Source organism: Vibrio sp. 1641, assembly GCF_033339995.1.
Lineage (GTDB): Bacteria > Pseudomonadota > Gammaproteobacteria > Enterobacterales > Vibrionaceae > Vibrio > Vibrio alginolyticus.
Map to the genome: position 1 here is coordinate 1 of NZ_JAWOVP010000019.1, position 54,059 is coordinate 54,059.

Sequence of the window (54,059 nt, forward strand, 5' to 3'; positions counted from 1 at the left end):
GGTTGAAAGCACCGGTCTTGAAAACCGGCATACGTTAATAGCGTATCTAGGGTTCAAATCCCTATCTCTCCGCCACTATTAAGAAGCCTCGCTAGAAATAGCGAGGCTTTTTTCATTTCCGCACATCTTTATTACTCTATCTGTGCTTGTCAAAAATCAATTCCATATGCGATCTACTTTTCGACAAAGTAATATTGGTATCGGTATTGGTTGTGATGTTTTGATTTTTGCTAAGAAGTGCAGTTGCCTCTAAAGCTGTTCATCCTCATCACTGCATGCTGTCCAGATAAGGTTGTTGGAGATGCTTTGTTAAGTTGTTGAACCATCTATTGCCTTATCGTTCTCTTAAAGCACTACCATTGCTTCTCTAGCCCCTTTTACCGGATAGACCGAACAAATAAGCATACTAAAATAGCCACTGTTTCACTGATGTATCTTTTTGTTTTGCTCAGTCTAGCGACGCGTGTGCTCTATTGCCTAAATCTAGCTACGTCTTAAAACCATACATCAACAGGCTAAAGTTACGTATTCCTGCATCTTTTAAAATTGTTTTGGATTCTGCTGGAATGACAGGATCAGAGTAGTCAAAAAAAGAAGAGGAAAGTGAAACGATAGTGAGTTGCTAGGAAGTTGAGAACTACTTGGGAGCCAATGAATTGGATAAACATATTGATGACTAAGGACTAAAGGGTTAGTAGCAGGCAATAAAAAAGCCGACAGTAAGCTGCCGGCTTGGTTAGGTCACCTTTAGTTAGTCATTCTGTACGAGCGTGAGAGCTTTACGAGAGACTTCGTGAGCAGCTTTGGTTAGATTTTGCTTCTCTAGTGTGTCTGCTAGGAATGCATAGTCAGAGACGTCAGAGCGAAGCTTTAAGGCGATCTCAAAGTGGTCTTGGGCTTCTGGCCACTTCTCTTGACGGAAATAGAAGTGCGCTAATGCGCTATGGGCAGCGGCGTTATCCGGTTCTTTCTTCACTACTCCCTCTAAGAAGACCACGACAGGGTGGGTATCTGGCAGGTTTAGATCTGGCAGAAGTTGATAAAGCTCTGGGGCAGGTTGTTTTTTTAATGCTTCTTTTAGCACGGTAAAGGCTTCTGCATCAGCTTTTCGTGTGATGAGTTCTCGAGCAAAACAGGCAACGAGGTGTGTGTCTTGTTTCACTTTACGTGAGAGACTATTCCAATGGGAGATTAGCCCTTCGCTACCTTGTTGTTGCGCTACTTCATGGAGTAAGCCGCACTGCGCCTTTTGAATCAGCTCTGCATGTTCTTCTTCCGTGATGAGTTTTGCTTTGGTTAGTTGTGGCAAGAGGTCAATAAGAGGTTGCCACAACTTTAGCTGCATGTACGTTGTTTTCAGCAAGTTCAATACAATAGAGTTACTCGCATACTGACTTTTTAACGATTGCAAGGTATCGAAAGCGGACTCGAACTCGTTGTCGCGGATAAATTGTTTCGCTCGAGTCAGTTCTACTGCGAGATGGGCGTTCTCTTGTTGGCTCGCTAGCTCTAGATAGTGATCTCGTTTTGCTTTATCACCTTGGCCTTGTGCTGCTTCAGACGCAACCAAGTAGCAGAGCAGCGGCATATCGTGATGATTTGCCCAGCGAGTTACTTTCTTCTCAGCACCTTTCCAGTCACCTTCTAGAAGTTTAATAATGCCTTCATTGGTGTATCGGCGGGAATGGCGCATTTTGCGAACACTGAAGTAGTTCCATGTTGTAGAACTAGCATAAACTAACTTCTTAATCAGGTACTCAAGCAGAAAAAGACCTGCGAGTGCTGCGATAACGAAAACCACTAATGTCGTTACGCTCATCTCGATCGTTTTCTCGGCAATGGAGATGAGTACATAGCCTTGCTGACCAGAAAACTGGGTGCCAACAAATAGTCCTGCGCCTAGTACAACAAATAGGAAAATAAGACGAAACATTACTTATCCTCCATGCCTGTCATCGTTGTGACTTCACGACGTAGGCGTTCACGAATGACATCTGATAGTTGAGACTGACTTTGCAGTTTCGTTGGGTATTCCACTTGAATATTTTGCTGACTTAGTAGGTTAACCGTTTTGTTGAACTCTTTAACGGAATTATCGTCTTGGTTGAAGAAAGCTAATGCCCATTTGTCTGCTGTTTTTAGAGACGTGGTGTAAATTTCACCTTGCTCTTGGTACACCGCTTTTATTGCCGTTTCCAATTTGGCTTTGATGTTTTCTTTCAGGTAAAAGTGTTGCTCAGGAGAAAGCAGTGGAATGACGTTACCATCGCGCGTGCGGAAGGTAATGAAGTTTTCTGAAAAGTCCTTCAAAGAGGTCATTAAGTTATCTTGCCAGTTTGCGATATCTTCAGACACTTCAGTGTTTTCTACGGCTTCAGCTTCAGGTAGCAGTGCATTGGCGAGAGGGAGCTTGTCTACTTGCTGTTGTAGGGCAGTTAAGCGTAGTACCAATCCATCACGGTCAATTAGCGGGATAGTGCGAAGTTTGGTGATATCGTTCGCCATTGCTTTACGTAGTTTGACGAGGCTAGGGTCATTCAGTGCTGCAATGCGTTGGTCTGCACTTTCCATCAGTTGAGTCGCGCTTTCTACATCGTGCTCTAAGAACAATTTACGACCAGCTAATTTGACAAGGTAATCGGCTTCCGCTAATAGCCAGTCGTTTGGTCGACGACCTTTCACATCGGCAACGGCGAGCTGTAAGCTTTCAATGCTCTTCTGTTGCTGTCCAAGTACCACTTCCGCTTTGTGTGTCACGGTTGTTGCTTTCTCGATGGTTTCTTCTTGTACCCGGCTGAGTTCTTGCTTCATGGAAGCTTGAGTGCTTTCTAGCTGACTTTTTAGTTGGGCGATCTGCGCTTGGTAATCGGCTTGCTGTTGATGCAGCTTGTACGCGAGGCCACCGCCAAAAATAATCGATAAGATGATAGCGACCGTGCCTAGTTTGACACCGCGTTTACCTTGTTTTTCTTCAAACTCGACTTTGGTTGGCTCTGCTGTTTTTGGAGGCTCGGCCGCTTGTGGTTGCTCTTTTTTAAGGTCCGCATCCTGCTGCGATGTGGTTTTTTCGACTAGCGGTGCCGATGAGGTTTCTTCGGAAAGGTTTTTATCGTTATTTTTTTGGTCGTTATTTTTACTTGTCATGCCTATATCCTGTGTAGCTAGGGCTGGAGAGCCGCCAGTAATTCTTGGTTGGATGCGCTTCCCGTGCATCTCACGCGAGTGAACCCCCTTTGAATTGCGATGTCAGCGATACGCTGACTGGGGATATACAACTCTTGTTGATTAAGCCAAGTCAATTGCTCCGACGTCAATTGGCTGCACAAATAATCCAGTTGTTCACCACTGGTGACAATAATCTGGTTAATTTGTAGGTTTTTCCATAGTGAGATACAGCTTACTGGATCGAATGGGATGAATTCTCTCTTGTAAGTCTCACTATAGTGAACTTTTGCGCCACGCCTCACCAATGCATCTTTGATCAGCTCTCTTCCGCCGTTACCACGAAGGATAAGAACTTGTTGTTGTGCCACATTGTTGAGCTCTGGCAGTCGCAATAAGTGTTCACTATCACTGACTTGGGGATAGTGTACTTTCTGTTGGGTACATTTGCTTAAATAGTGTGCTGTTTTTTGACCAACGGCAAGGTAAATAGCTTGTTTCGGCCATGACATCCCGTTGCTGGCTAAGATTTGCTGTGCGCATTGCACTGCATGTCGACTAACAGCGATAACAATTTGAGCTTGATGTAGATGTTTAGAGAGGTGCGTGTCCGTGAGATCGGCGACAATGTCGATCAGAGGATGGTGATATGCGGAAATGCCGTGCCTTTCGAGCAGAGAGCAAAGCGCGTTGCCTTGCTCTCCCGGCCGAGTGACCAACACTGCCATGGTTATTCGTGATCTGCGTACAGCTTAGTTAGGATTTCACGAGCGCCGTTATCTAGCAGCTCATTGGCTAGCTGCACTCCTAATGCTTCGCCATCTTTACGATGGCCACGAATTTCACCACGCACAATTTCGCTGCCATCTGGTTCGCCAACTAATGCGCGTAGCCAAATGTTGTCGCCGTCTAGCAGGGCATAGCTGCCGATAGGTACCTGACAGCCGCCTTCTAGCGTAAGGTTCATTGCGCGCTCACACAAAACGCGGTCTACGGTGTCTTGGTGGTTAAGTGGCTCAAGCAGCTTAAGCAGTCTTTCATCGTCAAGGCGGCACTCAATACCGACAGCACCTTGCCCTACCGCTGGTAGTGATTGCTCTGGTTCGATAAAGCTACGAATGCGTTCTTCAAGCTTCAATCGTTTGAGGCCAGCCGCAGCAAGAATGATTGCATCATACTCACCCGCATCTAACTTACCAAGGCGAGTGCCCACATTACCGCGAAGCTCTTTGATGATGATGTCCGGACGATATTCTTTCAGTTGGCATTGACGGCGCAAACTGCAAGTACCAACCACGGCACCTTGAGGGAGCTCATCAATGTGGCTATAGGTATTAGAGACGAAGGCATCACGAGGATCTTCACGCTCACAAATGGTCACGAGGCCAAGGCCTTCTGGGAAATCGACGGGTACGTCTTTCATTGAGTGAACGGCGAGGTCTGCACGTCCTTCTAGCATCGCGATTTCAAGCTCTTTTACGAACAAGCCTTTGCCGCCAACTTTTGCTAGTGGTGTATCTAAAATCACGTCACCTTTGGTCACCATGGTTACTAACTCGACTTCCAAGCCAGGGTGAGCGGCTTGAAGGGCGTCTTTAACAAAGTAAGCTTGCCATAAAGCAAGAGGGCTTTTTCGAGTTGCAATGCGAATCGGTGTGGATTGTGTCATGATCTTCTCAATGCTGTTTGGATTTGGGTTTATCCTACCATTCTCATCAAGAAATGCTTACTGTTAGTTCGTTATCTCTGAAGGCTATGAATGGAATTACATGATGTTATGAAAATAGTGTGACTGGATTCTCAATTAGACTAAGGACTATTATTAGTAATAGGTAATAAGAGCGACACTACCGCGCGATTAATTTTGTGACTAAAGTATGGTTTTGTATCCAGAGTGATACGCGGGCGTGAAGCTTTACCCGCACCAATAAAAGTGTTAAATTGATCACGTTTTTAAGCCATTTTGGTTTAAAACGTCAGCAGATTTTCGTGATTGTTCAACCAAGGAATTCCCCTTGCAGGCTTACACCCAAAAAATCATCCAGCGACTAGATAATTTGAATCAGCAGCGAGTTGATCGCGCGCTGGCGCTTATGGATTCGCAAAGCCAGCAAGTCTTCCACTTGATTCCTGCCTTGTTGAACTACAACCATCCTGTAATTCCTGGCTATTATGATGCCGATGTCCCGTTTGGTGTGCATGGGCTTGAACTAAATAGCATTCAGCAACAATTCATAGATGATATTCAACTTGCCATTGGTCAGCCGCTCAAGACGGTAGAAAAGCCCGCTATATTGGGTTTGTACACCATGGGCAGTACCTCCTCGATTGGTCAAAGTACTTCCAGTGATTTGGATATTTGGGTGTGTATCTCACCAGAGATGGATTGTGACGAACGCGAGTTATTGACCAATAAATGCTTACTCATCACGGATTGGGCACAAAGCAAAGGCGTGGAAGCGAACTTTTTCTTAATGGATAAAGAGCGCTTTAGAAGCAATCATTCTGAAGAGATGACGGGTGATAACTGTGGTTCATCTCAGCACTTACTTTTGCTAGATGAATTCTATCGTAGTGCGGTGCGTATTGCCGGACAGCGTTTGTTATGGCAAATCGTGCCGCCAGAAATGGAAGAGTGTTACGACGAGTACGTTTCTCAACTGTGCAGTGATGGTTACATCGACTGTAGTGAATGGATCGACTTTGGTAAATTGAACTGCATTCCTGCTGAAGAATACTTCGGCTCGAACTTGTGGCAGTTATACAAAAGCATCGACTCTCCCTACAAATCGGTATTAAAAGCCATCTTGCTAGAAGCTTACTCGTGGGAATACCCGCATACTCAATTGTTAAGCATCGACACTAAACGTCGTTTCTTTGCCCATGAGCCTGATCTCTATGGCATGGATGCGTACTACTTAATGTTGGAAAAAGTAACCCGTTACTTAGAGCGAATTCAAGACGATACACGTTTGGATTTGGTGCGTCGCTGTTTCTATCTCAAAACCCATGAAAAATTATCTCGTGAGCCGAATGTTGGCTCAGTAGCTTGGCGTCGTGAAGCGCTGAGCGATATGATTGCAAAATGGAATTGGGATGCCAGTGTCGTTGCAGAGCTCGATGACCGTCGTAATTGGAAGGTTGAACAAGTGAAGGTGGTACATCATGCATTGCTGGATGCGTTGATGCAAAGCTACCGTAACTTGATTCAATTTGCGCGTCGTAACGACATCACTTCTGCTATCAGTCCGCAAGACATCAGTATTTTGGCCCGTAAACTCTACGCGGCTTTTGAAGTATTGCCGGGCAAAGTAACGTTACTAAACCCACAGATTTCACCTGATCTGCACGAGCCTGACTTGAGCTTTATCGAAGTGAAAAAAGGGGGAGTGAACAAGTCTGGTTGGTACCTCTATAAACAACCACTTATTGCGCACCGCATTTTGGGGCAACCATATCTAGAGCATCATGAATACTTGAGTAAGTTGGTTGCTTGGGCATTCTTCAATGGCTTGATCACTGAATCGACTCGTTTACATGCCGTGGTACGTGAAGCGCAGCTAGATATTGATAAGTTTTACCAAATGGTGAGTGACTTACGAAATACTTTTGCGTTGCGTAAGCGTCGTCCATCTATGCAGGCGCTAGCGAGTCCTTGTGAAATAAGCCAGCTTGCGATGTTCATCAACTTTGAAAATGATCCGACGTCTGAACTTTCTGGTCGTTCGTTGAAAGTGGATGTTAAGAACACCGATATTTTTAGCTTTGGTCCAGAACATAAAAATTTAGTCGGCAGTGTTGACCTTGTTTACCGTAATTCTTGGCATGAAGTGCGTACGCTGCATTTCAAAGGGGAAACGGCGATGCTGGATGCACTGAAAACCATTTTGGGCAAAATGCACCAAGATGCGTTGCCACCAGAATCAGTGGATGTGTTCTGCTATGCGAAGAACATGCGTGGTGTGATGCGCAATATGGTTTACCAGCTTTTAGCTGAATGTATCGACTTACGCTTGAAACCAGTAGAGCAAGAGAAACGTCGCCGCTTTAAAGCGATGCGTCTTGGTAACCAGACTTATGGGTTGTTCTTTGAACGTCGCGGTGTGTCGGTGCAGAAGCTAGAAAATTCCATTGATTTCTACCGCAGCATTTCTACTAACAAACTCAAAGGCTCGCCGCTGTTAATGCTCGATCGTGAGCAAGAATATCAAATGCCTGAAGCGGTGGATGGGTTTGCTAGTGAAGGTCTAGTACAGTTCTTCTTTGAAGATAACGAAGATGGCTTCAATATTTATGTGTTGGATGAGTCAAATCAAGTAGAAGTGTATCACCAATTTAGTGGCTCCAAAGATGAAATGATTTCGTCTGTAAACAGCTTCTACACGTCGGTAAAAGACGATAGTCGCGTCGCGTCTAAGTTTATTAACTTTAACCTGCCTCAGTACTATCAAATTATTCACCCTGAAGAGGGGAATGCGTATATCATTCCTTACCGTAATGACGGTTGTTCACCGAGTCGCCCGACCAAAACTGTGAACGCGTAATTAAACCCGTATCAATAAACAAAAAGAGCACTTCGGTGCTCTTTTTGTTTTGGTGACGATTGACCAGAATTATGCCCAATCAATGGCTTCGCCCGCGTGCTTTTCACATTCTTGCTTCACCATTTCAAATAGCTCCATACCCGTTTTTGAGCAGGTCCATTTACCTTCAATAAGCTTGAAGTGGAAACCACCAGATTTGGACGCTAGCCAGATCTCATGCATCGGCTCTTGGCGATTAATGATGATTTGGCTGCGGTCTTCAAATTCCAATGTCATTACGTTGCCAGTGACTTCGTAATCAATGTCTGCGCCTGAATCATCGATGGATTCTTCGATGATTTGCATCTGCGCATCCACCAGTTGATGAAATTCAGTATCGTTCATCCGTCTATCCTATTGCTTTTCCTGAGTGTGGTGCGATTATAGGGGGCATTGATTCAATAATCACGATATGCGAAATGAAAAAATTAGTTACTGTGTTGTTTGTGATGGTTGCCGCGACCTTAGCGGGGTGTGGTCAGTCTGGCTCACTATACATTCCAGATGACACTCAACAGAATGAGCAATCACAATAAATAACCGCACCTTAGGGTGAAATTAGGGTTCAGCAGTCGAATAAAATAAGGGAAGCGAATTTTGGATTACTTCAACTATCAGGATGATGGCCAGCTTTGGGCCGAAGACGTCCCACTTCAAGCTCTTGCAGAGCAATATGGCACTCCTCTTTACGTATATTCTCGAGCCACGCTAGAGCGCCATTGGAAGGCGTTTGATAGTGCTGTGGGTCAGCATCCTCACCTGGTTTGCTACGCGGTGAAAGCCAACTCAAACTTAGGCGTATTGAACACGCTAGCGCGTTTGGGATCGGGTTTTGACATCGTGTCGGGTGGTGAACTTGAGCGTGTGATTGCCGCAGGCGGTGATCCGAAAAAAGTCGTTTTCTCTGGTGTTGGTAAAACACCGGCAGAGATGAAGCGCGCTCTTGAGCTAGGTATCAAATGTTTCAACGTTGAATCTGAGCCAGAGCTAGAACGTTTGAACAAGGTTGCGGGTGAGCTTGGTGTGATTGCGCCAATTTCTCTGCGTATCAATCCAGATGTCGACGCGAAAACACACCCTTACATTTCGACTGGTCTTCGCGACAATAAATTCGGCATTGCGTTTGATCGTGCGCCAGATGTTTATAAATTCGCGCAAAGCCTGCCGAACTTGAATGTGCAAGGCATCGACTGCCACATTGGTTCTCAGCTGACCAATATAGACCCATTTATCGACGCGACAGACCGTTTATTAGCCCTGATTGATGATTTAAAAGCGCAAGGCATTAACATTCGTCACCTTGATGTCGGCGGCGGTTTGGGTGTGGTCTATCGTGATGAATTACCACCTCAGCCTTCTGATTACGCCAAAGCGTTACTTGGTCGTCTTGAAAATCACCAAGACTTGGAGCTGATCTTTGAGCCAGGCCGTGCAATTGCTGCGAACGCAGGTATCTTGCTAACGCGTGTTGAGTTTTTAAAACATACTGAGCATAAAAACTTTGCGATTATCGACGCTGCAATGAACGACTTGATGCGTCCTGCGCTATACCAAGCATGGCAAGATATTGTGCCAGTCTCACCGCGAAAGGGTGAAGCACAGACTTACGACTTGGTTGGTCCTATTTGTGAAACCGGCGACTTCTTGGGTAAAGATCGCGCACTCGTTTTGCAAGAAGGTGATCTACTCGCGGTTCGTTCAGCAGGTGCCTATGGTTTTGTGATGTCTTCGAACTACAATACTCGTACCCGAGCGGCAGAAGTGATGGTGGACGGTAAACAAAGCCACTTAGTTCGCCAGCGTGAGGAGCTGACCAGTTTGTGGCAGCTGGAACAGATTCTACCGGAGTAACACACAACAAATGCATTTCCACTTTTCCAAAATGCACGGTTTGGGCAACGACTTCATGGTCGTCGACTGTATTACCCAGAACGTGTTTTTCTCGCAAGACCTGATCCGCCGCTTGGCGGATCGTCATACTGGCGTTGGTTTTGACCAATTGCTTGTGGTAGAGGCCCCTTACGACCCTGAAACCGACTTCCATTATCGGATTTTTAATGCCGATGGTAGTGAAGTTGAACAGTGTGGTAACGGTGCACGCTGTTTTGCCCGCTTTGTTCGCTTGAAGGGGCTGACCAATAAATACAGCATCAGCGTGAGCACCAAGAAAGGAAAGATGATTCTCAACATCGAAGATGATGGGGAAGTGACGGTCAACATGGGCGTGCCAGAGTTTGAACCGAACAAAATCCCTTTCAAAGCGAAGCAAAAAGAGAAAACTTACATCATGCGAGCAGGCGACAATACCTTGTTTTGTGGTGCTGTGAGCATGGGTAACCCGCACGTAGTGACCGTGGTCGACGATGTGGATACGGCAGAAGTGGAAACTCTCGGTCCGCTGCTTGAGTCGCATGAGCGTTTCCCAGAGCGCGTCAACGCTGGCTTTATGCAGGTGATGAGTCGTGACCATATTCGTCTTCGAGTTTACGAGCGAGGCGCAGGAGAGACACAAGCTTGTGGTAGTGGTGCATGCGCGGCAGTCGCGGTTGGGATTCTGCAGGGCTTGTTGGATGAAAACGTTAAGGTTTCTCTACCTGGTGGTGAATTGCGAATTGCATGGCAAGGTCCTGGCAAGCCGTTGTTTATGACCGGACCTACAACGCATGTATTTGATGGTCAATTGTCTTGCTAGTTGAAGAAAAAGGAAACGGTTTGTCTCAAGTAGAAGCAGATGCCTTAACGGCTGAAGTAGTGGCCGAGTACCTCAAAGATCATCCAGACTTTTTTGTGCAACGTCCGGAGCTTGTGGATCGTTTATCTTTCCCACACTCAGACTTAGGCGCGGTATCTTTGGTACACATCCAAATGAATCGCCAACGTCAGCGCATTGAAGAGTTAGAGGAAGAGATCACTACACTAATGTCGCTTGCGGCGAACAATGATCGCACCTTTTACGAATTTATGGATTTGCAGGGGCAGATTCTAAAGTGTGGTGACTTTAAACAAGTCATTCATTCTATCGAAGAGAAAGCCAAAGCACTGGGCTTACGTGCGTTTGTTCGATTGTTTAGTCAATGCGACGCATCGATTCAATTGAGTAAGGAAAGTTATCAACGCTTTGCGACCACTCACTTAAATGGCAAAGATGCGTACTTAGGACGTCTTCGCAAAGTAGATCGTGAAGCTTTGTTTGGCAACATGGAAGTGCCGGAAATGGGTTCCTATGTGGTACTGCCGCTCGTGAAACAGCAAACACTGGGCGTGCTTGCTTTTTCTAGTGAAGATGGCGGCCATTTTCAGCCAGATATGGATACCTTGTTTTTGCGTCACCTATCATTAGTAGTGGCACATCTCGCTCAAACACTGGTATGGCAAAGTTACGATGACGACAACTCCCAACACTCCTCTGCCAAATAATCTGCAAAAGCCTCTTGAGCGCTTCTATGAATTCTTACGAAGCGAAAAGGGGCTTAGCCTACATACTCAGCGCAATTACAAACAGCAGCTAGAAACAATGGCGCAGCACCTAGCTGAAATGGGGCTCAAAGATTGGTCTCAAGTGGATGCTGGTTGGGTGCGCCAATTAGCAGGTAAGGGCATGCGAGAAGGCATGAAAGCCAGCAGTTTGGCAACGCGCCTCTCATCGCTGCGTAGCTTTTTCGATTTCCTTATTCTGCGTGGCGAGATGTCGGCTAACCCAGCCAAAGGGGTTTCAGCACCTCGCAAAAAACGCCCGTTGCCCAAAAACCTCGATGTTGACGAAGTGAGCCAATTACTTGAAGTCAACGAGGACGACCCGTTGGCTGTGCGCGATCGCGCCATGATGGAGCTGATGTACGGCGCCGGCTTACGTTTGGCTGAGTTGGTGGGTGTGGATGTACGTGATGTACAACTGCGTAGTGGTGAGCTTCGTGTTATTGGTAAAGGCGATAAAGAACGTAAAGTGCCGTTCTCTGGGATGGCAACCGAGTGGGTCGGGAAGTGGTTACGCGTTCGTGGTGATTTAGCCGCTCCAGGTGAGCCCGCCTTGTTTGTATCTAAGCTTGGAACGCGTATTTCGCATCGTAGCGTGCAAAAGCGCATGGCTGAATGGGGGCAGAAACAGTCTGTCGCAAGCCATATTAGTCCGCATAAATTGCGTCACTCATTTGCGACACATATGCTCGAATCAAGCAATAACTTACGTGCGGTGCAGGAGCTTTTAGGGCACGAGAACATTTCGACGACCCAAATCTACACGCACTTGGATTTCCAACATTTGGCGCAAGCCTACGACCAAGCCCACCCACGCGCACGTAAAAAGAACGGGGAGTGAGCCGAAGTATGAAATTTTATCGCCGTATCGAGCCTATTAAGGCAATGACCTTTGACCTAGATGATACCCTCTATGACAACTATCCTGTGATAGTTCGCATGGAGCGTGAGTTGCTATCTTGGCTCAAGCACCATCATCCAGGGGTTGCTCATATGAACAAAGCGGATTGGTTTGCTCTCAAGCAGCGTGTTGTGCAGCAACAACCCGAGCTGAAGAGCGATGTCACTTTATGGCGTTTAGTGCAACTTCAGCAAGCCTTCTCCCAAGTAGGCTACGACGAAGACGCAGCACATGCCGCCGCGAAAGCCGCAGTAGACGTTGCGTTGGACTGGCGTAACCGTTTTGAAGTGCCGCAGCAAAGCCTCGATGTATTGGAGGAACTCGCGCAGCACATCCCGTTGGTGGCAATCACCAACGGTAATGTGGATTTAGACCGCATCGGTCTTACGCCTTATTTCCAACAGGTACTTAAAGCAGGACCAGATGGATTGGCGAAACCCGCAACCGATATGTTTACTAAAGCGAAGCGATTCTTGGATATTCCTGCGGAGAATATTCTGCATGTCGGTGATCATCTAACCACGGATGTGCATGGTGCAAAGTTGGCAGGTTTTGCAGCCTGTTGGTTTAATGATATGAATAAAAATGTCATTAACCATTCAAAAACACGTACTTTACCTGATATTGAAATCAATAGTTTGCAGCCGTTACTCACACTTTTTTAATTGCTTTCGCATTAATCCATTCTAATCTCATTTTGTGTCTAGAAAAGCAGCGCAAAGCAACGTAAATTATTCTCTATTAAATAAAAATAGTAACGCCACACGTCGTGGTGAAGATAGTGTTACGGCAGTGGTAGGTCCATGCGAGCTTTTTCAAAACTGGTTCACGATGTCAGTCAACTGAATGACTTTTTAGTCACTTTTCCGACTTCCTCAGATAAACAATATTTAGTACAAATATTGTCGACGCAATCGCGCGAAATTACGACCACACTTGCAGACGCCGTTTTGTCGTCGCTGCCGAATGCTCATGTTATGGGGCATAGTACGCGTAATGTGATTCTGGAAGGGGAGATATTTACCTCTGGTTGCCTAGTGAGTGTGATTGAATTTGAGCAAACCACGCTGACTTCTGCGGTACAAACATACTCTTACTCCCCTGACATTGATGGCGGGGAGCTCAAGCGCTCTCTTCTAATGCAGCATAATTCACAGGTGATCCTCAGCTTTGCTGTGCAAATTGAACGACGTGACTATCCCTTGTTTCAAACCTTCGCCAGTGAAGAAGTAGTGATTTCTGGAGGGTTGGCGCAGAGTATTGACGATGGCTGCTGGGTGCTATATCAAAACCGAGTTTACGATAACGCTGTGGTTGCCGTAGCTTTGCACAGTGATACTTTGAAGCTATGGACTGATGCGTATTCGGAATGGAACCCGATTGGCATGCCACACAAAGTCACTCATGCAAAAGGAACGCGCTTGTATTGTTTAGGTGAGAAGAAAGCGCTGGACGTATACAAGCGTTACTTGGCGGATGGCCATGACGTGACGCTGAGTCAACTGCTCAGCTTTCCATTGTATCGAGAAAGCTTAGGGCGAAAGGAAGTTTGTACGGTAACGGAGCTACACGCTGATGGCAGTATGAGCTTCGACAGGCCCTGGTGTCTTGGTGACGAAGTGCAATTTTGCTATAACCATCCCTCGTTAACGCTCGAGCAAGTGCGGCATGGTGTGGTTGAGTTAGCCATGCACCAACCTGAAGTCGTGATGATTTTTAACTGCGCGTCACGGTTAGACTTTATTGACAGCAGCGACGAAGTCCAAGCCTTCAAAGATATTGCGACGACGTTTGGTAGTTACTGTATGGGGGAACTGCATGGTGGTATTGGTCAGCCCGAAATTCTTCATCACAGCCTGACGTATTTAGCGATGCGGGAGGGAGACGAAGTGAAAACATTGAACTTGCCTAAGTCGCCCGTTAGCTCCTCTATTTCACCGCTGTTTAGCTTGATTCGAAATGCGATCGGCGATCTCAACCATATGAACGCGCATATGGGGTATCAACTCGATCGCCAAACGCGCAAGTTACAAGAAAGCTATCGACGCGACAGTCGCACGGGATTACAAAACCGGGTCGCATTGCAAGAGCGGCTGAGTAACATCGATTTGGATGAGCATTTGTTGACTCTAAAGCTACTTAACTTTAGTCATATTAACGAAAAATACGGCTACCGAGTGGGAGATCAATTACTCAAAGATCTCTCAATGCACTTTACGAATCGACTACGAAAGCGTTTTGGCATGCCAACGGCTTTGCAGCTTTATAGTATTGGGGTTGGTGAATGGGCGTTCATATTTAAAGCTGATCAAAGCAGCGAGACCATCAAACAGCACTTTACGCGTTTTGCTGACGCGGTAGAACAAACTAATTTTGAGCCAATTGGCCTACGTGAAATAGATTATCTTTCTATCTCGCTATGCGGCGGCTTAGTGAGTCGTCGAGATTTTCCATCCGCTTCAGTAGATGAGCTCTTACTCAAAGGCATCGAAGCGAGGCGATCCGGTGTACGCAGTAATACCCATATCTGTAATGCGAAAGATATTGAAGTCAGTGAGGATGTGCGTAAAGAGCAACTTGGATGGCTAAGTTGCGTCAGTAGAGCCATTCTCAAACAGAATATCATCACTTATAGCCAACCTATTGTGCATGCGGGTAGCCACAAATTGGCAAGCCAAGAATGTTTGGTTCGTATTCTGGAAGCCGATGGAACGGTGATTGCGCCAGGGCGTTTTCTGCCAATTATCTCTGATACACATCTTTACACTCGACTAAGTCGGCACATGATTCATTCTACGTTGCATTATATGCGAGATAAGCAAGGTGACTTTTCTATAAACTTATCGCCGCAAGATTTGCTCAGTGATAAAACTTTAATGCTTTTAGAGCATGAAATTAGCCAGCTAAATGACCCAAGGCGAATTGGTTTAGAAGTGCTGGAATCTGAGCAGATCAAAGACTACGGCCGAATGATAGAAGTGTGCAGTCATTTTAGAAGCTTAGGGGCGCGTATCATTGTTGATGACTTTGGGTCCGGTTATTCGAATATCGATGAAATCCTAAAGTTGGAGCCAGAAGTCATAAAGCTCGATGGCAGCTTGATTCGTGATATTGATAAAGACTTAAAACAGCGCAAGATCGCTTCCCAGTTGGTGCGTTTGTGCCAGGTGTTTAACGCGGAGACGGTGGCGGAGTTCGTCCACAATCAGGAGGTGTGCACCATTGCACAAGACATGGGGGTGGATTATTTGCAGGGTTACTATCTTGGCGAGCCGACTCGACTGTTTTAATGATGTTTCACGTGAAACTTCTTGTCGTAAAAAACGCAGCGTAGGCTGCGTTTTTTGTTTGGTTCTTCTACTGAGCTTAATGTTTAACGCTTAAGAGCGTGTCCACTCTTTTCAGCTTGGAACAGAGCGAGGTAATGGGCAAAAAAGCGCTGCATTTGTTGTTGGTTGTTTTGTTCTCCAAGTTGCCCGAGCAAATGTGCAGCGACTTCAAACGTACACAAATTACCTTGTTGTTGGTTGCGTCGCAGCTGATATTGTGAGTCCGCCGACGCAGACAATCCCATAGTAGGGATACCTTCTAACCAACGGCTCTTATTGATCATCTTGCGCGCCTCTTGCCAGGTGGCATCTAAAATAATAAACAGCGGAGTTTTGGTTTGTTGCTGGCTTTGGAGTACCACATGTTCGAGTGTGATACTTTCTTCACAGGGGAAGAGCAACACCGGATACCGCGACGGATCAGCTAATAGAGTGAGCAATTCTGCTGGTGGCTGTTTGCGATCCCAGATTACTCGCTCAATGCTGAGTTGGCACTGCTCTAGTAGCTGGCCGGTATTAGTATCACGCTTCAGTTCATTCGGATGCATTAACAGCAGGATGTTGTGCTCACTGTTAAGTTTCGGCATTAGCGAGCACATACAATTGAATTGAAAACCGCAGGTTGGACACGGTTGTGACATTACAGACGAACTCCTTCTCGCACCGGGCTTATCCCATCAGAGAACAGACGCACGCCACTGACTTGGTTCGGCGTTGCCGTTGGCGCCATGCTTGGGTTGAGTGGGTAGCTAACCCCAGTGTATTGCATCACGTGTTGAGCCGCTTTAGCTCCGCCACCGCTGACATTAAAAATCAGATCTCGCCAACCATGAGAGGTTTGTTGGCCGAGCATAATCGGGCTTTGCACTAGTGTAATGCGACTATTAAATCGCCATTCCTTTTCGTGATGTTCAAATATCAGCAATGTACAGCCTCCGGAACCACACCAATCCAACTGTACCAATAGCTCTTCGTTACCATCGCTGTTGAGGTCGTAAGTTAGCCAACGGTATTGGTTATTGTTGGGGGTGGTTTGATGGATAAAGAAGTAGTTGCGCACCGCGGCATCTACTTTTGAATCAAACTCTGCACTAGAAGGGACGTCAGCACTACCGATGGGGTTGTTGGTGCGTTTTTCGGCTGGTTGCATGATGCCTTCATCACGAACGGTGGCAGGATAAAGGACTAAACCACCATCGGCGATTGGGTATACCAAGTTACCGACTTTTTCTTTGGTCGCTTTGAGTTGATTGCCTTTTCGAGTAAACAGTCGCTCTGACATTAGCCTTTGCTGTTGATGATGCGTCATGACAACTTGAACCTGAGACGGACTTAACTGTTGCCAGTAACCACGCTCGATTAATGGTGCTTGTCCATTGGCGTAACGGTATTTTGTTGTGGCGCTGTGGTCTGGGTTTAAGGTCATCTGTACTTCAAAACCTTGTGATTGAGTTGAGGTCGCGACATAGGTATTAGCCCAACCAAGCGTTGCATCGACGTTTGCAGCCATACCACAACCTTGATACGTCTCGCCATCATGTTTTAGTGTTGCTTTCCAGCCATACAAAGAATCGCTCATTGTGTCTGAGCAGAGGTTTTCTGTTAAGCGAAGCTCACCATCTTGTAGTTGATAAGTGCGCTGGCGAGGTTGAAGCTGACTGCTTTTAATCGCTAATTTTGTGGTTTGTTTGCCGATTTGCTGGAATGTTAGTCCATTAGCCTCAAAGCTTGCCGACCAAGAAGGCTCATTACCAAACACGCGAGTTGGTTTGTTTGGTTGCTGACAACGGTTTGGATTTTCCGTTGTGAGGAAGTTCACTTGTTCCACGACAAAGTTAGCATCGAAATCAGCAGAAAACCCATCGATGCCCGGTGGGTTGAGATGGCCGATAACCTCGCCATACATGGTCTGGTAAGGCTCGTTATTTAACTGAATTGCTCGTTGCATTTGCTGTGGTGACAGTTGCAACCAATATTGCTTGTCGCTGCCACAAGGCATGATGTATTGGCTCTCGTGACCGACGATCACTTTTCCGCGCAGCATAAAAGTTTGAGGTTGAATGGTTTCAGGCTTATCTAAGGTTGCAGGTGGAGAGGTTGGGTCAGCGGCACCAGATTGTGGCGGCTGTGAACTACATGCTTGCAGAACCAGCAGGGTGGCAAGCGCCACTGGGTTTTTCAAAGCCTTCATGTTATATCTTCCTCATTATTGTTACTCAATCGGCATCGGATGGCATTATGGCATATTGGTTATTTAAAACTGAACCAGATACCTTTTCTATTGACACGCTTCGAACCCAAAAGGTTTCATGTTGGGAGGGAGTTCGTAATTATCAGGCGCGCAATATGATGCGTGACCAAGTGAAGGTGGGCGATTTAGTCCTGATTTACCACTCTTCTTGTAAACATGTTGGCGTGGCAGGTATTGCTAAAGTTGTGAGAGAAGCCTATCCCGATCATTTCCAATTCGATCCCGAAAGCGATTATTACGATCCAAAGTCAGACCCAGACAACCCGCGTTGGATTATGGTGGATGTAGAGTTTGTACGTAAAACGGCGCGAGTGATTCCGTTGTCGGTGATGAAAGCGATGCCAGAACTTGAGAACATGCCGTTGGTGAAACGTGGAAATCGCTTGTCGATTATGCCCGTGGCAGAAGAAGAATGGGACGCGATTCTTGGCAAAGAGAAGCTGCCAAGTCAGCGATAAAAGAGAAGGGCTGCGAATGTGCAGCCCTTCATTATTTGGAGTATTGAAGCTTACAGCAAGTGTTCTTGTAGGTAGTGTGCAACCGCATCTTCTGCATTGCTGCCAATTACTTCATTATTTGGTAGAGCTTTCATCACTTTTTCGTGTGATGTACCCATAACTAGCCCTTTACCTGCCATCGACAGCATTTCTACGTCATTCATGCCATCACCAAATGCTACGCAGTTTTCTAACGTGAGGTCGAGTTTTTTCGCTACCGCTTCAAGAGCATGACCTTTAGACACGCCAGCGCTCATTACTTCCAAACACCAAGGCGTTGAAAATGCGATGTTCAGCTTATCACCAAACTGCTCACGTAGTTTGTTTTCAAATACGACCAAACGTTCGTGGTCTTCTCCTGGATGCGTGAAGAAAACTTTCGCAATACCGTCAGTTGGGGCGTGGTCTTCATCAAATAAGACGTAAGTGAATTCATCGTGGAAGTCACGTAACGTTTCATCATCCTTGTTCATCAACCAGCTATCATTTTGATACATGTGAATAAGTATTTCTTGATCATGTTTGATCGTGTCGATCACGCCTTGTACCAGTTCCGCAGGGACATTCTCGCTGTACATTAGCTGATCTTCCTGGTCATGCACTCGGGCACCATTCGACGTGATCATATAAGCTGGAATGCCAACTTGGCGACGGATGCTCGCAACGTCTACGTGGTGACGGCCGGTTGCAAAGACAAAGGTATAACCCTTTTCATGCAGCGCTTTTAGCGTCTCTTTTGAGTAAGCACTGAGCTGATGGTTTGGTGCGAGTAACGTGCCATCCAGATCAGAGGCAACGATTTTGGTGATCTCTTTGCAAGGTAGCGATGTGCTCATGAAGTCCTCGTAAACGGTTTGGATAGTGTGGAACAGGTGAATTGCAAACGGAGTACAGCAGACTGACTAGATCGTACTGCTCCGAATGCGGGGGAACTTGGGCTCGTAGCACTATGCGGTTAAACACTGTGTCAAAGTAGCCAAGTTCAAGCAGTGTACGCCAAAATGAGGATGAAAAAGAGGGTAAATCGATGTGTAGACATTTCCTCTTTAATCTTAGTCGTGAAATGGTCGCCTAGAGTTCTTATTGTGCTTGTTCGTTTGATGGCGATTTAGGGTCATTCATAAAGCGGAAAATCGCATCGAGCGCTTGATTACGATACTTGTCGGTCTCGAACAAGATTTCATGCTGTGCGCCTTCGATAGAAAGCAGCTCCGCGTGCGGGTTGGTTTTCCGCAATTTATCAATAAAACGCTTTTGCGCGAGATTGCTAACAATCCGATCGTTTCCGGCTTGGATTAGGATGACTGGTATTTTGACTTGGCGAGTTAATAAAAAGCACTGCTTAGCGGCCATGAGCCCTTGCCAAACCCAGCGAGTGCTTGGCCCACCGACTTGCAGTTCCGGTTTTTCCGTATATAGGTTTCGGAACCATTGGTAGCGGCCGTAACTTTGGCTAAGTGGGTTATCTTCAAAGGGCTTAGGGAAGTAGGCCTGATGTCCTGGTGCATAGCGTGGCAAAGTTGATACCGCTGACATAATTTGTGTGACCGGAATCGCTATTGGTGATAGGTACCATGGCAGGTTAATGCCAAACATGGGCGCACTTAGAATCAAACCAGTAAAAGGGTGTTCTGGGTGAGTTTGCAGGTAACGTGTCGCGATCGCGCCGCCCATAGAGTGCGCGATGATGAAGCATTGTTGATATTCGCTAAGGTCGTGTTTTTTTACGACGATGTCCATATCATCAATATAATCAGTAAAGTCATAGACGTGACCCATATCTGAGTCAGATAATAAACGATCTGATAAACCTTGTCCGCGGTGGTCAAAGGAATAGACATCGAAACCTTGGCGGTAGAGATCGTAAAACAGCTCTTGGTATTTCCAGGAAGACTCAATGCGTCCATTTACGATGAGCACGGCTTTTTTATGCTCTGGGTTGGTTAGCTTGCACCAGTAAATGTTCTTTTTCTCAGTCCCTTTAACAAAGCCCTCTTGGCGAGTTTGCCAAAGTGCTGCGATCGGACCACCAATTGCTTGCTCAAATAATGTCTCTTGAGTATAAGTCAAAGGTGAATGGTTAGTCGCCATTAGTTGATTACCTGAAGATACGTTGTTTACGCGATGTATCATCGAAGAATTAGTGAGGAAATGCAATGGATACCCATGTCTGGTTAGCTTATGTAGTAACAGCAATCGTTTTTAGTTTGGCTCCGGGCTCTGGCACGGTGAACTCAATCAGTAATGGTTTGAGTTACGGTACCCGTAAATCACTGGGTGCCATTATTGGCTTACAAATTGGTTTAGTTATCCACATCGCGCTGGTGGGGGCGGGTATTGGTGCGCTTGTCGCGCAGTCAGAAACCGCATTTTCTGTCATTAAATGGGTTGGTGCCGCTTATCTGGTTTGGCTGGGGATTCAGAAATGGCGCGACACATCAAGCTTAGTCGCAGCTGAAAACCACAACGAGATGTCAGGCACGGCGCTGTTGTACAAGGCAGTGTTAATTAACCTCACCAACCCTAAATCGATTGTTTTTCTGGTGGCGTTGTTCCCGCAGTTTATTGACCCGGCAAAAGACCAAATCACGCAACTGTTGGTGCTTGGCGTCACTACGGTCGTGATTGATGCGTGTGTAATGTTGGGTTACACGAGCTTGGCAGCACAAATGGGACGCTTTATTCGCTCCGATAAAATCATGGGAAAAATAAACAAAGTATTCGGTTCAATGTTCATGGGTTGTGGTGCATTATTAGCAGCTGCAAAGTCATAAGCCATTTATAGGTCCTTCTTTAGCATGAATACAACGTATGTCGCTCGCCAGCCGATCTTTAACCGAAAAAGACAGACGCTGGGTTATGAATTGTTGTTTCGAGACGGGGAGAGTAACGCATACCCTTCACATATTGATTCAAATCGAGCGACATACCGACTGATCGTCGAAAACTTCCTATCACTGGGCACTAACCCAGTGATTGCCTCTTCAAGATGCTTTATTAACTTTCCTCATCAAAGCTTGGTGCGACGTTTGCCGCGCAGTTTGCCGAAAAACAAAATTGTCATCGAAGTGTTGGAAACGTGCCAACCTACGGATGAGCTTCTTGATGCGATTCGTGAGTTTTATCGAGAAGGTTACTTGATCGCTTTGGATGACTTCACCCTAACACCAGAATGGCGTCGTTTTTTGCCATATGTGCATATTGTGAAGCTCGACATTATGGCGATGGGGCTCGAAAAGGCCTGTGAACTGGTCAAAACACACCTTGCCAAACGCGTCAAATACCACTTTTTAGCAGAACGTGTTGAAACCGCAGAAGAATTTGAGCAAGCGAAAGCGGCTGGCTTTAAATTTTTCCAAGGTTATTTTTTTAGCAAGCCACTCGTCTCGCAGACTAAATACGTCAGTCCTGAGCAAGTGTTGGCATTGCAACTGTTTCGTGAAGTTTGTGCTCCTGAGCCTGACTTTACTCGTATCGAGTCCATCATTACGCAAGATGTCGCGCTTTCGTATAAATTATTGCGTTTTGTAAATACGCAAGCGCCGAATTTGGCTGTCGAAATCAGCTCTTTTCGTCAGGCATTGATTTATCTTGGCCAGGATAACCTTAAGCAGTTTGTCTCTTTGGTTGTGGCATCGTATATCTCCAGTAACAAACCTCGAGAGCTGTATCACCTTTCATTGCAACGAGCTCAATTTTGCCAATTGATGTCGCGCTATCAGCCATTCTCTCATCTCAACGAACAAGGTTTCATGGTTGGTTTGCTGTCGATTCTAGATGCGTTGCTGGATCTTTCGGTGGAATCTTTAGTTAGGCAGTTACCGCTTAGTCATTCAGTACAACAAGCGCTATTACATCGCAAAGGGGTTTATGGTGCACTTATTTCCCTTGAAGAGTGCTACGAGCGTGCCGATTGGTCAGGGGTTGAAAAAATCACGATGCAATTGGGGTTGCCTTTAGAGGAAGTGAAGCTCTCCTTAGGTGAAGCGGTTCGCTGGAGTCAAAGCATCGCGACTGCATAATTTCGTGTCTTATCTTTTATCTCTTTGAATCTCTCTCTTTACAATCAAGCTGTTCGTTAGATGTGAAACTTTTATGACGATGGACGGTTTCCTCTTGACGATATATCTTAATTAAATAAACATATACGCATATCCATATATAGGTATGTTCATTATGCTTCCACATCAGTTTTTTAAGCTGTTATCCGATGAAACACGCGTACGTTGTTTAATGCTCGTGGCCCGTGAAGGTGAAACTTGCGTTGGTGATTTGGCGTTTGCTCTGCAAGAGAGCCAGCCGAAAGTTTCTCGTCATCTTGCTCAGTTACGGTCCAGTGGCATCTTGGTGGATAAACGCCAAGGGCAATGGGTGTATTACGAGTTATCACAGCAATTGCCAGGTTGGATGCGAAAGTTAATTGAAGACTTAGTGGCATCAAACTGTTTGAAGCAGGAATACCAAGACGACATCACACGCTTACACGATAAAAGTCGTGAGGCTTGCTGTTAACAGCGAATAGAGATTCAAGGTAGAAGATTAGAGGGTAAAACTATGACAATTAAAGTAGGAATTAATGGCTTTGGCCGAATTGGTCGCTTAGCGCTGCGAGCGGCATTTGATTGGCCAGAATTGGAGTTTGTGTTAATCAACGATGTCGCAGGTGACGCCGCTACGCTTGGTCACTTATTAGAATTCGATTCAGTGCAAGGTCGTTGGCATCATGGAGTTCAGGTCGAAGGCAGTGAGCTCGTCATCAACGGCAAGCGTGTCGCCACGACTCAACAACGCGATATCGATGCGGTGAACTGGTCTGATTGTGATGTTGTGATTGAAGCGACAGGCGTACATCGCAAAACATCATTCCTAAACAAATACCTAGAGCAAGGCGTGAAACGTGTCGTGGTAAGCGCACCTGTGAAAGAAGAAGGTATTGCGAACATTGTGGTGGGCGTGAACGACCATATTTTCGACCCTGAAAAACATCGTATCGTGACAGCAGCTTCGTGTACGACTAACTGTATCGCACCTGTGGTTAAAGTCATTCATGAGAAATTGGGTATCGAACAATCTTCTTTTACGACCATTCACGACCTGACGAATACGCAAACTATTTTGGATGCGCCACACAAAGATCTACGCCGTGCAAGAGCATGCGGCATGAGCCTTATCCCGACCACGACGGGGAGCGCGAAGGCGATTGTCGAAATTTTCCCAGAATTAAAAGACAAAATTAATGGTCATGCGGTTCGCGTACCTCTAGCAAACGCATCGTTAACAGACATCATTTTTGATGTGAAGCGTGATACCACAGCAGAAGAAGTGAATGCACTGTTAAAAGAAGCATCTGAAGGTGATTTGAAAGGCATCCTTGGCTTCGAAGAGCGTCCTTTAGTTTCTATCGATTATAAAGGCGACCAACGTTCAACCATCGTTGATGCGCAATCAACCATGGTTGTGGGTTCTCGTATGGTTAAGATTTACGCTTGGTACGATAACGAAATGGGTTATGCAACGCGCACAGCAGAGCTGGTTCGTAACGTTGGTTTGGCTTAAAAGGGGGTCACAATGTCTCATCCTACATGGCAATTAGATTTGGACTCCGGTGCTTTAATCTTAACACCGTGCCCAGGAACGAAAGGTGTCGATTTGCATGCGTCGTTAGAACAGTTGAAAGAGCAGGGTGTTCAAGCGGTCGTTACTGCATTAGATGATAGTGAATTAGCTGCGAAGAATGTCTCTGCATTGGGTGAAGCCACTCAGCAACTGGGTATGAAATGGTTCCAGATCGAGATTGAAGACGACTGCGCACCAAATGAAGAATTTGCGACGAAGTGGCAACAAGCCAGTCCGGAACTGCACGCGATTCTTGCTCAAGGTGGCAAAGTTGCGATGCATTGCATGGGTGGTTCGGGGCGCACAGGTTTGTTCGCTGCTCACCTACTCCTAGAAAAGGAATGGCAGTTAGAAGATATCGTGCGAGAAGTGCAGGCATTGCGCCCTGGTGCATTTACAAAACCTGTGCAAGTTGAGTACATCGAACGCGTGGCTCAAGACACTTGATCAGCTTAAATAGCTTTTGGTTCATTATGATCCAAAAGCTAAATTCGAGCTTCTTCAGGATACGACTGTTTACAAAAAATGCCATTAACATTAACTAATCAATTGTTTTTAAAATGTATTTTGCTTTTTATTGATGTTGGGGCATTTTTTGAAAATCACAGTAACATTGTATTGGTCAATGTTGCTGTACAGGTTAGGAAGCATTTAGAACATGATGATCTAAATGCTTCTATCGCTGTACATATGAGGTCAATATGATTTCTCAATTAAGCAAAAGTATTCGTCAGTACATGTTAGTGACGTTTAACTATTGGAACTTTACGGTGACCGATGGCGCACTGCGTATGCTAGTGGTGCTCTATTTTCATGACTTAGGTTATTCCACGTTAGCTATTGCCTCACTGTTCCTTTTCTATGAATTTTTTGGTGTGGTGACAAACCTGGTTGGTGGTTGGCTGGGCGCAAGGTTAGGCCTTAATAAAACCATGAACATTGGTTTAGCGATGCAAGTGTTTGCGTTGTTGATGCTCGCAGTACCAAATGCATGGCTGACCATTCCTTGGGTGATGGCAGCGCAAGCTCTGTCGGGGATTGCCAAAGATCTGAACAAAATGAGTGCTAAGAGCGCGATTAAAACGCTAGTACCAGACGAGCAGCAAGGGGCGCTCTACAAATGGGTAGCGATTTTAACTGGCTCGAAGAATGCACTCAAAGGAGCGGGCTTTTTTGTTGGTGGCTTGCTGCTATCTTGGGTGGGTTTTCAAAACTCGATGTTTATTATGGCGGGTGTACTTACATTAGTGTTTGTTTGCAGCATGATCTGGCTAGAAGCGGACATGGGTAAAGCTAAGAGTCAACCTAAGTTTCGCCAAATATTCTCCAAGTCTGAATCGATAAACATTTTATCCGCAGCACGCATGTTCTTGTTTGGTGCTCGTGATGTGTGGTTTGTCGTTGCTCTGCCTATTTATCTTGGTAGCGTGTTTGGCTGGGATCACTTGTGGGTTGGTAGCTTTCTCGCTACGTGGGTCATTGCTTATGGGTTTGTGCAAGGCTTTGCGCCGCGTATTACTGGCAAAGCGCAAGGTCGTGTGCCTGATGGTAGTGCAGCATTGGTGTGGGCAGGAGTCCTAGCGTTAATTACGGCTGGTATTGCTTATGGTGTGCAAATCGGTTGGCAGCCTGAATTGGTGATTGTGGTAGGTTTGATGATTTTTGGCGCTGTGTTTGCCATTAACTCTTCGCTGCACTCGTACTTGATAGTGAGCTACGCTAAAGGCGATGGCGTCTCGTTGGATGTTGGTTTTTACTACATGGCCAATGCGATGGGACGCTTGATTGGCACGGTATTATCGGGTTGGATCTACCAAGAGGCTGGTCTTGCAGCGTGCTTATGGGTTTCTTTTGCTTTCTTGGCACTGACGACGCTGATTTCAATTAAGTTGCCAAAAGCTGATGTTGCTACTGCGTAACTATCCCCAGTATCGCTATCTGTCGATGGTATAAATGGCTCCAAATCGGAGCCATTTTTGTTTCTTATGCGCCGTTTGCTGTAATCAGATTGTGTCGGTTTGGCATCGAGAGTGAATACTGATGCTTGGTTTTTGGTTCTCGTTAAGTGATTAGAGTGGTGATGAAATCCCCGTTGTAGGTCATTGTTGAGTTAAAAATAAGCAAAAACAGATTGTTAACCATTTCACTGGTTGAGATTTACCCTATGCTATAAACGATAAGCGACTCAAAGTAGGGAAAGGTATGAGAGAAAGGGTTCTGTTTTTTGATTTATTGCGCTGCTTCGCAGCGGTAGCAGTGATCGCCATTCACGTCTTGGCACCGTATCGAAATGAGTTAGGAGTGATTCCATTTGACCAATGGCTGACAGCGGTAGGCGTGAATAGCGTAACCCGCTGGGCAGTGCCAGTTTTTATTTTGATCACCGGAGCGCTAATGCTCAGTGACACTCGACCATTTGACGGTAAGTATTATATCAAAAGGCGTTTGGGCAAAGTTTTAGTTCCATTTCTTATTTGGTCGATGTTTTATGCATACCTTTCAGGTTGGACTTCTCAAGGCTTTGATTTTGAAACCGTAAAAGAGGTATTAAGCAATAGCCCATTCCACGCAACGTATTACCATCTCGGCTTTTTCTATTACTTTATACCACTGTATTTTGTGATTCCGCTGTTTCAATGGATGGTACGCAACGTGGATGACAACGTCTTGTATACCTATCTCGCATTTTGGCTTTTCACCAGCACACTGTTCTTGTTCAAGATTGATGGCCCTTGGAGTAATCAGATGTGGCTTTATATGGGTTACCTTCCACTGGGGTATGTTTTATTTCAAAAGGTACCTTCGAATCGCTCTATGGTGACCTTATTTGTTGGGCTAGGACTCGTGGCGTTGGCAGTGACCTTTACGATGGTTGTGACAAATAGCTTAGAGGCGGAGAAGTATACGGTTGGGCGCTGGCTCTCTTATAAAACACTGAATGTGATTCTAGCGGCTTCGATGATTTTTATGATCGGGCGTTACTTCGGTGAAGGCTTATCACCAAAAGTACAAAAAGTGGTTAGTGTGATCAGTCAGCACAGCTTAGGGATTTACTTACTTCACCCTATTTTCTTATGGCCGATGAAAGAGTTCGGTTGGTACACAGGACATCCTGCGTGGGTGATTCCAGTCTGGATCGTTCTAAGTGGAGCTGGAGCCTTGGCGATGAGCTATCTCTTTTCTCGTTCTGCCAAGACTCGTTGGTTACTGCCTTAACGTTTGATAGCGAAGTGAAGGAACTTGCTGCCGCGATAGGTCAGTGTTCCCTTATCTCCAGGGTTGAGTGCATGGTAGTAATGCACTCCAATTTGGAATTCACGCTTTGGACCGATAGAACCACGTTGAACGTAAATCCAATACTCTTGATCGTCTTGACCTGGTGGTGCGTTTGGTATGTCTATCGCTTGTTTATCTAAAACCGTTACCTGCGCGCTTTGCTCTGGAGCGTCTTCGCCCACATAGTGCTTACTATAAAAACGGAAAAACACCCACGCGCCCAAGGCAATAAGGGCGAATAGGGCGACAATAAGTGAGATTGGCATATTAACCTCCAATGTTTTATCGGGTCCCATTCTACAGAACTCGCTGACGAAACGATGAGTTGAGGTAACTTATTCATAATCTAATGAAAGGGACATGAAATTTATTCGGCGCACTTCACGGTTTATCTCAATGGGGACGCGATGAAATCGTCGCTTCATCTGCAAGCGAAGTCACTAAAGCTGAACGAAGCGGCTTTCACTTGTGAGGCTATATGAGCTCAAGGGCACAAATTGAAAGTAAAATTGCACTTAACGGCTCGAAAAAGCTCTAAATTTATAGAAGAATAAAAATAATGAACATAGGAAGGGTCTGGTAAGGAGGGTTACGATGTCAGATATTGAAAAAGTAGTCATGCGTACCCGAACGATCGAAAAACTTTTGCGTACTCAGTACCATGCAGAAGGGAAAGGGTTGCACCAACTTATTAATAGTTGTGAAGAACGTTTACCGCATGACGTGATAGCAAAGCTTCGATTCATCGCAACCGTGCGTAACAAAGTGGTGCACGAAGACGATTACAAGCTGGATGATCGTAAAGGCTTTATGGCGGCATGTGATGCTTGTGAAAAAGAGCTGACACCAAGAAGCTCTCGCTTTATTTGGCGTACAGCAATTTTGCTAATGACGTTGATTACGCTGGCCGCTCTTGGTTTCTACTATATGCACTGGGATATTTTGTCTAAGCACATTCAGTAGAGCTATACAGATAAATAAAAAAGGACGCATTTGCGTCCTTTTTTATTTTAAATCATTGGGTTAGTACATCATTGGCAGTGTCATTAAACCCACAACCACTGCAATCATAACCAGCCCTTGTTTTTGAGAAGATGAAATCATAACACTACCCCTTAATCTTTGATGAACTCGATGAATTTAATATAGCACTGTTTTTGGGGTTTGATCAACATATGCTCGTTAATCTTTTCAAAAACCACACTTAACTTGTCTGGTTTTACGTGATTCTGACTAATGAAACTATGTTTTTTGTCCTGTATTTAAAGTGTTCACATTGTTTTGTTTTTATCCTTTATTGTTTTAACTATTTGATTTTATAATGTTAAATGGTTTGTGGTGTTGGCTTTGTAATTGTTTTTTGTTTCGAATGGTATGTTGGGTCTTTATTTTGTCTGTATTTCTCAAAAATTGAGAAAATTAAAAAATGTGCTATGAGGTTACATCGTCAAATCGAAAGCATGGAGTGAGATTTTCTTACCTTATGAGAAAATATGGGCTTCAAAAGTGTTTAGTGATTTTATGGTTTATGAAGTCCGCACTTTTATCTGTTATTGAAATTATGATTTTATTTATCATTGACTTACTTTTCTTGTCTGATATTTTTTTACTGAATTAAGGTCAGTTTTCTTAGTTTTTACCCCTAATCATCAGTAGTTCCTCCTCTCTTAGAGCGCTACTAAGACTATTTTCTATTTTGTGTCTGTTATTTATTCTTGTTGCCTGCATTGCATACATCCTGGTGGTTTAATCGTCAGTTTGTGAAATGGCGGCTTACCTGGAGCACTTATCTGTTTTTCAGTTAAATAGTTTTAGAAAGCGCTGGTTATTGTGTCGTGTGATTTGATGGGTTCGGCTGATGAGCAAAGCTTGGCCCCAATGTTTAGTGGCATCATTCAGGCTCATCGGCTTTATTATTACGTAGGCTGAGGGTTACAAAATGTTTCGAATCGCTAGCGAGATCCAACTTTCGTAGATTGTGTCTTTACATCAAAACTGGTCTACCTAGACTAGCGGCGAGTTTAAGTAAAAGGTGTATACTGCATGTGGAGTTGGCTGGCGATAGGGCTATCAGGTGTGTATTCCGTGTTGGGAGCAAAGCAAGCTAACCCGACACAATCCCTCGTGTTTAAAATCTTTACTCTGCTACTTCTTCTTGTGTTGGTGTTAACTCAAGGTGCATCCGCAACATATACCTACTGGATTGCGGGTGGGCTTATTGTGTCTATGGTGGCAGATACGCTGCACTCGTTTAAAACTCGTAAGCTAATCTATTTTACGGCTTATCTGGTTGCCCAGGTATGCTACAGCAAGTCATTTTGGGTGCAGCTTAATGGTGAGATTGTCTGGTGGCTGTTGGCCCTGCTGCTTGCAGCGAGTATCGTGGCGTTCTTTTTGTTGCTACCTCAACTCGACTCTCTGGTATTCCCCGTTGTGATCATGGGGATGATGCTGGTTCAACTTGCTTGGGCAGCCGGTGAAGTTTGGTTACAAGTGCCGAGTTACGCCAATGCTATCGGCTTTAGCGGAACCTTAGTTCTCATCTATTCGGCGCTGGCATACGCGATACACGGTTATCGAAAACCGATGAAACACGCCTATTTGTGGGTGAGTGGTAGTTACTTTTTTGCTCATGCCCTCATTGTTGCCTCAATCATTTACTAATTTAAGTCAAAGCAGCTCTTGAGGATTTCAGTAAACTGAACGCATTGTTCTTAATAACTGGAGTCAATAATGAGTGAAATCCATGCTCACGAGCTGCTAAACCTACTTACAGAAACGCCAATGGATCGCGAAGCCCTCACACAGCACTTTGGCGCTAGCGTTCGCTTTCACACCTGTAAACTGAATGATCTAGACTTAGATGCATTACTAGCATTTTTGCTCAAGCGCGACAAAATTCGTGAGCTTGAAGGTAAGTTTGTGGTCAATATGGCGCGAGTTTGTAATCACTAAAACGGCGGCTAAGATCGAGGGTGAATATGGTGTTTTCGCCCTCAGTCATATACTCATGTTGTCAGTTTGCTATACACTGGCCGCCATTTTTTAGGTGAGGCCAGAATATGGACATTCTTTCTGCAGCGACCATGCTGTTTCTAATCATGGACCCTCTCGGTAACTTGCCGATTGTGTTGTCTATTCTCAAGCATATCGATCCCAAGCGTCGTCGTAAGGTATTGATTCGTGAACTACTGTTTGCCTTACTGATCTTGATGCTATTTCTCTTTGCAGGACAAAGCATCTTAAGTTTTTTGCATGTCCAGCCAGAAACGCTCAGCATTTCAGGTGGCATTATTCTCTTCATTATTGCGATTAAGATGATTTTCCCGAGTGCTGGCAGCATTACTGGACTGGCAGCAGGCGAGGAGCCCTTTATTGTTCCGATGGCCATTCCTATGATCGCGGGCCCTTCAGTGATTGCAGCCTTGCTTTTACTGTCTTCGCAACATCCAGAGAAAATGTTGGAAATGTCAGCATCAGTCGTAATTGCGTGGGGCGCAACATTTTTTATACTGATGTTTTATGGCTTCTTTAATCGCTTGTTGGGTGAACGTGGCTTGAAGGCGGTAGAACGCTTAATGGGCTTGTTACTGGTGATGATCTCCACTCAAATGTTCTTGGATGGTGTAAAAAGTTACATTGGGTGACGAACGAAACGCAGAAAAAAAGCCGCTCACAAGAGCGGCTTTTTCGTATCTGAGCGATTACATCATGTGTTTACGACGAATATCGAGTAGGGCAAAAATACCAAAAATCAGGATTGAATATTTTTCCCAACTGCTCATTTTTATTTTGTCGCCAAATGCACCAATGAAGATGGCCATTTGTAAACCGTGCATGATGAACAAAAAAGCGGTCATGATGTATAGCGCAATCGCGGCATTGCCGGGAAAGGGCATAAAAATATTTAGGATTAATACTAACCAAACAAAGGCGATAGCCGCTTTGGCCAGCATAATTAGTGCTTTCATTTAAGTATCCTTTTAAATCGAGGCGTTATGCGGAGGTACGTTCGTACAGACGATAGCTCACTTGGCCTGCTGTTTTTTCTCGATGTAATTGCCAGTTTTCTGGTAAGTCGGCAATATTGAGTTCTTTTTCTGTTTCAATATAAATCATCGCATCTTCCGCGAGCCAGCCATTTTGTTCTAGCAGAGCCACGGTCTCATCCAATAGACCTTTGCGAAACGGTGGGTCAATAAACACCACATGGTGAGCAGAACCCGGTTGCTTCAAAAAACTCAGTGCGTCGGTATTTACCACTTGGATGTTGTTCGCGTTAAGAGAGGCAACATTCTTTTGTAACTGTTGGAAAGCTTGTGGGTTTAGCTCAACCATGGTCACTTGCTCTGCTTGGCGCGAAGCTGACTCAAATCCCAAGCCGCCAGAGCCAGCAAACAAGTCGAGACATTTTGCCTGTGGTACATCTTGAGCTAACCAGTTAAACAGCGTTTCTTTGACGCGATCTGTCGTGGGGCGTAAGCCTTCAGCATCGTGTACAGGAAGTTTTCTGCCTCTCCATAAGCCACTAATAATGCGAACAAAGCCCGTTGTTGGCTTTTTTTGTGATGAGTTTTGCTGGCGACGTCTTACCATAGATTTTTTGACCGCTAATAAAGTGATACTATATCTAATCGCCCAAGCAATGAGCTTGGAGCTTGGATACAGCCCAGAATATTCAAGATGACAGAGTGTAACACTAATAAGATTAGAATTACCTAATCGGAAAGTTTTCAGAACTTTGTCATTAGCCTTTTTTAGACAGATAATAATCTTGTCAAAAAAGAGTCATTAATAGATAAAAGAACAATCTAGGATAGCCCCAGATGACGGAAAAAAAGAAGCGCGGATTACTTTCGTGGCTAGGTTTTGGTGACGAAGAACAAAGCCCAAAACCAAAAACTGAAGAAACAGTAAAAGAAGAAGCAGTGGAAGCGCCTTCTGAAGAGCAGCAAACCGAAGCGGTTGCTGAGCAAGCGGAAGCAACACCAGAACTTGAAGAAGAAGAGAAACAATCAGAGGCTGCCCCAGCAGAAGCAGAAGCAGAAGCAGAAGCAGAAGCAGAAGCAGAAGCAGAAGAGCCAGAAGTCGTATCGGCCGCGCCTCGTGTTCAAGAACAAGAAAAGCCAACAGAAAGCTTTTTTGCTCGTCTTAAACGCAGCCTAAGCCGAACAAAAGCAAATATTGGTGCTGGCTTCTTCGGTCTGTTCAGCGGTAAGAAAATCGATGAAGACTTATTTGAAGAGCTAGAAGAGCAACTGCTTATTGCTGATGTGGGCATGAATACCACAACAAAAATCATCAACAACCTGACAGAAAAAGCCACACGTGGCGATCTGAAAGACGGCGAAGCCCTTTATGGTTTGTTGAAAGAAGAAATGGCTGAGATTCTTTCTAAAGTCGAACAGCCACTAGAAATCGATAGCAACAAAACGCCTTACGTCATCTTGATGGTGGGTGTAAATGGCGTGGGTAAAACCACGACCATCGGTAAGCTAGCGAAGCAGTTCCAAACTCAAGGCAAAAAAGTGATGCTTGCAGCGGGCGATACTTTCCGTGCCGCAGCGGTTGAGCAGCTACAAGTGTGGGGTGAGCGTAATAATGTTCCTGTGATTGCTCAACATACTGGCGCAGACAGTGCCTCTGTTATCTATGATGCGATTGAAGCGGCAAAAGCACGTGGTGTGGATGTCGTGATTGCTGATACAGCAGGTCGTCTACAGAACAAAGCGAACCTAATGGAAGAGCTGCGTAAGATTGTACGTGTGATGAAGAAAATTGATGACTCTGCACCACATGAGATCATGCTAACGCTTGACGCAGGTACAGGACAAAATGCCATTAGCCAAGCGAAACTTTTCAGTGATGTTGCCCCTCTAACCGGGATTACTTTGACTAAGCTGGATGGTACAGCCAAGGGCGGCGTAATTTTCGCTATTGCTGATCAGTTCGGTATTCCAATTCGTTACATTGGTGTGGGTGAAGGTATCGAAGACTTGCGTCCATTTGAAACTCAAGAGTTTATTGACGCACTGTTTAGTCGTGAAGAATAAAAAGAGTTAGAGGAAATCAACGGTGATCAAATTTCAGCAAGTAAGCAAAGCTTACCGAGGTGGTCGACAAGCACTGCAAAAAGTCGATTTTCACCTGAGGCGCGGTGAAATGGCGTTTTTAGGCGGACATTCCGGGGCTGGTAAAAGTACCTTGCTGAAATTGATCTGCGCGATAGAGCGACCAACCGATGGCAAAATCCATTTTAATGGCCACGACATCACGCGTATTCCAGGCAAAGACATCCCTTTTTTGCGCCGCAATATTGGGATTGTTTTTCAAGATCATCGCCTATTGATGGATCGCAGTGTGTACGACAATGTCGCTCTACCAATGCGTATCGAATCGATTTCTGAAAACGAAATCAAACGCCGTGTTTCTGCGGCGTTAGATAAAACGGGCTTACTCGATAAAGCTCGTTGTCTACCTAGTCAACTTTCTGGTGGTGAACAACAGCGCGTCGGTATTGCCCGTGCTGTGGTTAATCGACCAACGTTGCTGGTGGCTGATGAGCCTACGGGTAACCTTGACCCAGAATTATCCAACCGTGTGTTGCGTCTATTCGAAGAATTTAACCGTGCGGGCGTGACTATACTACTTGCCACGCACGATGTGGGGTTAGTAAACACTCGCCCACAGTATCGTCATTTTGAATTGAACCAAGGCTTCCTAAGTGAGGTAGAAGACTATGGCAGGTAACAAGCACTCCCAAAAGAAGGGGAAAGGCCGCAGTGCCAAGCGTGCGAATACCGATGGTTTTTTCTCTGTCCACGCAAAACAAGCTAAATCCTCTTTTAGCGCCTTATGGCAACGACCACTAGGCAACATTCTGACCCTAGCGGTCATCTCCATGGCACTTGCCATGCCAGCTTGTTTGTATCTATTGGGGAAAAACGTTGCGGGGGCAGCGGAAGATGTCGCTTCTCCTTCACAAGTTAGTGCTTACTTAGTTGAAGGCATGCCGGATGCGCGAGTGATGGTTCTCAAAGATCAAATTGAAACTTGGCCTTTGGTAAAAGAGGTAGAATATATTTCACCGCAACAAGGTCTATCTGATTTAAGCCAATATGCAGGGTTCGACCAAGCTATCAGTCTTTTAAGTGGCTATGCGCTACCTGGTGTGTTGGTGATTACGCCAGATTCGGAGCTAAAAAGTGATATTCAGTCATTAGCCAAAGACGTTCGAGAGCAACAAGATGTGACCGACGTGAGACTTGACGAAGACTGGCTGGCGCGTCTTGATGCCATCAAAACTCTCGCGAGTATTATTGTCATTACCCTGACAGTACTGATGCTCGGTGCGGTATTTTTAATCGTTGGCAATACATTGCGATTTAATGTGCTGGCGAATAAAGAAGAGATTCAAACCATGAAACTGATCGGTGCGACGGACAGTTTTATTCTGCGCCCTTACTTGTACACAGGCATGTGGTTTGGCGTGTTAGGTGCCACTATTGCGTGGTTGGTAACGGCTTTAGTGACCATTGTCATGAATAGTGCGGTGGAAGACCTTGCTGCGTTGTACGATAGCCAGTTCCGCCTGATTGGTCTAAGTTGGGATGAATCTTTGTTATTAATCATCATTGGGAGTCTTTTGGGATGTATTGCGGCGCGTTTTTCTGCGCAACGACATTTAAAAGAAATTGAACCAGTTTAAGTGATGGCGGTCTTATTACTTGGATTTCATTAGCACTAGCTAATTTTGAACCCTTGCTTAGACCAAATGTTTATGGATAATTGCTTCCCCTTCTTGAAACTTGTTCATTTTGAGTTCAAGATATCGAAGCTAAATTGCAATGTAATGCTCCAGATCAGAGATTGATGAGGAATTGAATGACAAAAGAAGCGTATCCGATGGCTCTAGTCACGCAAGATAGCCTTGATAGCTATATTCGCTCAGTAAACAGCTACCCAATGCTGACTGCAGACGAAGAGCGTGAGCTGGCAGAACGATTACACTATAAAGGTGAGATTGAGGCTGCAAAAGGTCTAATTCTTTCGCACCTACGATTCGTTGTTCACGTTGCTCGTGGTTACTCTGGCTACGGTTTGCCGATGGCGGATCTTGTGCAAGAGGGTAACATCGGTCTAATGAAAGCCGTTAAGCGTTTTAACCCAGAAGTAGGGGTTCGCTTGGTTTCTTTTGCTGTCCACTGGATCAAAGCAGAGATCCACGAATACGTGCTACGTAACTGGCGTATCGTGAAAATTGCGACCACTAAAGCGCAACGTAAATTGTTCTTCAACCTGCGTAAGTCGAAAAAGCGCTTGGGTTGGTTTAACAACGGTGAAGTGGAAACCGTTGCGCGCGAGTTAGGTGTTGAGCCTTCTGAAGTTCGCGAGATGGAATCACGCTTAGCGGCGGTGGATTCAACCTTTGATATGCCAACTGATGAAGACGACAGTTCAAACGCTTACACAGCGCCGATGCTATACCTAGAAGACAAATCGTCTGATGTGGCCGACAACATTGAAGCCGCCAACTGGGAAATGCACACCAACAATCGCTTGGGTCATGCATTAGCGAGTTTGGATGAGCGTAGTCAGCGCATCGTGCGTTCTCGTTGGTTAGATGATGAGAAAGCAACATTGCAAGACTTAGCTGATGAGTTCGGTGTTTCTGCCGAGCGTATTCGCCAGCTAGAAAAAAATGCAATGAAGAAACTAAAGTTGGCCGTGGGTGAATTTTAATTTCCACTGCTAATTGAAAGTAAGATTTTCACAGAAAGCCGAGATCATGTGATCTCGGCTTTTTTATTGTCGATCGAAAATCGATAGCGTTTGCGATCCGGATTTTATGTGCTACCTGTGTATAACTCTGTGAAGTAATTATTTATCAACTGTTCGAAACCCGGACAAAATAAGGGATTCAAGCACTTTTCCATCTGGGGATAGTTATAGATATACACACAGTTAGATCAGGATCATCACTACATATTGTGGATCAAAAGATCCAAATACACTTTATCAACGCAATTCACAGCTTTATCCACAAATGGTTGGAATGTGTACACTTTTGAAAACCCTGATTATCCATGTGTCTAAGTTTGCCGTTGGATAGGTTACAATAGCGGCAGTATACCCAAGCAACTTCAAATATGGATTTTATGCTGTACCACGGGTGCTGATTAGTACGTTAGGTTCGAGGTTGCTTGGGTATATTAATAAGACAATGAGAAAGTAAATGGATCAGTTTAAGCATATCGATGTACAAGGTGCGCAAGCGCTGCTCGAGCAGGGTGATGCGAAGCTTGTAGATATCCGTGACCCTCAATCGTTTGCCGTTGCGCATGCGGAGTCCGCGTATCATTTAACTAACGATACGATCGTTGCGTTTATGGATGAAGTGGAGTTCGAACAACCTATTCTAGTGATGTGTTACCACGGCATTAGTAGCCAAGGTGCAGCGCAATATTTGGTTAACCAAGGCTTTGAACAGGTGTACAGTGTAGATGGTGGCTTTGAAGCCTGGCATCGAGCAGAACTACCGATAGTGAGAAGTTAATGAAGAGATTGGTAACGTTAAATAATCCACGTATGGCGCAAGCCTTTATTGATTATATGGCCTCTCGCCAAATTGACATCGAAATGATGCCAGAAGGAGATGGGCAGTTTGCGCTGTGGCTGACTGATAGCCAGCATGAAATAGAAGCGGAAGCCGAACTTAAGCAGTTCCTTGCTAATCCGTCTGATTCAAAATACAGCGCCGCCTCGTGGGACGTTGCCGATACTCGTAAGAGCACATTTCATTATTCCAACCCGAGTATCATAAGCATGGTCAAAGCGAAAGCTGGCCCCATGACTTTGCTGATCATGACAGTCTGTATCATCATCTACTTGTTACAAATGTTTGGCTTTGGCAATGGCGTGTTTAAGTTGTTGCACTTCCCGGCTTTTGAGGGGCAACAATGGCAAGTGTGGCGATGGCTAAGTCATGCGTTACTGCACTTTTCAGTAACTCACATCGTGTTTAACTTACTATGGTGGTGGCAGTTGGGTGGCGACATCGAACGTCGTCTCGGTTCCGGTAAGCTATTGCAACTCTTTGTGGTGTCGGCAGCGCTTTCAGGGGCAGGCCAGTTCTATGTTGAAGGGGCTAACTTCGGCGGCTTGTCTGGCGTGGTCTATGCACTGCTTGGTTATTTGTGGATACTGGGTTACCGCTTGCCACATTTAGGCCTTACGCTACCCAAGCCAATCATCGTCTTTATGTTGGTATGGTTAGTTCTTGGTTTTGTGCAGCCATTTATGGCGATTGCAAACACCGCTCACTTAGTTGGGCTACTGTCGGGGATGGCGATTGCGCTGTTTGATTCAGGCAAGATGAAATACCAACAGCAAGCCTAAAGCTGATGAAATGAAAAGACCGCTCAAGAGCGGTCTTTTTTTATGTTCAAAACGGATTTGGGTTTATTGATAAAGGTATTTTGTAAACAACAAATCGGCAATGATGGTTTTACCTGTTTCAGGCAAAAGCGTTTCGTTGAGGGTCGTCACTAAAGTTTTGCGCAGATCTTCTCGGCCAGAAAGGGACTTAATCGTATCTTCTGTTTGCTTACCCAATAATTCAATCACTGCATCGCGAATCAAAGGTTGGTGATGCTCAACAACTGATAAATCTTGTTGACTCATTACCATGATGTCGATGCGCACTTGCACATAACCTAACTTTTTGCCTTTGGTGTAAAAGTTAGTAGTGAGGTCAGGCTCTAGGGTAAAGTATGCCAACTTAGGTCCAGCTTCTTCCGTTTCAGCCCAACTTGGTGCGGCGAATAGTATGGTTAACGCAAAAATAATTTGGGCTATATAACGTTTGTACATATTTCTAACTTTTCTTTCTCTGGATCGCGATATTCGAATCGCTTCAGTCTTGATACAATGGGCCGTCTATAACAAATAACGGAACTTACGGTTACATACATTACTATGGACGGTAAGTTGTTGCTTTATTGTACGCATAAAGCCTCCAATTGAATACTAGTATGAATCAGCCAACATCACTCTATCTTGCTTCTTTATTGGAAGTAGAGTGGCAAAACCCCGAAGAATTCGAATTTCCAAATGAATTTGCCAAGCATTGGCTTGAAGAGCAAGGGTCTTTGTCACGTCGTTTAAAACAGCACTGCCAAGCGTTAACGGTAGAATTGCTACAAAATCAGATCGTCACTGCAGCGACATTAAAACAGGACGAAAGCCAGTTATTGTCCGAACAAGATTGCTTACTGAGAGAGGTAATTTTGTGCGGTGACAATAATAACTGGGTTATTGGGCGGACATTGATTCCTCGCTCAACCTTAGTTGATCAGCAGTATGATTTGGCTCAACAAGGGGATATCCCATTAGGATTAACAGTGTTCAGCGCAGATAACGTTGAGCGAGACTCTTTACAAATGGGATGGGTAGCCGTACCAGAAGGACGTTTGTTAGCGCGACGCTCAAGGTTGTGGATGAATCACAAACCGATGCTAGTCGCCGAGTTATTCTTATCTAATTCACCAGTTTACGCTAAGGAGACAGTGTAAATGTCCGCAGAAAAAGCCAAAGCATATTGGCAACTGATGCGCATGGATCGCCCGATTGGTTCACTGTTACTGATGTGGCCAACGATTTGGGCGCTAATTATCTCAGCCCAAGGGATGCCGAGTTGGGATGTATTCATCGTGTTTGTATTGGGGGTATTCCTAATGCGTAGTGCGGGGTGCGTGATTAATGATTTTGCAGATCGCAAAGTCGACGGCCATGTAAAGCGTACTAAGCAACGTCCACTGCCATCAGGGAAAGTGACAGCAAAAGAAGCGATTGGATTATTTTTGGTTTTGGGTATCAGCTCGTTTTTGTTAGTGCTGACCATGAACCCGCTGACGATTCAGCTATCCTTCGCTGGCATTGTGTTGGCGTTCATCTATCCATTTATGAAGCGTTACACTCATATTCCACAGCTATTTTTAGGCTTGGCTTTTAGCTGGGCGATTCCAATGGCGTGGGCTGCACAAACTGGGGAATTACCATTGATTGTTTGGTTTTTGTTCCTCATTAACGCTTTGTGGACCATTGCGTACGACACTCAATATGCGATGGTAGACCGAGATGATGATCTAAAGATTGGCATTAAATCGACGGCAATTCTGTTTGGTCGTCATGACAAGCTTATTATTGGTGTTTTGCAACTGATTACACTCGCGATGTTGGTTTGGTTAGGGCAGTTCTACCAATTGGGACAAAGTTACTACTGGACCCTTTTGATTGCAGCGTCGTTGTTTGTTTATCAGCAGCACTTAATTCGTCACCGTGAGCGTGAGTTGTGCTTTAAGGCTTTCCTTAACAACAATTATGTTGGCATGGTGATAGCGATAGGGTTACTGGTCGCATTTTGGTAAGCGAAGAAATAGAAAAAGGCATCCGATTGGATGCCTTTTTTCTTATTGGACGAAGGTAAAACGGTTACGACCGAAGTTGGTGAATACTCTCTTCGATCGTCAGTTTCACTTCTGGATAAAGCAGAGTGAACAGTAGCCGTGCAAATTGCTGCGTTTTCTTCGTGTCACAGTTACCATCGTTATCGAGGTATTTTTGCTGTTTGAGCGTATTGAACATCGCGGTAAACACACCTTTATCGAAGAATTCTGGCGCATTAATACCGTGCAAACGCCCTAAGCGCTGAGCAATATCTTGGCTCTTCTGCTCTAGGTCCGATTTACCCAGCTCAGGGTAAGCAACAAGCAAGTTCATCGCGATAGAGTAGCGTTGCAGCGTTTCAGTTATCGTTCGACCTAACAGAACCAAAGGCTGGTTGTTCGATTGATTGATCTCTAGCTTATCACCATCAAGACTAATCATTTTCTGATCGGCAAATTCATGCAGTGTTTTAACGACCAATTCATCTAACTCGTCTTCTTGGTAACTTAAGAACAGCTCTTTCTTCAAGAATGGGTAGATTTGCGCGACATTCGCTTGAATCTTGGCTACCGAAAGGTTGCGCTGACGAATGAGCATTTGGGCAATTAATGACGGCAGAGCGAACAAGTGGATGATGTTGTTGCGATAGTAGGTCATCAGGATCGATTGGCTACGGTCCAGCGAAATGATGTCACCCATGCTATCGGTTTCAATCACGAACTTATCAAGCGAAATTGCATGATCGACCAACTCCTCAGCACTTTCGGTAGGGATAGTGGAGGTGCTTGAGTACGGGTTATTTTTGAGTAGCTTTAAGTAACACTCAATCTGATTGATCAGCGAGTCACGAGAAAGTGCACGTTGACGAGAAGCAAGCAGTGCGGTTGCACACAAGGTCAACGCGTTTGCCGCCGCCGCATCGTTGATGTGCGTCATCATCTTATTAGCAAGGTCGTTCACCACAGGATTCATCCATTGTGGTTTGTTACCACCCATGCTGTCGATGTCTTTCGTCCACTCAGGAGCATGCTCGTTCAAGTATTGGTTGAGCTGAATTGGCTCACCGAAGTTCACATAGCCCAAACCAAAGTTACGCAGTTTACGCAGAGTACGCAGTACAAGCCCTGCGTTTTCTTTCTCTTTGCGTTTGCCACGCAGCTCTTTCGCGTAAGTGCCCACTTCCATTACGTGCTCGTAGCCGATGTAGACCGGCACTAGCGTTACTGGGCGGTTTAAACCACGTAGCATTGCTTGGATGGTCATAGCCAGCATACCCGTTTTCGCTTGCAGTAAGCGACCTGTACGTGAACGACCACCCTCACTGAAGTACTCGACTGAATAGCCTTTGGCAAACAGCTCAGCTAGATACTCACGGAAAATGGTTGAGTACAGTTTGTTGCCTTTAAAACTACGACGAATAAAGAACGCCCCACCACGACGGAAAAGAGGACCGGCCGGGAAGAAGTTCAAGTTAATGCCTGCCGCAATGTGCGGAGGCACCATGCCTTCATGGTATAAAACATAAGACAACAGCAGGTAGTCCATGTGACTACGGTGACACGGAACGTACACAATTTCGTGGCCGTCTTGCGCTAAACGACGCACAGTCGAGGCGTTATTGATGTGCAAACCTTGGTATAGTTTTGTCCATAACCAACTCAGGATGCGGTCGCCGTTTTTCACCAGACTATAGGAGAAGTCGGCAGCGATTTCATCCATGATGTCGTGGGCTTCTTTACGTGCCTTATCAATCGAGATGTTTTTGCTCTTGGCTTCGTCAGCAATCGCCAGTTCAATAGCTGGAGACTTTAGTAAACGAGCAAACAACACTTGGCGTTGTGGCAGGTTTGGGCCTGAAGCAGCCAGTTTCTGGCGTGAGAAGTGGATACGCGCCACGCGAGCCAGTTTGTGCGCAATTGCGCTGTCGGTACCGTGGGAGTCTGCCATATAACGCAGAGATACCACGGGACTAAAGCGAACTAAGCAGTCGCGTCCCGCCGCCATTACCGCTTTGGCTTTTTGCGGACCATTCATCGGTTGAAGGTAAGGCTTTTGGTTCTCTTCTTTACCTGGCTTACGACCCCAAAGCACGGTTGCAGGGATCATTTGAACATCCAACTCACTATCCAGCTTGTGCAGTTCCAGTAAGTCAGTGAACAGAGAAACAGAATCGGTTGGGACATCATTATCGTTGTTCATCACAGTTGGACGCGCAGCGATAAAGACGAAACGGTTCAGCGTTTTGCCATTGATTTCCAGCGGGCTGAGCGGGTCGGGTAGACCAAGGCTCATGGCTTGTTTTTGCAGTGTCAGCAAATCCACGTTCGAGCGGAACGGCAGGGCATATACAATCGGTTTAGTTAGGTCGATGTTCAGATCTTCAATCGGGTTCGACGGGATTGCGGTGCCCTTTACCAGTACCGATAAAGGTAGTTTTAGTAATGAACGTGAAAATGATTGTCCAGAAGACATAAAGTTCACAGCCTCAATAGGTATTCAAACAGGCCTAACCTTATTTCAGTTTCCGCTTTGCATGTCTTCTCTATAAAAAGAGATGAGTACGGCAATAGAAATAAGCCTAGGCGATAAAATTTAAGCGCTGCAAGGATACCAGAAACTGGTCAAACCTTTTAATTTTATTGGCTGTAAATTAGTCGAACCCCTAAGTTATTGCTTTACCTTGATTAACTGAAAAGTCGGTGTTTTAAACGAATAAAGAATGAACTTAATCGGTAAGCTGAAAGCTCCCCACAAATAAATTAAAAAACAACCAATTGGGTTTTCATTTGAGCATTTACTGGATATACTCACAGTTAACTGTATAAAAAGACAGGTGAGACATGAAGCCGTTAACGCCACGCCAACAACAAGTCTTCGATTTGATCAAAAGTAAAATCGATGACACCGGAATGCCACCAACTCGTGCAGAGATTGCGCGTGAGCTTGGCTTCCGCTCTGCGAATGCCGCAGAGGAACACCTAAAAGCGCTTGCTCGTAAGCAAGCAATTGAAATTATTCCAGGCGCTTCTCGTGGGATTCGTATCCTGCTTGAAGACGCAGCCAATGATGAGCAGGGTTTGCCTTTGATTGGTCAAGTCGCAGCGGGTGAGCCAATTCTGGCTCAAGAGCACGTAGAGGCGCACTACCAAGTCGATCCTGCGATGTTCAAACCGCAAGCGGATTTCTTACTTCGTGTAAATGGCGAGAGTATGAAAGACATCGGGATTATGGATGGCGATTTGCTCGCGGTGCATAAAACCCAAGACGTGAGAGACGGTCAAGTTGTCGTTGCGCGTGTTGATGATGATGTGACTGTGAAGCGTTTGGAGCGCAAAGGTTCAACCATATTACTGCATGCTGAGAATGAAGAGTTTGCCCCAATCCAAGTGGACTTAACGTCTCAGCACCTTACGATTGAAGGTTTAGCCGTTGGTATTATTCGTAATACCGATTGGATGTAAGTGTATTTAAGCAGCCCAGTTGATCTGGGCTGTTTTGTCTTTTCTCTTTTTCTACTTCCTCCAAAAGCTTGCTCATCATCTTGACATTGTTTGTTTTGACCAATTTATAAGCTTGATAATGTAATTGATATTCATTATCATCTTTATTAATGTCTATGTTTTCTCTCTGGCGCAGGAAATGCCCATGTCTCAGTCTAAACATCAAGTTCCTAACCATTTATTAAAGCCACTGTTATTGCGTAGCCGTGAAAGCATGGTCGACAATGGCTTGGTGTACGATCCGATAGCTGCTAAAGCGTGTTTGAGCTGTAAGATGGCGCCGGATTGTTTGAGTGGTGATATTGCGCAGAAGCAATTGCTGCACGTGACGCTGACTCAGCTTTGTGACCAGCAGGTTAACCACTTCTTACAGCAGTGTCCCGATGCCTGGATAATCAATGTCGGAGCGGGGCTGGATACCCGCTTTTATCGTTTGGATAATGGACGCTGCCATTGGATAGAGCTGGATGTGACGGAAAATTTGGTATGGCGTCAGCGCTTGTTCCACAAAAATGAACGCTATGAACATCGCTGTGGCAGTGTGGATGAAATGTCGTGGCTAGAGACGTTAGCCATTCCAGAGCAAGCACCGGTGCTCATTTTATGTGAAATGGCACTGCTCGATTGCACAGAGCGTCAAGTCGCGAAATTTATTCAAACCTTGGGTCGACATTTTGTTTCTGCTGAACTGTGTATGGTGCTGGCAGGAGATTTAACGGAAACCAAGTGGGGGCAAAAGCTTGGCTCTGATCGTTATGCTCATGGCTTTGAAGCGCCTGCAGCACAGATATTGCAATGGTTACCATGGGCACAATGGGTGAAAGCTTTCTCGCCATTCGATAGATTCTGTTCTCGTTGGAAAGCTTGGCAGCGTTGGCTTAATAAGATTCCAATGCTGAAGCATCGCCTCACGCCAGTCCTCGTTCACATCAAGTGGTAATTGGCTAGTCGTTAAGCGCTCAGGTACACTCGTCGATCTTACTGATGAGGTGCCTGTGACAAATTCAATCTTCTCTCCTTTATCTAACCCAAAAGTTCATCGCCAAGTCTTAGCTTTAGCGATACCTATGGTGCTGTCGAATATTACTGTTCCATTGCTCGGTTTGGTCGATGCTGCGGTGATTGGTCATCTAGACCACGCTTGGTATTTGGGCGGTGTTGCGTTGGGCAGCACCATGATCAGCGTGACGTTTTGGCTGCTTGGTTTTTTGCGTATGTCGACTACAGGGTTGGCGGCGCAGTCCTATGGCGGTGAAGACCGAAAGCAACTTGCCTTGGTGTTTATGCAAGGCTCACTTATGGCGCTGCTGTTTGCGTTAGTCTTCCTTATTGCCCATAACCCGATTGCTGATTTGATCTTTGGCTGGAGTGACGCCAGCGCAGAGGTAAAACACTACGGCATGCAATATTTCTCTATCCGTGTGTGGAGTGCCCCCGCTGCGCTAATGAACTTTGTGTTGTTGGGGTGGCTGCTCGGGACGCAAAATTCCAAAGCACCAATGTGGATGGTGATCATCACCAACGTGACGAATATTGCCCTCGATTTGTTGTTTGTGATTGGTTTGGGGTGGAAAGTAGAAGGCGCTGCGCTGGCATCGGTGATTGCTGACTACTCAGGCATGGGTTTTGGTCTCATGTGTGTCTGGAAAACCTGGCGAGAGAGACAATTACCATCACCTCAAAAGTTGCTAGCCAGCACTCAACACGGTTTAGGGCGCTTCGTGAAATTGAATCGCGATATTTTCTTGCGCTCTTTGTGTCTGCAAGCGGCTTTTAGCTTTATGACGTTCCAAGGTGCGAGCTTTGGTGATGAGGTTGTCGCTGCAAATGCGGTTCTGATGAGCTTCCTGATGATTATCTCGTATGGCATGGATGGCTTTGCTTACGCAATGGAGGCCATGGTCGGGAAGGCGATTGGTGCCAAAGATAGGCAACAATTGAGTGCATCGCTTGTCGGCACTTTCTTTTGGAGTTTGGTTATTTGCTTAGGACTGACCGCGCTCTTTGGTTTGGCGGGATCGCAGTTGATCGCCATGATCACTTCAATTGAGACGGTACAACAGCAAGCAGCGGTGTATCTACCTTGGCTGGTGGTGATGCCACTTGTGTCGATGTGGTGCTTTCTATTGGATGGCATTTTTGTCGGTGCAACCAAAGGCAAAGACATGCGCAATAGTATGTTTGTCGCGACCAGCAGTTTCTTCGTTGTCTTTTACTTGTTCGCCGAGTGGGAAAATCACGCGCTGTGGTTTGCAATGACGAGCTTTATGTTGATGCGGGGTATTGGTTTAGGGGTTATCTTTCTCTACCAATGGCACAAGGATACCTTCCTAGCACAATGTTGATATAAAAACAGCAGGTCCAAGCCTGCTGTTTTTCTTTCTGCTATCAAGAAGCATAGATTAGAACAAGCGGTTCAAACCATTCAACGCAGCGACACGATACGCTTCGGCCATTGTTGGATAGTTGAAGGTGGTATTGACGAAATACTCGATGTTATTCGCTGAGCCTTTTTGCTCCATAATGGCTTGACCGATGTGGATAATTTCCGCGGCACGTTCGCCAAAACAGTGAATCCCTAAAATTTCTTTGGTTTCACGATGGAACAATATCTTCAAGCTACCGATGTCTTTTCCTGCGATCTGTGCACGAGCTAGATGCTTGAACGAAGAGCGTCCTACTTCATACGGTACTTTCGCAGCTGTTAGCTCTTGCTCGGTTTTACCCACAGAGCTAATCTCTGGGATGGTGTAGATACCCGTTGGAATATCATCAATCAGATAGTTTTCTGCCTGACCTTTCGTAATGGCTTGTGCGACAAATCGCCCTTGGTCATAAGCGGCGCTTGCAAGGCTAGGGTAACCGATGACATCGCCTACAGCGTAAATGTGTTCGATATCGGTTTGGTAGTTACGGTTTACTTTTAGTTGTCCGCGAGAGTCCGCTTCCAGACCCACTGCACCCAAATTCAACTTATCGGTGTTACCTGTTCGACCATTCGCATACAACAAGCAGTCTGCCTTCATCTTCTTGCCAGATTGTAGGTGAATAATCACGCCATCTTCTGTGCCTTCGATTTTTTCATAGGTCTCATCATTACGAATTACCACACCGCTGTTCCAGAAGTGGTAAGACAGCGCATCTGACACTTCGTTATCCAAAAACTCCAACAAGCGGTCTCGGGTATTGATAAGGTCGGTTTTCACTCCAAGGCCGCGGAAGATAGAAGCGTATTCACAACCTATAACGCCCGCACCGTAAATGATGATATGGCGAGGGTCGTGTTTCAGGCTCAAAATGGAATCACTGTCGTAGATGCGCTCATGCAAGAAATCTACGTCGTTAGGCTGATACGGACGAGAACCCGTCGCGATGACAAACTTATCCGCTGAATAGATTTCTTCTGTGCCGTCGCTTTGCATTACTGCAATTGAGTAGTTATCGATAAATCGCGCGGTTCCGAACAAAAGTGTGCATGAGTTACGGTCATAAAAGCCCTGACGAAGTCGAGTTTGCTTATCAATGACCGATTTAGCATGACCTAAAATGTCAGAAAATGTTGCATGAACGCTGGTGTTGTTTCGACAAAATAGCGGGTTGCTATTAAATTCGATGATGCGGCTAACGGCATGACGCAGTGCTTTTGATGGAATAGTTCCCCAGTGAGTACAACCGCCGCCGACACTGCTTTCTTTCTCGACAATGGCAACATTCAGTCCCGCTTTGGTTAATCCCATTGCAGCCCCTTCTCCGCCAGGGCCACTACCGATTACGATCACGTCATAGTGATTAACATGCGCCATGATGCCTTCCTTGTTATATTTGCTTAACATTGCTTTAGCGCGATTTTAACTCATTTACTCTATTGGTACACGTAATGCCTGTTAGAGAGTGGAAGTGATCACGCAGAATCGACCAAAAGGGTGATTTGGTATGTTGTATGTCTATAAATTGCATCGAGAACATTGCAATTAGATGCATGCCAATAGTAACGTTCTCGGCGCTCAGAGCGAGCGAAGCAACATATCTTTCTCCGTAGGAGCAAATTGCGTTATATTGAGGCTCTTGTACCCTATAGAAAAAGAGCAAGTTAAGAATGAAATCGATGGGAATCCGCGCACAGCAAAAAGAGAAGACACGTCGATCATTGATCGATGCGGCATTTAGTCAGTTAAGTGCGGATCGCAGCTTTTCCAGCCTTAGCTTGCGAGAAGTCGCCCGAGAGGCAGGGATTGCACCGACTTCTTTTTACCGTCACTTCAAAGATATGGATGAGCTAGGCTTAACTATGGTCGATGAAGGCGGTTTGCTACTACGTCAACTGATGCGTCAGGCGCGTCAACGTATTGTGAAAGAAGGTAGCGTAATTCGTACCTCGGTCGAAACCTTTATGGAATTCATTGAAAGTAGTCCGAACGTTTTTCGTTTGTTGTTGCGTGAGCGCTCCGGCACTTCTGCTGAATTTCGTACCGCTGTTGCTCGAGAAATCCAGCATTTTGCGGCAGAATTAACCGAGTATTTAATGAGCACCGGCGTGACCAGAGAAGAGGCGTATACTCAAGCAGAAGCGTCTGTGACTTTGGTTTTCAGTTCGGGGGCTGAAGCTTTAGATTTAGATCGACGTGAGCGCGATGAACTCGCCGAGCGATTGATCATGCAATTGCGAATGATAGCCAAAGGGGCCTATTGGTATCGCAAAGAACGTGAACGTAACCGATTAAAAGGCGGGATAGAATAATGTCGAATGGAAATAAATCTGAAAAGAAAACGCTGATTTTGGCACTGGTTGCAGGTATGTGTGGTGATGCTTTGTTGTCATGGTTGACCATGAGTGAAGTATCGTTTTCAATCTTCCCATTGATTGCACTCGTACTGGCTGTACAAGCTCTTTACCAAGAGTACCTAAATAATCCGGTATCAGAAGATATCCCATTGGTTGGCTTGGCGTGTTTCTTCGTAGGTGCGTTTGGTCACTCTGCGTTTATTAAAGCGCAATACCCAGAAGCAGGCTCAAACTTCTTCGCGATCATGGTTTCAATGATCTTACTCGCATGGATTGGTAAGAAGCTAGGTTTTGTCAGCAAGAAGACTTCTGCGGAATAAGCAAACGAATCAAATTAAAAAAAGCGAGCCATTGAGCTCGCTTTTTTTTGTCTGAAGCTGGTGGACTAAGCTTTACGTTCCAATAGCACGCCAGCTTCCATGTGGTGGGTATAAGGGAATTGATCAAACAGAGCAAAACGCGTCACGTTGTGTGTTTCGCATAGAATGTCCAAGTTCTCTTTTAGAGTCTCAGGGTTACAAGAGATGTACATGATGCGCTCGTAACCTTGCACCATTTTACAAGTATCGACATCCATCCCAGCACGTGGTGGATCGACAAAAATCGTGTTGCAGTTGTAGCTCTTCAGATCCACACCTGCATCTTGTAGACGACGGAATTCACGCTTACCTTCGATCGCTTGAGTAAATTCCTCTGCCGATAGACGTAAGATTTGTACGTTATCAATCTTATTGGCGGCGATGTTGTACTGTGCAGATACCACAGATGGCTTCGCTAGCTCAGTTGCCAGTACGCGGTCGAAATTCTGTGCCAACGCCAGCGAGAAGTTACCGTTACCACAGTAAAGCTCTAGTAGGTCGCCAGTGCTTTCTTGGGTACAGTCGACCGCCCATTCCAGCATCTTCTCTGCGACTTTGCCGTTCGGCTGAGTGAAGCTGTTCTCTACTTGTTGGTAGATGTAGCTTTGACCATTTACATCGAGCTTCTCGATAACGTAGTCTCGGTCTAGGACAATCTTCATCTTACGAGCGCGACCAATGATGTTTAGGTTAAAGCCTTCATCATTTAAACGCTGTTTAAGGGCTTTCGCGTTTTCAATCCACTCTTCATCAAGTTGGCGATGGTAAAGGAGTGAAACCAGAATCTCACCACTTAGCGTCGATAGGAAATCCACTTGGAACAGTTTACGACGTAGTGAGTCGTTGTCTTTCATCGCTTCAACCAATAGCGGCATCAGGTCGTTGATCAGACGGCTTGCTGCAGGGAATTGGTCAACACGGTACTTCTCACGAGTTTCTTGGTTGAACATGATGTAGTAAAGATCTTCGCCTTCATGCCAAACACGGAACTCAGCACGCATGCGGTAGTGCTGCTCTGGTGATTCAAACACTTCCAGTTCTGGCATGTTGTATGGCGCGAACATATCCGTGAGACGTTCGACTTTTTCAGCCAGTTGTTCTTGGTAGCGTTGTGGGTTTACATCAAGAGTAGCCATGATCTTACCTTTTATGGTGCATTCAATTTAAGAGCGCAGATTTTATTCAATCTCAATAGGATGTCCAGTTTTGTACTGGAATTGATTTAAAGATAGTGCGTACAGGCAGAGTAGAAAGCAAAATCAATCAAAACGTTACAACTTCTAAGGGCAATATTGGCTGGACAAATAATCAATAGCTGAATAATATTTGCCTCAAGTTGGTGCTATCTAGCAATCTAGATGGCTGAAATGGGAATCTGGTGTGAATCCAGAACTGACGCGCAGCGGTAAAAGAGAACGAACGCTCATCAGACACTGCATTAGTTTATGTGGGAAGTCGAGCAAGTAGGCGGTACACCCGTGCTCTTGAGTCCGAATACCTGCCAACAACTGAGCCACAGCACTGGACTGTCATGATGACAGGGCTCGGAAGGAATTACGCGATTTAGGACAATACAATGAGAAAATCCGCACTGGCGATCACTTTGGCATCGCTGCTTTCACCTGTCTCTTATCTACAGGCCCAAGAAACCTCCACTGACGAAACCATCGTTGTTACGGCAAACCGTTTTGAGCAAGCCGAAAGCCGTACGTTGGCAGATGTCGAAGTAGTTACTCGACAAGACATCGATCGCATTCAAGCGAAAACCCTACCAGATGTATTGCGTCGTCTTACAGGGATTCAAGTTTCACAAAATGGTGGTCGTGGTCAGTTAGCGTCTTTATTTGTTCGTGGAACCAGTTCCGACCAAGTTTTAGTACTGGTTGATGGCGTACGTTTTGCACGAGCAGCGAAGGGCGCTGTGGACTTTAACCAAATCCCACTTACTTACGTTCAACGTATTGAGTACGTGCGTGGTGCGCGTGCGTCACTTTATGGCTCAGAAGCGATTGGTGGCGTGATCAATATCATCACCATTGCGCGTGCTGACGAAGAAGGAACGAAGTTAAGTGCGGGTTTAGGTAGTTTAGATTATCAAGAATTGAGTGTGGCATCTGGTATTAAAGTCACAGAGAGCGGCCAGCTAAATATCGCGCTTGGTAGTGAAAGTGATGATGGTTATAACGTTCGTCCTGTACCGGGAGTTAATGACGGCGATCGCCATGGCTTTGATACAAAGAATGGTCTGCTAGGTTACGTGCATAACTTCAATGATCAGTGGTCTGCATTTGGTAACCTACGTGCTTACGAAAATGTTTATCAATATGACAGCAGCTACGGCAGTCGCGGTTACTACGAAGCAGAAAAAGACGATCTTTCTGTCACTCTGGGCGGTAAGTATCAGTCTGATAATGTGATGTCAGAACTACAAGTAACAGCACAGAAACAGAAGTCTTGGAACTATGAGCAAGCAAAAGGCAAACACTCAGGTACTGAAGATGAACTTGAGCAGCAAAATGTCCAGTGGACCAACAGTTACTTGCTAAACAACAATACGACGTTGGCTGGTGGTATTGATTGGCGCAACGAGTCTTATAAAGACAAGAGTGCGAATAAAACGTTTGATCGTACCAATGGCGCTCTGTTTGGTATGGCAACCACCAGTATTGATAAAGCAATGCTTGAGGGCAGTGCTCGCCTTGATGATAACGAAGAATACGGTAGTGAGTTCACTTACAGCTTAGCGGCTGGTTACCAGTTTGTGCCAGAGTTTGGGGTTAAAGCTTCTTTTGGTACTGCGTTTAAGGCTCCAAACCTATATCAGCAGTATGACCCAACATACGGTGAGAAAGATCTGAAGCCGGAAGAGTCAGATGCTTGGGAGCTAGCATTCAGCGGTGATGTCCAAGGCGTTTTTTGGTCCGTAACGGGTTATGACTATAAAATCACGAATCTTATCGATTACCATCCAACCACATACAAATATTTGAATGTCGATGGTGAAACACATATCCAAGGTGTGGAGCTTGTTGCTGAGTTTGATACAGGGATTGTGCAGCACCAGTTGAGTGCAGATTACAAAGATGCTGAAGACGATAAAGGGCATCAGTTGCAGCGTCGCGCTAAAGAAATGTATAAGTGGAATGCTTTAGTGAGCTTCGATAAAGTGGATTGGTCGGTTAGCTATCAGTACGTCGGTAAGCGTCCAGATGTGGATTACAGCACTTGGCCTTCACAAGATATCACGCTTTCTTCTTACTCGTTGGTTGATACGGCAGTGACTTACTATCCGAATGAGTCGACCTCTATTAGCGCTCGTATCGATAATCTACTTGATGAAGAGTATGAGATGGCAAAAGGTTACCCCGCTGCAGAGCGAGCGTACTATATCAACGTTGGCTACGAATTCTAATCGTGAATGAGCACAAACCGCCTTCGGGCGGTTTTTAATATTTTGTGGTGGAAAATCGAATGAAGAAACCCAAGCGAGTGGTGATCAGTTGGTCCAGTGGTAAAGATTCGACATTAACGCTTGAGCGCCTTAACGAGAATCCAAATTATCAAGTTGTCGGTTTGTACACGACTTACGTAGGGAAAGAAGTCCCTTTCCAAGCAACTCCGCTTGAAGTCGTACAAATGCAAGCAGACTTACTTGCGCTTCCGCTCATTACTATCGAGCTACCTGAAATCTTTCCAAGTAACGACATTTATCAATCGACCATCGTTAATGCATTACAAAGTAGTGGTCTGAACATAGAAGCTGTCGCATTTGGTGATATGTTTTGTAATGGCATTGCCGATTACCGACGCAGCTATATTGAACCTGTTGGCTGGGAATGCGTCTTTCCTCTATTAGGGGACAGCAGCGAAAAACTAGCGATGGAAATCATAGAGCGTGGTATTCAAACTATGTTAATCACCATCGACGGAAGAGTTCTCCCTCCAGAATGGTGTGGTCGCTGGTATGACAAAGCCCTAATAGAGTCATTACCAAGTCAAATTGATCCCTGTGGGGAAAATGGTGAATTTCACACATTGGTCACGTCTTCGCCATCTTTTCAAGGACATATCGAGTTGACGAAGCGAGATGTAGAATCTGGAGATAGATTCAGCCATCAAAGATACCATGCTAAAGCATTGCCAAAACAAATCTACGCAGTATGATCGCAACGTTTCTGTTCTTTAGGTAAGGCTCGTGCGAGTAGCAAGTAAGAAAAAAGTCCTAGTTTTTGACTCCGGTGTTGGTGGCCTTTCTGTATTCCAAGAGATACATCGCCTATTGCCCCAGCTAGACTACTTATACTTATTCGATAATCAGGCTTACCCTTATGGTGAACTCGATCAGGCTGTACTCATTTCACGAGTTAACCAACTGGTCTCTTCATTAGTCGAAGAACACCAAGTCGACATTGTCGTCATTGCTTGCAACACGGCGAGCACCATAGTGCTTCCTTCCTTACGCGAAAATTTATCGATTCCCGTTGTTGGTGTTGTCCCTGCGATTAAACCCGCATCGCTTTTAGCATCAAAAGGGGTAGGGCTGATCGCCACTCCGGCGACAGTAACACGCCAATATACTCACGAGTTAATACGGGACTTTGCGCAAGGCAAACCAGTTGAGCTGGTGGGATCAACTCGCTTGGTAGATATGGCCGAAGAGAAGTTGCGAGGCAACAGCGTTTCTCTCGACGAACTGACAAATATCCTGCTTCCCCTTCGCGATAAAGTCGATGTTGCGGTGCTCGGTTGTACTCACTTCCCTTTAATCAAAGAGGAGATTCATCAAGCTTTGGGTGGGGACGTTACTTTAATTGATTCAGGCGCAGCGATTGCACGTCGAGTAAAAGCATTGCTATTAAGTGATGAAATTGAGGATACAGAAGAGGGAAGTAAGTCGATTTATGCCAGTGCAACTCCTTGGCAGGAAGATGCACTGAACATTTGTTTAAAGAAGCTAGGTTTTAATCCTGTTCAGGTTTACCACCATCCGGATGTTTAGGATCGTTCGCAATTCTCACTTTTAGCGTTCTCTCCATATATTCCTTTTCATTAAGTTTAGCGATAGCTGGCTTGGCATCTGCCGCAGCCATCACTACAAAACCAAACCCTCTTCTTTTTCCAGTACGCTTATCTTTCATTAAGCGTACCGCATAGACCTGTCCATATTCAGCAAACAAATCGCGAACATGACTCTCATTGGCCTTATAAGGAAGGTTGCCGACATACAGCGTTTTAGTTGAAGGATCAGGATCCGAAGATTGAAGAACAGGTGTTTTGCTAGAAAATGAAAAAAGAAAAGCAGTAGCGATAACACCAATGAGGAAGCTCAAGGCTGGTGGGATGATGAATTGAGAGAAGATGATTCCCCCAACGATGGCCAGCCCAACACATAAAATCAGATTTTTTTTAGACGTCATTTTAATTACTACACATAGTGATAAAGAGATCGATTGTCCATTAACAGAATAGACACATGAATCTTACGTATATGGTTGGTGTTTTTCCAACCAATTGCTGTGATATGTCTCAAATGTGACGAAGAAATATGCAAATATCGCACTTTTGGATAATTTGTGACCGGTTGGTTTTTTATTTGCAAAAAACGCTTGTACTAATTTCTCAACCCCCTATACTGCGCATCCACCGACACGGAGTGAGACGAAAGTCACACAGCGAGTCGAGAAGAGAGAAAAAAGAATTTGAAAAAAATGCTTGACTCTCTCACGGTGTAAAGTAAGATACGCACCCCTAACGACGAGCAACTAAGTTGCTGAAAATGTTAGAAAAGCTCTTTAAAAATAAGAACCTATCAATCTGTGTGGGCACTCGTTGATGATAATCCAATTCGATACTTCGGTATCAAATTAGGTTTCAATGAAAC

General features: G+C 45.3%; 53 protein-coding genes and 1 riboswitch. Of the genes, 36 read left to right on the forward strand and 17 right to left on the reverse strand.

All coding sequences use genetic code 11. From position 1 onward, the window contains the following. Positions 1 to 751: 751 nt before the first annotated feature. The 4 genes from R7Z47_RS21915 to hemC are packed head-to-tail and all read right to left on the reverse strand — an operon-like array spanning position 752 to position 4,831. Complete coding sequence (locus R7Z47_RS21915; protein WP_205461609.1) at positions 752 to 1,933, reverse strand: heme biosynthesis protein HemY; 1,182 nt, start codon at positions 1,931 to 1,933, stop codon at positions 752 to 754. Beyond that, the gene (locus R7Z47_RS21920; protein WP_005378751.1) at positions 1,933 to 3,144 is read right to left on the reverse strand and encodes a uroporphyrinogen-III C-methyltransferase; all 1,212 of its coding nucleotides are present in this window, start codon (positions 3,142 to 3,144) and stop codon (positions 1,933 to 1,935) included. Before R7Z47_RS21920 ends, R7Z47_RS21915 begins: the two co-directional genes overlap by 1 nt. A 17-nt stretch (positions 3,145 to 3,161) precedes the next feature. Further along, positions 3,162 to 3,890, reverse strand: coding sequence for a uroporphyrinogen-III synthase (locus R7Z47_RS21925; protein ID WP_005383386.1), 729 nt, complete (start codon positions 3,888 to 3,890; stop codon positions 3,162 to 3,164). Between the two features lie 2 nt (positions 3,891 to 3,892). Then, on the reverse strand, positions 3,893 to 4,831 hold the full coding sequence (gene hemC, locus R7Z47_RS21930; RefSeq protein WP_005383388.1) for a hydroxymethylbilane synthase: 939 nt from the start codon (positions 4,829 to 4,831) through the stop codon (positions 3,893 to 3,895). A gap of 346 nt (positions 4,832 to 5,177) precedes the next feature. Between hemC and R7Z47_RS21935 the strand changes: the two genes are divergently transcribed. Beyond that, a complete protein-coding gene (locus tag R7Z47_RS21935) occupies positions 5,178 to 7,706 on the forward strand; it encodes a class I adenylate cyclase (RefSeq protein ID WP_053350817.1) in 2,529 nt (842 codons plus the stop codon). Between the two features lie 69 nt (positions 7,707 to 7,775). Here R7Z47_RS21935 and cyaY read toward each other — a convergent pair whose 3' ends face one another. Further along, the gene (gene cyaY, locus R7Z47_RS21940) at positions 7,776 to 8,090 is read right to left on the reverse strand and encodes an iron donor protein CyaY (RefSeq protein ID WP_005383391.1); all 315 of its coding nucleotides are present in this window, start codon (positions 8,088 to 8,090) and stop codon (positions 7,776 to 7,778) included. Between the two features lie 74 nt (positions 8,091 to 8,164). Here cyaY and lptM point away from each other — a divergent pair, with 74 nt between their 5' ends. The 7 genes from lptM to R7Z47_RS21975 all read left to right on the forward strand — a co-directional run bounded on the left by lptM (position 8,165) and on the right by R7Z47_RS21975 (position 15,410). Next, positions 8,165 to 8,281, forward strand: a complete 117-nt coding sequence (gene lptM / locus R7Z47_RS27170; protein WP_005378746.1) for an LPS translocon maturation chaperone LptM — start codon at positions 8,165 to 8,167, stop codon at positions 8,279 to 8,281. Positions 8,282 to 8,342: 61 nt separating this feature from the next. Next, positions 8,343 to 9,596: a diaminopimelate decarboxylase gene (gene lysA / locus R7Z47_RS21950; protein ID WP_005378745.1), complete on the forward strand. Its 1,254-nt coding sequence runs from the start codon at positions 8,343 to 8,345 to the stop codon at positions 9,594 to 9,596. Between the two features lie 10 nt (positions 9,597 to 9,606). After that, positions 9,607 to 10,437, forward strand: a complete 831-nt coding sequence (gene dapF, locus R7Z47_RS21955) for a diaminopimelate epimerase (protein ID WP_005378744.1) — start codon at positions 9,607 to 9,609, stop codon at positions 10,435 to 10,437. Beyond that, complete coding sequence (locus R7Z47_RS21960) at positions 10,431 to 11,162, forward strand: DUF484 family protein (protein ID WP_005383398.1); 732 nt, start codon at positions 10,431 to 10,433, stop codon at positions 11,160 to 11,162. Before dapF ends, R7Z47_RS21960 begins: the two co-directional genes overlap by 7 nt. Beyond that, positions 11,128 to 12,060 (forward strand): tyrosine recombinase XerC, encoded by a 933-nt coding sequence (gene xerC, locus R7Z47_RS21965; protein WP_053350819.1) that lies wholly within the window; start codon positions 11,128 to 11,130, stop codon positions 12,058 to 12,060. The genes R7Z47_RS21960 and xerC overlap by 35 nt, the downstream gene beginning before the upstream one ends. Positions 12,061 to 12,068: 8 nt before the next feature. After that, complete coding sequence (gene yigB / locus R7Z47_RS21970; RefSeq protein ID WP_262607112.1) at positions 12,069 to 12,785, forward strand: 5-amino-6-(5-phospho-D-ribitylamino)uracil phosphatase YigB; 717 nt, start codon at positions 12,069 to 12,071, stop codon at positions 12,783 to 12,785. A gap of 138 nt (positions 12,786 to 12,923) precedes the next feature. Then, a complete protein-coding gene (locus tag R7Z47_RS21975; protein WP_258480881.1) occupies positions 12,924 to 15,410 on the forward strand; it encodes an EAL domain-containing protein in 2,487 nt (828 codons plus the stop codon). Positions 15,411 to 15,493: 83 nt separating this feature from the next. On the opposite strand, the gene R7Z47_RS21980 is transcribed toward R7Z47_RS21975, so the two are convergent. Beyond that, positions 15,494 to 16,090, reverse strand: a complete 597-nt coding sequence (locus R7Z47_RS21980; RefSeq protein WP_031780839.1) for a tRNA-uridine aminocarboxypropyltransferase — start codon at positions 16,088 to 16,090, stop codon at positions 15,494 to 15,496. After that, positions 16,090 to 17,640: a COG3650 family protein gene (locus R7Z47_RS21985; RefSeq protein WP_262607111.1), complete on the reverse strand. Its 1,551-nt coding sequence runs from the start codon at positions 17,638 to 17,640 to the stop codon at positions 16,090 to 16,092. Before R7Z47_RS21985 ends, R7Z47_RS21980 begins: the two co-directional genes overlap by 1 nt. A 47-nt stretch (positions 17,641 to 17,687) precedes the next feature. On the opposite strand from R7Z47_RS21985, the gene R7Z47_RS21990 reads away from it, so the two are divergent. Further along, positions 17,688 to 18,158, forward strand: a complete 471-nt coding sequence (locus tag R7Z47_RS21990) for an EVE domain-containing protein (protein WP_225474227.1) — start codon at positions 17,688 to 17,690, stop codon at positions 18,156 to 18,158. A gap of 50 nt (positions 18,159 to 18,208) precedes the next feature. On the opposite strand, the gene R7Z47_RS21995 is transcribed toward R7Z47_RS21990, so the two are convergent. Then, complete coding sequence (locus R7Z47_RS21995; protein ID WP_017636084.1) at positions 18,209 to 19,033, reverse strand: Cof-type HAD-IIB family hydrolase; 825 nt, start codon at positions 19,031 to 19,033, stop codon at positions 18,209 to 18,211. Positions 19,034 to 19,277: 244 nt separating this feature from the next. Then, positions 19,278 to 20,288, reverse strand: coding sequence for an alpha/beta fold hydrolase (locus R7Z47_RS22000; protein WP_005378733.1), 1,011 nt, complete (start codon positions 20,286 to 20,288; stop codon positions 19,278 to 19,280). Between the two features lie 65 nt (positions 20,289 to 20,353). Here R7Z47_RS22000 and rhtB point away from each other — a divergent pair, with 65 nt between their 5' ends. The 7 genes from rhtB to R7Z47_RS22035 all read left to right on the forward strand — a co-directional run bounded on the left by rhtB (position 20,354) and on the right by R7Z47_RS22035 (position 27,029). Beyond that, a complete protein-coding gene (gene rhtB, locus R7Z47_RS22005) occupies positions 20,354 to 20,971 on the forward strand; it encodes a homoserine/homoserine lactone efflux protein (protein ID WP_225474225.1) in 618 nt (205 codons plus the stop codon). Between the two features lie 24 nt (positions 20,972 to 20,995). After that, positions 20,996 to 22,219, forward strand: a complete 1,224-nt coding sequence (locus R7Z47_RS22010) for an EAL and HDOD domain-containing protein (RefSeq protein ID WP_053304474.1) — start codon at positions 20,996 to 20,998, stop codon at positions 22,217 to 22,219. A gap of 154 nt (positions 22,220 to 22,373) precedes the next feature. Beyond that, positions 22,374 to 22,709: a metalloregulator ArsR/SmtB family transcription factor gene (locus R7Z47_RS22015; protein ID WP_005378730.1), complete on the forward strand. Its 336-nt coding sequence runs from the start codon at positions 22,374 to 22,376 to the stop codon at positions 22,707 to 22,709. 42 nt (positions 22,710 to 22,751) lie between these two features. After that, positions 22,752 to 23,753, forward strand: coding sequence for an ArsJ-associated glyceraldehyde-3-phosphate dehydrogenase (locus R7Z47_RS22020; RefSeq protein ID WP_005383630.1), 1,002 nt, complete (start codon positions 22,752 to 22,754; stop codon positions 23,751 to 23,753). 12 nt (positions 23,754 to 23,765) lie between these two features. Continuing rightward, positions 23,766 to 24,260 (forward strand): cyclin-dependent kinase inhibitor 3 family protein, encoded by a 495-nt coding sequence (locus R7Z47_RS22025; protein ID WP_213970094.1) that lies wholly within the window; start codon positions 23,766 to 23,768, stop codon positions 24,258 to 24,260. Between the two features lie 254 nt (positions 24,261 to 24,514). Continuing rightward, positions 24,515 to 25,732: an organoarsenical effux MFS transporter ArsJ gene (arsJ, locus tag R7Z47_RS22030; protein ID WP_213901870.1), complete on the forward strand. Its 1,218-nt coding sequence runs from the start codon at positions 24,515 to 24,517 to the stop codon at positions 25,730 to 25,732. Between the two features lie 283 nt (positions 25,733 to 26,015). Then, positions 26,016 to 27,029, forward strand: coding sequence for an acyltransferase (locus R7Z47_RS22035; protein WP_213901871.1), 1,014 nt, complete (start codon positions 26,016 to 26,018; stop codon positions 27,027 to 27,029). On the opposite strand, the gene R7Z47_RS22040 is transcribed toward R7Z47_RS22035, so the two are convergent. Further along, a complete protein-coding gene (locus R7Z47_RS22040) occupies positions 27,026 to 27,355 on the reverse strand; it encodes a DUF2500 domain-containing protein (protein ID WP_042523937.1) in 330 nt (109 codons plus the stop codon). The genes R7Z47_RS22035 and R7Z47_RS22040 overlap by 4 nt on opposite strands. 328 nt (positions 27,356 to 27,683) lie before the next feature. Here R7Z47_RS22040 and R7Z47_RS22045 point away from each other — a divergent pair, with 328 nt between their 5' ends. The 4 genes from R7Z47_RS22045 to R7Z47_RS22060 all read left to right on the forward strand — a co-directional run bounded on the left by R7Z47_RS22045 (position 27,684) and on the right by R7Z47_RS22060 (position 30,736). Continuing rightward, positions 27,684 to 28,052: a hypothetical protein gene (locus tag R7Z47_RS22045; protein ID WP_005378717.1), complete on the forward strand. Its 369-nt coding sequence runs from the start codon at positions 27,684 to 27,686 to the stop codon at positions 28,050 to 28,052. Between the two features lie 1,080 nt (positions 28,053 to 29,132). Beyond that, the gene (locus tag R7Z47_RS22050; protein WP_005389670.1) at positions 29,133 to 29,753 is read left to right on the forward strand and encodes a lysoplasmalogenase; all 621 of its coding nucleotides are present in this window, start codon (positions 29,133 to 29,135) and stop codon (positions 29,751 to 29,753) included. A 69-nt stretch (positions 29,754 to 29,822) separates the two neighbouring features. Further along, the gene (locus R7Z47_RS22055) at positions 29,823 to 30,044 is read left to right on the forward strand and encodes a YecH family metal-binding protein (protein WP_213901872.1); all 222 of its coding nucleotides are present in this window, start codon (positions 29,823 to 29,825) and stop codon (positions 30,042 to 30,044) included. A gap of 107 nt (positions 30,045 to 30,151) precedes the next feature. Continuing rightward, the gene (locus R7Z47_RS22060; RefSeq protein ID WP_005389671.1) at positions 30,152 to 30,736 is read left to right on the forward strand and encodes a YhgN family NAAT transporter; all 585 of its coding nucleotides are present in this window, start codon (positions 30,152 to 30,154) and stop codon (positions 30,734 to 30,736) included. Positions 30,737 to 30,793: 57 nt separating this feature from the next. Here the strand turns inward: R7Z47_RS22060 and R7Z47_RS22065 are convergent, their stop codons facing one another. Together R7Z47_RS22065 and rsmD are read right to left on the reverse strand one after the other, a co-directional pair. Further along, positions 30,794 to 31,060, reverse strand: a complete 267-nt coding sequence (locus R7Z47_RS22065; protein ID WP_005378704.1) for a DUF1145 domain-containing protein — start codon at positions 31,058 to 31,060, stop codon at positions 30,794 to 30,796. Between the two features lie 25 nt (positions 31,061 to 31,085). Further along, positions 31,086 to 31,685, reverse strand: coding sequence for a 16S rRNA (guanine(966)-N(2))-methyltransferase RsmD (gene rsmD, locus R7Z47_RS22070; protein ID WP_005378702.1), 600 nt, complete (start codon positions 31,683 to 31,685; stop codon positions 31,086 to 31,088). Positions 31,686 to 31,915: 230 nt separating this feature from the next. Here rsmD and ftsY point away from each other — a divergent pair, with 230 nt between their 5' ends. From ftsY to glpG, 6 genes are all read left to right on the forward strand, one after another. After that, positions 31,916 to 33,142: a signal recognition particle-docking protein FtsY gene (gene ftsY, locus R7Z47_RS22075; protein ID WP_005389672.1), complete on the forward strand. Its 1,227-nt coding sequence runs from the start codon at positions 31,916 to 31,918 to the stop codon at positions 33,140 to 33,142. A gap of 22 nt (positions 33,143 to 33,164) precedes the next feature. Further along, complete coding sequence (ftsE, locus tag R7Z47_RS22080; RefSeq protein WP_005378697.1) at positions 33,165 to 33,839, forward strand: cell division ATP-binding protein FtsE; 675 nt, start codon at positions 33,165 to 33,167, stop codon at positions 33,837 to 33,839. Then, on the forward strand, positions 33,829 to 34,797 hold the full coding sequence (gene ftsX / locus R7Z47_RS22085) for a permease-like cell division protein FtsX (protein ID WP_005378695.1): 969 nt from the start codon (positions 33,829 to 33,831) through the stop codon (positions 34,795 to 34,797). The genes ftsE and ftsX overlap by 11 nt, the downstream gene beginning before the upstream one ends. A gap of 176 nt (positions 34,798 to 34,973) precedes the next feature. Continuing rightward, a complete protein-coding gene (rpoH, locus tag R7Z47_RS22090; protein ID WP_005378693.1) occupies positions 34,974 to 35,831 on the forward strand; it encodes an RNA polymerase sigma factor RpoH in 858 nt (285 codons plus the stop codon). Between the two features lie 493 nt (positions 35,832 to 36,324). Further along, positions 36,325 to 36,645: a thiosulfate sulfurtransferase GlpE gene (gene glpE, locus R7Z47_RS22095; protein ID WP_005378691.1), complete on the forward strand. Its 321-nt coding sequence runs from the start codon at positions 36,325 to 36,327 to the stop codon at positions 36,643 to 36,645. Continuing rightward, positions 36,645 to 37,487, forward strand: a complete 843-nt coding sequence (gene glpG, locus R7Z47_RS22100; protein WP_262607110.1) for a rhomboid family intramembrane serine protease GlpG — start codon at positions 36,645 to 36,647, stop codon at positions 37,485 to 37,487. Before glpE ends, glpG begins: the two co-directional genes overlap by 1 nt. Positions 37,488 to 37,550: 63 nt before the next feature. Here the strand turns inward: glpG and R7Z47_RS22105 are convergent, their stop codons facing one another. Further along, the gene (locus tag R7Z47_RS22105) at positions 37,551 to 37,961 is read right to left on the reverse strand and encodes a flagellar basal body-associated protein FliL (protein WP_005378687.1); all 411 of its coding nucleotides are present in this window, start codon (positions 37,959 to 37,961) and stop codon (positions 37,551 to 37,553) included. A gap of 161 nt (positions 37,962 to 38,122) precedes the next feature. Here R7Z47_RS22105 and R7Z47_RS22110 point away from each other — a divergent pair, with 161 nt between their 5' ends. After that, entirely contained in the window at positions 38,123 to 38,662 is a 540-nt protein-coding gene (locus R7Z47_RS22110; RefSeq protein ID WP_005378686.1) for a chorismate lyase, read from the forward strand. Continuing rightward, complete coding sequence (gene ubiA / locus R7Z47_RS22115) at positions 38,663 to 39,517, forward strand: 4-hydroxybenzoate octaprenyltransferase (RefSeq protein ID WP_005378684.1); 855 nt, start codon at positions 38,663 to 38,665, stop codon at positions 39,515 to 39,517. A gap of 64 nt (positions 39,518 to 39,581) precedes the next feature. Here the strand turns inward: ubiA and plsB are convergent, their stop codons facing one another. Then, positions 39,582 to 42,008, reverse strand: a complete 2,427-nt coding sequence (gene plsB / locus R7Z47_RS22120; protein WP_033907264.1) for a glycerol-3-phosphate 1-O-acyltransferase PlsB — start codon at positions 42,006 to 42,008, stop codon at positions 39,582 to 39,584. A 368-nt stretch (positions 42,009 to 42,376) separates the two neighbouring features. On the opposite strand from plsB, the gene lexA reads away from it, so the two are divergent. The 3 genes from lexA to dinF all read left to right on the forward strand — a co-directional run bounded on the left by lexA (position 42,377) and on the right by dinF (position 45,381). Continuing rightward, positions 42,377 to 42,997: a transcriptional repressor LexA gene (gene lexA, locus R7Z47_RS22125; RefSeq protein WP_005378682.1), complete on the forward strand. Its 621-nt coding sequence runs from the start codon at positions 42,377 to 42,379 to the stop codon at positions 42,995 to 42,997. 184 nt (positions 42,998 to 43,181) lie between these two features. Then, positions 43,182 to 43,976 (forward strand): class I SAM-dependent methyltransferase, encoded by a 795-nt coding sequence (locus tag R7Z47_RS22130; protein WP_258508983.1) that lies wholly within the window; start codon positions 43,182 to 43,184, stop codon positions 43,974 to 43,976. Positions 43,977 to 44,031: 55 nt separating this feature from the next. After that, the gene (gene dinF / locus R7Z47_RS22135) at positions 44,032 to 45,381 is read left to right on the forward strand and encodes an MATE family efflux transporter DinF (RefSeq protein ID WP_005378678.1); all 1,350 of its coding nucleotides are present in this window, start codon (positions 44,032 to 44,034) and stop codon (positions 45,379 to 45,381) included. 57 nt (positions 45,382 to 45,438) lie between these two features. On the opposite strand, the gene sthA is transcribed toward dinF, so the two are convergent. Beyond that, on the reverse strand, positions 45,439 to 46,869 hold the full coding sequence (gene sthA, locus R7Z47_RS22140; RefSeq protein ID WP_186584596.1) for a Si-specific NAD(P)(+) transhydrogenase: 1,431 nt from the start codon (positions 46,867 to 46,869) through the stop codon (positions 45,439 to 45,441). Positions 46,870 to 47,132: 263 nt separating this feature from the next. Between sthA and fabR the strand changes: the two genes are divergently transcribed. After that, complete coding sequence (fabR, locus tag R7Z47_RS22145) at positions 47,133 to 47,774, forward strand: HTH-type transcriptional repressor FabR (RefSeq protein ID WP_005378632.1); 642 nt, start codon at positions 47,133 to 47,135, stop codon at positions 47,772 to 47,774. Continuing rightward, the gene (locus tag R7Z47_RS22150; RefSeq protein ID WP_005378634.1) at positions 47,774 to 48,139 is read left to right on the forward strand and encodes a YijD family membrane protein; all 366 of its coding nucleotides are present in this window, start codon (positions 47,774 to 47,776) and stop codon (positions 48,137 to 48,139) included. Before fabR ends, R7Z47_RS22150 begins: the two co-directional genes overlap by 1 nt. A 65-nt stretch (positions 48,140 to 48,204) precedes the next feature. Here R7Z47_RS22150 and trmA read toward each other — a convergent pair whose 3' ends face one another. Beyond that, a complete protein-coding gene (trmA, locus tag R7Z47_RS22155) occupies positions 48,205 to 49,314 on the reverse strand; it encodes a tRNA (uridine(54)-C5)-methyltransferase TrmA (RefSeq protein WP_033907263.1) in 1,110 nt (369 codons plus the stop codon). Between the two features lie 184 nt (positions 49,315 to 49,498). Next, positions 49,499 to 49,699: riboswitch (cobalamin riboswitch) on the forward strand. A 55-nt stretch (positions 49,700 to 49,754) separates the two neighbouring features. Here trmA and btuB point away from each other — a divergent pair. Genes btuB through murI form a run of 3 tightly spaced genes read left to right on the forward strand, consistent with a single transcriptional unit; the run spans position 49,755 to position 53,177 of the window. Continuing rightward, entirely contained in the window at positions 49,755 to 51,590 is a 1,836-nt protein-coding gene (gene btuB, locus R7Z47_RS22160) for a TonB-dependent vitamin B12 receptor (RefSeq protein WP_005378674.1), read from the forward strand. 59 nt (positions 51,591 to 51,649) lie between these two features. Then, on the forward strand, positions 51,650 to 52,342 hold the full coding sequence (locus tag R7Z47_RS22165) for an adenine nucleotide alpha hydrolase (RefSeq protein WP_213886921.1): 693 nt from the start codon (positions 51,650 to 51,652) through the stop codon (positions 52,340 to 52,342). Between the two features lie 31 nt (positions 52,343 to 52,373). Further along, complete coding sequence (murI, locus tag R7Z47_RS22170) at positions 52,374 to 53,177, forward strand: glutamate racemase (RefSeq protein ID WP_005389694.1); 804 nt, start codon at positions 52,374 to 52,376, stop codon at positions 53,175 to 53,177. Here the strand turns inward: murI and R7Z47_RS22175 are convergent. Further along, a complete protein-coding gene (locus R7Z47_RS22175) occupies positions 53,140 to 53,595 on the reverse strand; it encodes an RNA-binding protein (protein ID WP_017636066.1) in 456 nt (151 codons plus the stop codon). The genes murI and R7Z47_RS22175 overlap by 38 nt on opposite strands. Positions 53,596 to 54,059 lie beyond the last annotated feature (464 nt).

What these genes read in the sequence shown, in the direction of transcription:
- R7Z47_RS22015 (WP_005378730.1), top strand. Translation starts at nt 22,374, where the DNA reads ATGCTTCCACATCAGTTTTTTAAGCTGTTATCCGATGAAACACGCGTA.
- R7Z47_RS22025 (WP_213970094.1), top strand. Translation starts at nt 23,766, where the DNA reads ATGTCTCATCCTACATGGCAATTAGATTTGGACTCCGGTGCTTTAATC.
- rpoH (WP_005378693.1), top strand. Translation starts at nt 34,974, where the DNA reads ATGACAAAAGAAGCGTATCCGATGGCTCTAGTCACGCAAGATAGCCTT.
- R7Z47_RS22110 (WP_005378686.1), top strand. Translation starts at nt 38,123, where the DNA reads ATGAATCAGCCAACATCACTCTATCTTGCTTCTTTATTGGAAGTAGAG.
- R7Z47_RS22020 (WP_005383630.1), top strand. Translation starts at nt 22,752, where the DNA reads ATGACAATTAAAGTAGGAATTAATGGCTTTGGCCGAATTGGTCGCTTA.
- R7Z47_RS22130 (WP_258508983.1), top strand. Translation starts at nt 43,182, where the DNA reads ATGTCTCAGTCTAAACATCAAGTTCCTAACCATTTATTAAAGCCACTG.
- R7Z47_RS22175 (WP_017636066.1), bottom strand. Translation starts at nt 53,595, where the DNA reads ATGACGTCTAAAAAAAATCTGATTTTATGTGTTGGGCTGGCCATCGTT.
- xerC (WP_053350819.1), top strand. Translation starts at nt 11,128, where the DNA reads ATGACGACAACTCCCAACACTCCTCTGCCAAATAATCTGCAAAAGCCT.
- ftsX (WP_005378695.1), top strand. Translation starts at nt 33,829, where the DNA reads ATGGCAGGTAACAAGCACTCCCAAAAGAAGGGGAAAGGCCGCAGTGCC.
- rsmD (WP_005378702.1), bottom strand. Translation starts at nt 31,685, where the DNA reads ATGGTAAGACGTCGCCAGCAAAACTCATCACAAAAAAAGCCAACAACG.
- btuB (WP_005378674.1), top strand. Translation starts at nt 49,755, where the DNA reads ATGAGAAAATCCGCACTGGCGATCACTTTGGCATCGCTGCTTTCACCT.
- R7Z47_RS22045 (WP_005378717.1), top strand. Translation starts at nt 27,684, where the DNA reads ATGTCAGATATTGAAAAAGTAGTCATGCGTACCCGAACGATCGAAAAA.
- R7Z47_RS22105 (WP_005378687.1), bottom strand. Translation starts at nt 37,961, where the DNA reads ATGTACAAACGTTATATAGCCCAAATTATTTTTGCGTTAACCATACTA.
- R7Z47_RS21995 (WP_017636084.1), bottom strand. Translation starts at nt 19,033, where the DNA reads ATGAGCACATCGCTACCTTGCAAAGAGATCACCAAAATCGTTGCCTCT.
- cyaY (WP_005383391.1), bottom strand. Translation starts at nt 8,090, where the DNA reads ATGAACGATACTGAATTTCATCAACTGGTGGATGCGCAGATGCAAATC.
- R7Z47_RS22040 (WP_042523937.1), bottom strand. Translation starts at nt 27,355, where the DNA reads ATGCCAATCTCACTTATTGTCGCCCTATTCGCCCTTATTGCCTTGGGC.
- R7Z47_RS22050 (WP_005389670.1), top strand. Translation starts at nt 29,133, where the DNA reads ATGTGGAGTTGGCTGGCGATAGGGCTATCAGGTGTGTATTCCGTGTTG.
- R7Z47_RS21990 (WP_225474227.1), top strand. Translation starts at nt 17,688, where the DNA reads ATGGCATATTGGTTATTTAAAACTGAACCAGATACCTTTTCTATTGAC.
- yigB (WP_262607112.1), top strand. Translation starts at nt 12,069, where the DNA reads ATGAAATTTTATCGCCGTATCGAGCCTATTAAGGCAATGACCTTTGAC.
- hemC (WP_005383388.1), bottom strand. Translation starts at nt 4,831, where the DNA reads ATGACACAATCCACACCGATTCGCATTGCAACTCGAAAAAGCCCTCTT.
- R7Z47_RS22165 (WP_213886921.1), top strand. Translation starts at nt 51,650, where the DNA reads ATGAAGAAACCCAAGCGAGTGGTGATCAGTTGGTCCAGTGGTAAAGAT.
- ubiA (WP_005378684.1), top strand. Translation starts at nt 38,663, where the DNA reads ATGTCCGCAGAAAAAGCCAAAGCATATTGGCAACTGATGCGCATGGAT.
- R7Z47_RS22150 (WP_005378634.1), top strand. Translation starts at nt 47,774, where the DNA reads ATGTCGAATGGAAATAAATCTGAAAAGAAAACGCTGATTTTGGCACTG.
- dapF (WP_005378744.1), top strand. Translation starts at nt 9,607, where the DNA reads ATGCATTTCCACTTTTCCAAAATGCACGGTTTGGGCAACGACTTCATG.
- R7Z47_RS22035 (WP_213901871.1), top strand. Translation starts at nt 26,016, where the DNA reads ATGAGAGAAAGGGTTCTGTTTTTTGATTTATTGCGCTGCTTCGCAGCG.
- ftsY (WP_005389672.1), top strand. Translation starts at nt 31,916, where the DNA reads ATGACGGAAAAAAAGAAGCGCGGATTACTTTCGTGGCTAGGTTTTGGT.
- R7Z47_RS22060 (WP_005389671.1), top strand. Translation starts at nt 30,152, where the DNA reads ATGGACATTCTTTCTGCAGCGACCATGCTGTTTCTAATCATGGACCCT.
- arsJ (WP_213901870.1), top strand. Translation starts at nt 24,515, where the DNA reads ATGATTTCTCAATTAAGCAAAAGTATTCGTCAGTACATGTTAGTGACG.
- lexA (WP_005378682.1), top strand. Translation starts at nt 42,377, where the DNA reads ATGAAGCCGTTAACGCCACGCCAACAACAAGTCTTCGATTTGATCAAA.
- R7Z47_RS21925 (WP_005383386.1), bottom strand. Translation starts at nt 3,890, where the DNA reads ATGGCAGTGTTGGTCACTCGGCCGGGAGAGCAAGGCAACGCGCTTTGC.
- R7Z47_RS21920 (WP_005378751.1), bottom strand. Translation starts at nt 3,144, where the DNA reads ATGACAAGTAAAAATAACGACCAAAAAAATAACGATAAAAACCTTTCC.
- R7Z47_RS22055 (WP_213901872.1), top strand. Translation starts at nt 29,823, where the DNA reads ATGAGTGAAATCCATGCTCACGAGCTGCTAAACCTACTTACAGAAACG.
- R7Z47_RS21985 (WP_262607111.1), bottom strand. Translation starts at nt 17,640, where the DNA reads ATGAAGGCTTTGAAAAACCCAGTGGCGCTTGCCACCCTGCTGGTTCTG.
- fabR (WP_005378632.1), top strand. Translation starts at nt 47,133, where the DNA reads ATGAAATCGATGGGAATCCGCGCACAGCAAAAAGAGAAGACACGTCGA.
- glpG (WP_262607110.1), top strand. Translation starts at nt 36,645, where the DNA reads ATGAAGAGATTGGTAACGTTAAATAATCCACGTATGGCGCAAGCCTTT.
- glpE (WP_005378691.1), top strand. Translation starts at nt 36,325, where the DNA reads ATGGATCAGTTTAAGCATATCGATGTACAAGGTGCGCAAGCGCTGCTC.
- lptM (WP_005378746.1), top strand. Translation starts at nt 8,165, where the DNA reads ATGAAAAAATTAGTTACTGTGTTGTTTGTGATGGTTGCCGCGACCTTA.
- sthA (WP_186584596.1), bottom strand. Translation starts at nt 46,869, where the DNA reads ATGTTAAGCAAATATAACAAGGAAGGCATCATGGCGCATGTTAATCAC.
- R7Z47_RS22000 (WP_005378733.1), bottom strand. Translation starts at nt 20,288, where the DNA reads ATGGCGACTAACCATTCACCTTTGACTTATACTCAAGAGACATTATTT.
- R7Z47_RS22065 (WP_005378704.1), bottom strand. Translation starts at nt 31,060, where the DNA reads ATGAAAGCACTAATTATGCTGGCCAAAGCGGCTATCGCCTTTGTTTGG.
- R7Z47_RS21915 (WP_205461609.1), bottom strand. Translation starts at nt 1,933, where the DNA reads ATGTTTCGTCTTATTTTCCTATTTGTTGTACTAGGCGCAGGACTATTT.
- R7Z47_RS22010 (WP_053304474.1), top strand. Translation starts at nt 20,996, where the DNA reads ATGAATACAACGTATGTCGCTCGCCAGCCGATCTTTAACCGAAAAAGA.
- R7Z47_RS21975 (WP_258480881.1), top strand. Translation starts at nt 12,924, where the DNA reads ATGCGAGCTTTTTCAAAACTGGTTCACGATGTCAGTCAACTGAATGAC.
- trmA (WP_033907263.1), bottom strand. Translation starts at nt 49,314, where the DNA reads ATGGCTACTCTTGATGTAAACCCACAACGCTACCAAGAACAACTGGCT.
- rhtB (WP_225474225.1), top strand. Translation starts at nt 20,354, where the DNA reads ATGGATACCCATGTCTGGTTAGCTTATGTAGTAACAGCAATCGTTTTT.
- R7Z47_RS21980 (WP_031780839.1), bottom strand. Translation starts at nt 16,090, where the DNA reads ATGTCACAACCGTGTCCAACCTGCGGTTTTCAATTCAATTGTATGTGC.
- plsB (WP_033907264.1), bottom strand. Translation starts at nt 42,008, where the DNA reads ATGTCTTCTGGACAATCATTTTCACGTTCATTACTAAAACTACCTTTA.